This is a genomic window from Desertivirga arenae (genome assembly GCF_017355785.1).
In the GTDB taxonomy this organism is placed as follows: Bacteria; Bacteroidota; Bacteroidia; order Sphingobacteriales; family Sphingobacteriaceae; genus Desertivirga; species Desertivirga arenae.
Map to the genome: position 1 here is coordinate 1 of NZ_JAFEWE010000023.1, position 41809 is coordinate 41809.

The window sequence follows — 41809 nt, forward strand, 5'->3', positions numbered from 1 at the left end:
CATGCATTAGTAATGATCGATCATGAAAGTCAGATGGCATTCGCTACAAAAAGCATTGACATAAATGTACTTCGCCAAAATACAGGGATTGTAGCCGGTGCAGGAAAGATCTTTAAGGTTCCAACAATCATTAGTACCGTTTTCGAGAAATCATTTGCAGGACCGGTGTTCCCCGAGATCCAGGAGTTCTTTCCTGCCGGCAATTATATCGACAGAACGACCATGAACACCTGGGAAGACCCCAAAGCACATAAAGCAATCACCGGAACAGGTAAAAAGAAAATCGTATTTGCAGGGTTGTGGACAGAGGTCTGTGTGGTAGGCCCAGTGCTATCTGCCATCGAGGAAGGTTATAAAGTGTACTTCATTTCCGACGCTAGTGGAGGTGTAAGTCAGGAAGCACATGAAATGGCGGTACAACGTATGATCCAGGCAGGAGCGCAACCTATCACTTCTATTCAGTACTTGTTAGAGCTTCAACGCGACTGGGCAAGACAAGAAACTTACAAGCCAGTTACTGACCTGGTTAAGAAATATGGCGGCGCCTACGGCATCGGAATTCAGTACGCTCACGACATGTTAAAACATTAGTTTGATTAGTTAGGGTTGACTGGCAGGCTGAGAGGCCTGCCTTTTTTGTACAGTTATGAAAAATTTAATCTTAGCTTTTTCTACCATCCTTTATTCTTCTTCCTTGTATTCGCAAAGCGAACATCAGGACAGCTTAGTTGAACACCATTCCACTCCAGTTTCAATTGAAGCAAAAAAGAATAAAGAGATTATCAAACTTTCAGCAGACTTACGCTACCGCGGAGTATACCTCGAAAACGAGGATTTTGGAGAGAGTCCTCATAAATCGGAATCCTATTCCTTATTTCGAGCTCTAACTGGTGTCAGACTGGCTCCAACTAAAAATCTAAGCTTTTTTGGTCAGGTTCAGAGTAGTCTGATCGCTTCAAAGCAGTATCAGGTTAGTCCTGTTGATAGGAATGAGCTTGATCTCCATCAGGCTTCTGCCGAATTCAGCCAAGGGAAATTAGCAGTCCGCTTTGGAAGACAAGAATTGTCTTATGGTTCTCAGCGGCTAATTTCTGTGAGAGAAATACCGAACAACAGACAGGCATTTGATGGAATAAAAACCTCTTATAAAGCCGGGAATACTTCGCTTGATCTTTTATACACCACTTATGTGAAGGCGAAGGAGGGCATCTTTGATGACGAGGCTTTTAAGGGACCTCATCTTTGGGGAGCGTACCTGACGAATAAGAAACTTGCGGGACCTTTGGGTGCGGAACTTTATTACCTGGGATTACATAAACAAAAAGCAGCATTTGCAAATCGAAAGGGAGCAGAAGAGAGACATTCTATAGGAACAAGGCTTTTCGTTAAGAACGCGGGGATCAATTATGATCTGGAGGCTGTTTATCAATTTGGAAGCATTGGGAAAACAAGTATTTCTGCCTGGACAATATCCTCTTATCTTCAGAAGAAGTATTCCGCTGTTCCGTTAAAACCGATGGTAGAGCTTAAAACGGATGTTATCAGTGGTGATAATAACAGGGAGGGAAAATTCGGTACTTTCAATCCTTTATTTCCTAAAGGTGCATATTTCGGACTTGCTGCCTTAATTGGTCCAGCTAACCTGCTGGATATACACCCTTCTCTGGGATTGGAAATTAACCCAGACAAACTAATGATCAACCTGGAGAGCCTGTTCCTGTGGCGTTATTCTGTAAAAGATGGCGTCTACGGAGCCAACGGGGCATTGGCTTTTAACGCGCCTGAATCGAACGAGCGGTATATAGGCTCCCAATTTGCCGGAACTCTGAATTACACCCCTATCAAAAATTTCCTGTTAAGGGCAGAGCTTACTTTCTTTAATACAGGTGATTTTTTGAAAGCTGCTAGTCCGGGTAAGGATATGGTTTTCGCAGCCATTACCACACAGATTAAGTTATAAGTACCCGTTGATATTCAGTCATTTTACTATCCTTCCTTAACCTATGTTAAGCTCCTTCCTTAACCCCGGTCAAGGCTCTTTCTTACCTCAGGTCATTTCCCTCCCCCGCCCTTTGCTACATCTTTGAAATGTCGAAACCATCAAACACAAACACGTAAAAAACAAGAAATCATGAAAACGCTAATCAAATCAATCGCAGCAGCATTCATCTCCACAGTAGTATCGGTGGCAGCCTATGCTCAGAAGCCAGCAGCCAATCTTTTAAGTCCAACAGATCATGCATTAGTAATGATCGATCATGAAAGTCAGATGGCATTCGCTACAAAAAGCATTGACATAAATGTACTTCGCCAAAATACAGGGATTGTAGCCGGTGCAGGAAAGATCTTTAAGGTTCCAACAATCATTAGTACCGTTTTCGAGAAATCATTTGCAGGACCGGTGTTCCCCGAGATCCAGGAGTTCTTTCCTGCCGGCAATTATATCGACAGAACGACCATGAACACCTGGGAAGACCCCAAAGCACATAAAGCAATCACCGGAACAGGTAAAAAGAAAATCGTATTTGCAGGGTTGTGGACAGAGGTCTGTGTGGTAGGCCCAGTGCTATCTGCCATCGAGGAAGGTTATAAAGTGTACTTCATTTCCGACGCTAGTGGAGGTGTAAGTCAGGAAGCACATGAAATGGCGGTACAACGTATGATCCAGGCAGGAGCGCAACCTATCACTTCTATTCAGTACTTGTTAGAGCTTCAACGCGACTGGGCAAGACAAGAAACTTACAAGCCAGTTACTGACCTGGTTAAGAAATATGGCGGCGCCTACGGCATCGGAATTCAGTACGCTCACGACATGTTAAAACATTAGTTTGATTAGTTAGGGTTGACTGGCAGGCTGAGAGGCCTGCCTTTTTTGTACAGTTATGAAAAATTTAATCTTAGCTTTTTCTACCATCCTTTATTCTTCTTCCTTGTATTCGCAAAGCGAACATCAGGACAGCTTAGTTGAACACCATTCCACTCCAGTTTCAATTGAAGCAAAAAAGAATAAAGAGATTATCAAACTTTCAGCAGACTTACGCTACCGCGGAGTATACCTCGAAAACGAGGATTTTGGAGAGAGTCCTCATAAATCGGAATCCTATTCCTTATTTCGAGCTCTAACTGGTGTCAGACTGGCTCCAACTAAAAATCTAAGCTTTTTTGGTCAGGTTCAGAGTAGTCTGATCGCTTCAAAGCAGTATCAGGTTAGTCCTGTTGATAGGAATGAGCTTGATCTCCATCAGGCTTCTGCCGAATTCAGCCAAGGGAAATTAGCAGTCCGCTTTGGAAGACAAGAATTGTCTTATGGTTCTCAGCGGCTAATTTCTGTGAGAGAAATACCGAACAACAGACAGGCATTTGATGGAATAAAAACCTCTTATAAAGCCGGGAATACTTCGCTTGATCTTTTATACACCACTTATGTGAAGGCGAAGGAGGGCATCTTTGATGACGAGGCTTTTAAGGGACCTCATCTTTGGGGAGCGTACCTGACGAATAAGAAACTTGCGGGACCTTTGGGTGCGGAACTTTATTACCTGGGATTACATAAACAAAAAGCAGCATTTGCAAATCGAAAGGGAGCAGAAGAGAGACATTCTATAGGAACAAGGCTTTTCGTTAAGAACGCGGGGATCAATTATGATCTGGAGGCTGTTTATCAATTTGGAAGCATTGGGAAAACAAGTATTTCTGCCTGGACAATATCCTCTTATCTTCAGAAGAAGTATTCCGCTGTTCCGTTAAAACCGATGGTAGAGCTTAAAACGGATGTTATCAGTGGTGATAATAACAGGGAGGGAAAATTCGGTACTTTCAATCCTTTATTTCCTAAAGGTGCATATTTCGGACTTGCTGCCTTAATTGGTCCAGCTAACCTGCTGGATATACACCCTTCTCTGGGATTGGAAATTAACCCAGACAAACTAATGATCAACCTGGAGAGCCTGTTCCTGTGGCGTTATTCTGTAAAAGATGGCGTCTACGGAGCCAACGGGGCATTGGCTTTTAACGCGCCTGAATCGAACGAGCGGTATATAGGCTCCCAATTTGCCGGAACTCTGAATTACACCCCTATCAAAAATTTCCTGTTAAGGGCAGAGCTTACTTTCTTTAATACAGGTGATTTTTTGAAAGCTGCTAGTCCGGGTAAGGATATGGTTTTCGCAGCCATTACCACACAGATTAAGTTATAAGTACCCGTTGATATTCAGTCATTTTACTATCCTTCCTTAACCTATGTTAAGCTCCTTCCTTAACCCCGGTCAAGGCTCTTTCTTACCTCAGGTCATTTCCCTCCCCCGCCCTTTGCTACATCTTTGAAATGTCGAAACCATCAAACACAAACACGTAAAAAACAAGAAATCATGAAAACGCTAATCAAATCAATCGCAGCAGCATTCATCTCCACAGTAGTATCGGTGGCAGCCTATGCTCAGAAGCCAGCAGCCAATCTTTTAAGTCCAACAGATCATGCATTAGTAATGATCGATCATGAAAGTCAGATGGCATTCGCTACAAAAAGCATTGATAAGGCATCGGAATTCTTTACGCTCACGACATGTTAAAACACTAATTTCTATTCTTCACTTCAAAACCAGGCAGGTCAACCTGCCCTCACCTTTACATCATGAAAAAGTTATCCCTGTTCTTCGCTTTGGCACTACTCAATACTACTGCCCTTAAGGCTCAGCATAAAGCAGACATTCTACTAATAAATGCAAAAGTAAATACCCTTGATGATAAGCAGCCCCTGGCAGAGGCAGTGGCAATATCGGGTAATAGAATCCTGGCAGTTGGCAAAACAACAGAGTTAAGCAAGTACAGAACCTCTGCTACTCAAGTGATTGATGCAAAAGGTAAAACGGTAATACCCGGACTGTTTGACAGCCACCTGCATGTGATCAGGGCAGGCAGATTTTACAATAGTGAGCTTCGCTGGGATGGGGTAAAAACGCTGAATAGGGCACTTGAAATGTTAAGGGAACAGGCCAAAAGAACACCAGAAGGGCAATGGGTTCGTGTTGTGGGTGGTTGGAACGAATACCAGTTCGAGGAGAAAAGGCTTCCCACTATTGAAGAGATCAATGCGGCAACAGGGAATGTTCCAACCTTTATTTTATACCTGTACGGGAAAGCCTGGGTGAACAAGGCTGGTTTGCAGAAGCTGAACATTCAGGCAGAAACCCCTAATCCGGCAGGAGGCTTAATAGAAAAAGATATTCAGGGAAATCCTACAGGACTTTTAGTGGCAGAACCTAATGCTTTCATCCTATATTCTACCCTGGCTAAACTGCCCGAGCTGGGTGGTAGCGAAAAAGTTAACTCTACCCTGCAATATATGACAGAGTTAAATCGCCTGGGAGTGACAGCAGTTATGGATGCTGGTGGTGGTTTTCAAAATTTCCCCGACGATTATGCGATTACCGATTCCTTAAACCGACTTGGGAAAATTACAGTTCGCCTTCCTTATTACCTCTTTGCACAGAAAAAGGGTACAGAGATGAAAGACTACGGCAAATGGATCAAGGATGTGGATATTCATCATCATGAAAGTAATGGTGTGAATGAGGTGGATTACCATGTGCAGGGTGGAGGTGAAAACCTGGTGGCTGATGCTGCAGATTTCGAGAATTTCCTTTTCCCTCGTCCTGAGCTTCCAGCAAGTATGGAGAGCAGTTTAAAACCGGTGCTGCAACTATTGATAAAGAACAGATGGCCATTCCGCCTGCATGCTACTTATGATGAAAGCATCAGCAGGGATCTGGATGTGATTGAGGCAGTAAATAAAGAAACACCTTTAAATGGATTAGTCTGGTTTTTTGATCATGCAGAAACGATCAGCGAGAAAAATCTTCAACGGATAAAAGCGCTTGGTGGAGGAATTGCAGTTCAACACCGGATGGCTTACCAGGGAGAATCCTTTATTCGCCGGTATGGTAAAGCTGCCGCTTTAAATTCTCCTCCGGTAAAGAGGATGTTGGAATTAGGTATTCCGGTAGGCCTGGGAACAGATGGAACCCGTGTTGCAAGTTATAATCCCTGGGTTGCTTTATACTGGATCACCAGTGGAAAGACTATTGGAGGCAATGAGGTCTTAGCCATGGAAAATATTTTGGATAGGAGAACGGCTTTGAAATTAATTACCAGCGGGGGCTATGAGCTCATCAAGGAAAATGCAACTAAAGGAAAGATCAGTAAAGGCTTTTATGCAGATCTGGTCATTCTTGATAAAGACTACTTTACTGTTCCTTCCGAAGAAATTAAATCCATATCATCAGAATTGACCATCGTTGATGGAAAAGTAGTTTGGGCAGGCAAACCCTATTCTCAACTGTCTGCTCCAGCTTTACCTGTGATTCCAAGTTGGAGCCCTGTAAATCACTATGGTGGTTATCAAATCAAGTAGAAAAATGAACAACTTATTAATATTTAACAGGGCAGAATCTTCAAGGCTCTCGCTGAACATTAGCCTACTGTTACTTCGGGTAGGTATTGCAGGAGAATTGTTCTTCGTGCATGGACTTAAGAAACTAGGTGTAGGAACAGGAGTGGCAGAGGCTGTACCCAACCCCTTCCATCTACCAGAGACTCTTAACTACTGGACTGCCGTATCTGCGAACCTCTTTTTTCCAATACTGGTAATGGTCGGTCTTTTTACCAGATTGTCGGTAATTCCAACACTGGTGGTCACCTTAACCGGCTATTTCATTGTTCATGCGAACGATCCTCTCCTGGAAAAAGATATTCCTTATGTATACAGTCTGGTATTTATTTTCCTATTGATTGCAGGACCTGGTAAATTCTCAATCGACTACTTGATCTCAACCAAGAAAAAGGTAAGAAGTTAGAAAGTGATGGCAGACATGAAGGAGATGGTTCTGATAAGCAACTGACTGGCCTAAGCCGCGCCCATCTTTCGAATATGTAAAAGGTGTGAAAAAAAGGCTGTGGCCATCGTTTTATGCTCCAGGTAGGTGACATCAAACTCTTTGCAGGTTTCTTTCACCAACTTATTTATTTTGGGATAATGGATGTGACTTACTCCAGGAAACAGATGGTGCTCAACCTGGAAATTCAATCCACCTAAAAACCAGGATATCACTTTACTTTTTGTAGCAAAATTCGCCGTTGTGCTAATCTGGTGAATAGCCCACTCCTTCTGAATCTTATGAGAATCTTTATTAGGTTCCGGAAACTGCGTACCTTCTACCACATGAGCAAGTTGGAATACCATACTTATTGAAAAACCACATACTATAGCTGCAATAAGGAAACCCGTTATTGCCCATATCCACCCTACCATGATTATAGGTATAATAAGATAGATGGTTAGATAAGAAACCTTTGTGATCCAAAAAATAATATGCTCTTTTAAAGGAATCGGTTTAGCTTCAGGAGATTTCGTGATCTTAAAGTATTTTTCAAAGTCCTGATATAAGATCCACACGATATAGGATATTCCGTACAGGCAAACCCAGTAGTAATGCTGGAACTTGTGGTAAGATTTCTTAGGTTGCTCCTGGTGCATACGCATGAACTTTATATCGATATCATGATCTAATCCTTCGATGTTAGTATAAGTATGATGCTCGATATTATGCCTTTGTTTCCAGAAGTAAATAGTGCCTCCCAGGGCATTCAAAGAATATGCGGAAACATCATTTAACCATTTATACTTCGAGAAACTACCATGTCCTCCTTCATGCATGATATTAAAGCCGATAAAAGCAAGGTTACAGCCAAACAAAACACAAAGCAAAACAGAAACTGCTATACCAGGAGTAAAGAAAACCAGAAAAATATAAATGCTGATAGCTGAAGAAACGATTAGAAGACTTTTAGATAGAAGGAGTAAATCCCCGGTTTTTGACACCCCGTTTTGAGCACAGTAAGCGTTAACCTTCTCCTTTAAAGCTTTGAAAAAAACAGGATTTGAATTTTGGAAAGTGATTTTTGTCATAAAGTAGTATGCCTGGTCTATAATAGGCAAAGCAGAAATCGCTTATTTAACAGGCAGATTATAAATTAACGTAATTAAAACAGTTATATCGAGTAAAATGAATAATACATATTAAATATAATAAGCTTCAGGGTAACGAATAGTCATTCTTATTTTTCGCCTTCATTTTTAGAACGGGGACTTTTATAAAAATGACCAACAATAAAATCTAGTAAAGGAACACTGATAAACATCATCCAGGGAACCAATGAAATGGTTAGGACGAAGGTTCGCTGATATAATGGCAGCGCAGCAAGGGTCACGTTCCGTTAATAGTTCTCGACTCCTACTAAGATCGTTTACTAAGATAGTAGCTGATCTCCATAAGCCATTTAGGGTTGTGACAACCTTTAATGTTCTTCGCGGTCCACTCCCCCCTTTCGTTTTTAAGAAAATCAATACGAACATTATAATCTGGGATAGCGACAGAACATCTTATTTGATCAAATTCAACGATTTGAGCTTTTATTGCCAGTCGACTAAAATCTGATAACACAATTTCTTTCTCCATTTTTTCCTTTCCAAAACCGGCGTAAACTCATCTAATTTAAAACCCATTATTGCTAATAATGTTTACTAATCAAGTTTAAACAACCGCTTTCTGAATCTGAACCGGAAAAAACATTGAATGATACGCTCAACATTCCCATGTGATACTTACCTGGGTTAGACAAAAGAACCACGGCCTTACTCTCCCAAGATACAGAAAATCCACATTACAACTTTCCTGATCCGGCAAAGGCAACTGGAACAGAAGAAGAGTTTACCCCACTTCTACCAAGTTGCTGTTTATCATGCTTTTTATTCATTACGAAGCTGAGGTAAAGTCAATACAAAAGTAGAGCCTTTTCCCGGCTCGCTTTTCACTTCGAGGTTGCCAGAATGTGCACGCACTATCTCAGCCGAAATATAAAGACCGATCCCTAAACCCGAAAAGTTAAAATTCTTTCCTTCCGCTCTGAAATACCTATGGAACACCTTCTCTTGATTCTCTGGAGAAATTCCTATTCCAAAATCGGTTATCGCAATCTTAACCTCTGTTGCCGAAGACTCGGCATTGATGATGATCCTGGATCCGGTAGGAGAATATTTGATTGCGTTTGAAATAAGGTTTCCCAGCACTTGCTCCAGTCGGTTCCGATCGCCTTGGATAGTAACATCCTGTATATCCTTTAAATCCTCGACCAGGATTTGATGAGAAGGGCTAAGTTGCTGTGCAAAGACCACAATATCTTCAAGCAGATCAGTTAATCTTACTTCTTCAAAATTGTAAAGCATGCTTGAGGTGTGTATCTTCGAAATTGTTACCAGATCCCGTAAGTTTTATCAGCATATTCCTCCAGGATCAACAACTGCAGTAAGGTTTTTGTCAATTCGTCCATGCACTTACTACCAACGCTATTGCTAATTTCAATAAAAGGATTTATTTAAAACTAGCTAATAGCCCCAGGGCTGTTTCAAAACTTATTTGACTAAGAGGAAGAACCAAATCTTCCGGATAGGTTATTATTAAAAAAAGCAAAGAAAATGCTTGATAATGCAGAGCTTTTAAAGATTAAGAGGGTTGAACTGTAAAAGTAAAGCTTCTACATGCGGCAATGCGGGTGGCAACAATACATCCTCCGTTTCCCCATACGTTACATGATATGCCCCTTAATGACTCATTCTCTCTCCCTTTCTGCCCAACTGATCTAATGCCGCTCTGAAAGCAGTTGCCAGTTGCACCGCTGGTCCTTTTCCCAGGTAATGAAGGAATATCATTCTGGGGCTGTCTCCCAACATGTGGTTATGCAATGCAACAACTTCTATGTTATTAGCCCTCAAGGATCGAACAACAGCGTTCACTTCATGCTCCAGCATGGCGATATCACCAGCGATATAGGCATTCTCACTTGTTCCTGTAAAGGAAGCCCAGGAATTTAAGCCAATTGAAGCAGTTATTTCAGCACCCATAGCAATAACTTTAAGGTCATTCCTTCCAATCGTATACTTAATAGTAGGCCCATTGATAGCTGCTTCATACTTGACTACTGCGTTCAGTTGAGCGACGTCAAAAATATCTTTTCCGGTTTTTAGAGGAGGAGCTCCGGCCGGGCTCTGGTTTTTAGGCGAAATCTTTGAGGCACTAATTGCCGCAGCATATTTCTTTGCAAGTTCTTCAGGGCTTCCTACGCCGTGGATGTGCATATAGAAAATGCGGGGCGACTCGTAGAAGAAATGATTGTGGATGGCACTAATTTCTAAACCATTTGCATGAACTGCTGAAATGAGCGGATTAACTTCTTCTTCCAGTAAAACTGCATCGCTCATTAAAACAGCTGACTTTCCATCTAAGGTTCTCTTTATTGAAACCCAGCCACCAAAGCCAAATGCAATAGGAACAGGTTCAGCTTTAACTGTTACTTTCAGATCATTTCTAGGCAGCGGTACTGTATAAACAGCTTCTGCATCTTTATAGGTCCCCTTCCTGCCTATAACTGCTTCGATCGCTGCAATCTCTTCAGCTGTAAGGGCGGGAGTCTTTTTATCCTTAGCCAGAAAAGCAGCATCAGCCGATTTAAAGTTCAGCATGGTGGCACCAAACAAGAACGTTCCTGCTTTTAGCAAGGTTCGTCTCGAAAAAGAGCTTAATGATTTGTTTTCCATTTCAGTATAATGCAGGGTAGTATCTTAATTTATCTAACAATGATTATGTTTTCCATAAACATATTTTTCCGCTTTCTTGTCGCCTTTGTTAAAAACTCTTAATGATCACCCCTATGATAGCTGCAACAAGGATCACGTGGGGCTCTTGAAGCTTTTTAATATAGATCAGGGCGAAGACAGTGACAATAGCCAGTAAAGCGGTTGGAATATCGAAAATAGAGCGTGTGCCGATAATAATAACAGAGCCAGCTAAAGCACCAACCACCGACGCAGTAATTCCGTCAACAAATGCCTTTATGCTACGATTCTTGGCAATCTTTTTAAAAGAGGGTGCCAGTATTACGGTGAACAGGAAACAAGGAAGGAACGTTGCAGCCGCAGCTACTGAAGCGCCAGGGAAGCCTCCTACCAGGTAACCGATAAAACCAACCGTAATTACAACCGGTCCCGGAGTGATCATCGCTACAGCTACTGAATCCACAAATTCAGCTTCAGTAAGCCATTTATATTCCTGAACCACTCCAGCATGTAGAAAAGGTACAATAGCAAGACCACTGCCGAAAACAAATGCACCTGCTTTCGCAAAGAACAAACCTATCTTTATTAAAGTATCGTCGGAGTATTCCCAAAAACCTATACCAGCCAGAAGTATAGACTGTGCAGTTGCCGGCTTCTTTATCCATTGAGGAGGCGCCTTAACCAGCATATAGATTAGTCCCGTCCCAATAAATAGTAGCACTTCCTCCCGTTGAGTAATAACAGTAACAATCACCCCTGCTAGATAAAAGACCCATAATAGCCAGTTGGACTTAACAGCCTCTGCATTCAATTTACTGATGGATTTAATGGTTAGCTTGTAAACGCTCATACTGATGATGCCTATCACAGCCGCTCCAACACCGTAGAACACGGCTTGCATCCATGGAAGTCCGCTATACAACTTGTAAGCCATACCCAGCAGTAATACCATGATAAAAGACGGCAGAACGAAAGCTAGTCCCACCAGGGTCGCACCGAGCAAACGATAATGAACAAAGCCAATATAGATGCCCAATTGAGCTGCCAATGGCCCGGGAGCAAGTTGAGCTAAAGCCAGGCCCTCTTTATATTCCTCTTCCGTTAGCCACTTTTTCTGCTCTACCAGATCCCTTTGCATATAACCAACAAGGGCAACAGGCCCCCCAAATCCCCAGGTTCCTAACTTTAAAAAATAGAGGATAAGATCTTTCAAACTATAGGGAATAGAAGTAGAGACTGTGTTCTCTGCCTTATTCATTTCAACTGTTTTAGTTTCAGACTCCATAATAACAAGATTAAAGATTCGTAGCGATGAGGATAGGATGAAGCCGGTAGGGTTATTACCGGCCAGATTGGAAAATATTAGCTTACTCTAAAACCCTAATCCAAATTGGAAAGCGATGGTTGCAGAAGTAGGTTTATCATTTCCGAAACGAACCGGTACAGGTACCGCTACAAAAATACTGCTGTTCTTATTCTTCTTAACCACCTTGTTGATGATGGGCGTAAAACCATATCTCCCTGAAGTTTCGAAAGCTGCGCGACCAACGAAGGTAAAACCATGACCTAATGGAGCCAGCACACCAGGGTGAAATAAGAAATTACTCATTTTATCAACCCCTTTCTCAGATTTCACAAAAGGGACCACTTCGAATGAAAAACCAACTTTTGAAGATTTAATAATGTTTATTCCCGTCGGCATTCCTACAGTATAGCTTCCATCAAAGTTGGTGTGAGTTCCCTCACTGCTAAATGTTACTATAGGGTGAATTATGCCTACATACCCGGCAATTTTCGGAAAAGTTGCAGGTTGTGTTTGCGCAGCTCCTGTTTGGCTTAAACCAATAAGAGCTCCAAGGACTGATGTGATTGTTAAAGCTTTCTTAGTAATAAATAGTAAAAATTTCATCATAGTTCATTAAGTCTACAAAGCTAATAGGACAATCTAAGCTATGATAGAACGGGATTTACTATTTGTATAGTTTTTACCTTTATTACCTTTAAATCTCTCTACATTTATGATTCATATCCTTCCATATCCTATTTTCTGTCGTTTCCATCACCATAAACAAGCAATAGCCAAAGCATAGAGTACCACCTTTTTTCCCCACCGCCTATCAGCTTACCAAGCATTCTCTGAAGGGGTCTAAATAATCCAGTTGCTTGTCCTCAAATAACTGCTCCAGAGCTTCACAGCCGTTCTCAATTTTATAGTCCCGTTCTCTCTCTGTAATCGGTAGGAGCCAATAGCAATGAATCGTTTGGCCGTTCAGTTCAAATATTTCAAGTTCTTCACCATCCATGTAGGGCAAAGAAATAAAGCCATGGTCGCATTTGGAATCTCGAAGCCAGGGTCGACCAATATTAATAGTGTGATGGATGTTTAAGGGCGATCCGTTTCTATGATAGGAGGCACAGACTGTTAAAAGTTCAACTTGGGCTTCATCTTGTTGAGGCGAAAAAACAAAAAGCTCTATTAGGTGGTCATCCAGGCGATCCAATGACATACCTACAGTACAGTAGGTCCAGTAAGGGTGACGAACATTCGGTTTAAACTCTAAAACATAGAAATCTGGATGTAATTTCTCTTTAGGTCCTTTTTCTAAGAGCCTAGGTATTCCTTCGATCCCGAAATAATTTTCATAATGTTTTCGGAGGCTCGTTCTGAATGTGCTGGTCGTTTGTTGCTTCAAGTCGGTCTTAATTTCTTTCTCGTGGTTTTACGCTTGTTTTTACCAGTAAACTTTGCTCGCAATAGTTTAAGGTGGGGTTACCGGCCAGCATTTTTAGCAACGCTATCTCCCAAATAACTTCGATAGAAATCCTTTTTTAACTTGCCTTTCAATTCCCCAAAGTAACTCAGAGTCGTGTCGCCTAGCTCTTTCTACGTTAGGTCCGAATTTACCCCAAGCAAAACCGCTTTGATTCGGTTTGTTTCGTAAGTCTGCAATTACAAAATTTTCCGGAAGTGATAAGGCAAAGTCCTTTACAATCCTATCGCTAGATTGTCTGGCGTTTTCAAGTTCAACAAAACCGTCTTCTTTCTTCCATATATCCATTACGATCTTTTCGTGTATTAGATCAAGATTTGAATTCTTGCCATTTTTCCCAAACTCATTTACGTGCTCAATAAATTGGGTCAGACTATCCGAATGTTTAACAACAACCGCTGGGTCATGGCATACATAAAATACATTTCTCCAGTTTCCATTATTGTTAACATCTATGATCCAGAAGTTGCCAAATCCGTCACCAGCCAGTTGAACCGAATTTGGGAAAAGCATTTCCAACCCAAATTGCCCAACACCGTCAAAAGTTATTTCTTCAAATCCGTAGAATTCAAATCCACTCGAAAATTTGAGAAGTTCTTTGATTTCACCTGGTATTATTCCTGTTGGAAGCCTCCGAGATAGGTCTTCAAGTTGCAGGTCTGACAATCCGGGTTTAAGCTCAACTTTGTATTCCTCTCCGTCTTCTGAAATATATTGCTCTCCCAAAAGGCATTGTAGTTGTTCGACTGGCTTCATTTCTTTTATTGTCATTTAGATGCTGCTTAAGCTCGTTCAAACTCTCTTCGGGCATTTGCCCAAATTCACTTACGTTTTACTGGTCGCTTAAGCGATTATAAGAAAGTTGTAATTCTTTATTGATAATCTGGCCTTCATTTTTCCGATCTATTTTTCTTCTATCAGACTTCAGCTTTCTCATGTTTTTATTTACATGGCCCACGCACATCTCAGATTCTGCAAAATACGATCCCTGTTTGACCATCAATCCATTCATTGGGCATGTTTCATATCCGCAATTATGCTTCGAATATTCGCCAAAGTTTTTATGTCTTATTTTTTTATCTCGTAGTATCCTTTCTTGATTTAAGACAATATTTCTCCATAATTCTCTTTTGTCGCCAATTGTAAGTTCTGTCCCTAATGTTTTCACCTTAATATAGGTCCAGGGATCTTTTAATTGCAGGAATTCGAATGTTTTATCAAAAAACCTATTGGCATAATCCCTGATAAAGATCTTCTGATTCAAGTCGAGATTAATATTCTCTGTTAAAGACCGGTATAAACCGAGGGTATTGAAATCAGAATAATTCTCTTGGTTTTCAATAAAAAATTTATATTCTTCGAACGTTAAGGTATTAAAAGGTCTTCCTATTTTCATTACTGTGGGTCGTTGGTCTGGTTATGTTACTGATATATTGTAATTGAAAAATGCACAACAGACTTTCAGCTTCCTGCACTAAACCGTATCGTATCCCTAACCAGCTCTCTATCTTTCTTGTTAAAACTTGGTAATTCAGATACTATTTGCGGATTTACAGAAAGCCGTTCAGAGATGATTTTATAAGCGATGTCCAGAATAAAGTTTGTTAATTCATTTTGTTTGTTGTATTCATGCTTGATCACCTGAAGAAAAAGCTCCTGATCTTTAACTTGTACTTCCGTAGAATAAATATTAGAAATCTCTGTTTTGAGCGTTTTAATATCCTTTATATTATTGAAATAGTTGTTCAGACAGTTGAACGAATCTCTGTCTGACCTCCAACCCTGTAGCAACAAAGTCTGGGCCGCCTCAATATTCTGCATTTTGTTTTTGCTAAGTAAGGCAGCTTTCACGTACTGGTGTTTCTGACTATACGCATCAACAACTTTTTCGAAGTAATGCATCGCCTCTACCCGGTTTTGCAATTCAAGGTAAAGATCTCCTACTTTTTCATTTTCATTGAGTTCTTTGTAAATCTCAATTGCTTCCGCATACATCCTCCCTTTTTCATAACAAGCTGCGGCTTTACCTTTATTAAGACAATGTTTAATATAGATCGCTGCAGCTTCTGCGTACAAGTTGCCCTCCTCCAGTGTTTCAGCAGCCTTGAGGTAATTCTTGAGCAGTTTAAGGTAAATAAACGCAGCTTTTTCGTACTCCTTTTTCTTAATTAAATCCAGGGCAGTTTGTTGATATTGAGCCTGTAACTGGTAAAATTTATCTCCAATGTAGACATTGCCTGAGCCACCGGAAACCGAAGAGCCCGCTGTTAAGGAAAAGTCCAGCCAGCGTTTTGCCCAGCCCATACCCGCAGGAGTACTTTCACCACGTGTAACGCCCCTTTCGTCTAGCGGAATTGCATACTTCAAAGCTTCCTCCGGATTATTTTTTAGAAAGTCCAGCAGGCGGTCCACCTGGTTTTGATTCCTAAATTCAAGTTCTTCAAAATCTTCTTTTAAGTTCTCTGTCCAGCTTTCATCTTTTCCAAAAATACTTTTCGAAAAAGCAGCAAGCCCCGATAAGATAGGTTTTTGAACAGCTCCTCCTTTCCCTTCAGGCTTTTCTTTAGAAAAGAGCAATTTATAAGCTTCTAATTTGGCTTTTTCAAAGAGGTTTAAAGGCTTTATTTCTTCATTTTCCTTTTGAGGGAAGCTTTCATTCTCGAGGCTTTTAATAACTTCTTCTGGTGGCGGACAAGAAACCTGAAAACTCTTAATAGATCCTGGAATTCTAATGCCGGGAACTGGAGAATCAACACGATGAGGAATTAATAAAGGAGCTTCGATATATACTTCCCATAGAATTTTTTGCCCAAGCTCAACAAGCCCAAAATCAGGATGAAAAACCAGCTTTTTATCAGATGTTAATTTACGTAACTCTGCTTCCGTGACGGATGGAAAAAGACAAGACCGTTCAGGAATATATACTAACCCGTTAACCGATTGCAAGTATTGATTTCTTCCAATATCTAATACTTTTACATTCGAAACCACTACACAACCATAAACAGAATTCGCTGTATTTCCAGGAACAGGGAACACATCTGCCTGATTCAAATGGATGCCCATCAAATTAAGTTCTGTTAACCATTGTACCAATGATCCTCCCCGGATTAGAATTCCATTTAAAGGCCAGGCGTTTTGGTGATGTGGTTTAATTCTAAGCTCCATTTTTAATTGTATCCATAAAGGCATCAATATATCTTGAAAAAAAAGTTTTTGGCGTTAACATTTCCATTTTTGGATATTCGTCGCTTATCTCAATTGTTGCCATACCTCCTGCTTTTTCCAGCGCCCGTCTTAAATCGTTAGCCTTAGTTAAAGTAAGATCTTCAAATAATAAAACTGGCACAGTGTCTATTATAAATATAGATTCTCCTAACCCATTTCTTCCAAATTCATTAATCAAACCGGCTATTTTTGAAGGATCAGGACCAACCTGCCTTAAAGTAATGCTCGCCTTTTGCTCTTTGTAAAAGTACTCGCTTCCTGAAAAAGCAGCGTGGGTTGCCACTCCCAAGGCAGCATCTAAAACCGCAGGAATGTAAATATCCGGAATTTGAACATTGCTACTTTTTAAAATAAACAAACCGGAACGCTTAACCTCAACAGAACTTCCATCCTTAAAGACAAACCTATTCCTGCTATCAAGGCTAGCTTCAGCTTGCACATCAAGAAAGCCGCTTTGGTCAAGTTTAATTACCCCTCCATTATTAATATGAAGTTCATGAACGTTAAAAACTAAGTTATTTGTTTGATTGATAAACACACGGTTGACGTTCTTCAGAATAACTGATTGATACGCCATCTTTTGAGAGATGTCAGACAACTGCTTTTTCCGCTCTTTTTCCTTATCGAGAATGAATTTTGGAAATACGCTATTCTTGCTAACCTCACCTTTCAAGTCGATGGTCCAGTTATTATCCGAGGATATATAGTAGAACAAATCATTGTGAAATAAAAAGTTATTCTGCGAACTTTTAAACTGTTCAAACTTGGATGTAGCAGATGCACCTGTTTTTAGATTGAGAATAAAGATCTTTCTATCCTGAACCCTGAACAATAGCAGAAAATATTCATTGAATGAGCTAAATCCTATTTCACTAAAGGCAGGGGCGAAAGGTAGGTTTTCTGCAACCAGTTCCCATCCTCGTTCGTGCTTCTTTGACCATTTATCAAAAAACCTGTAGACCTTCTTATCCGAAGAAATTTGAAAGATCGCTCCATTCCCCGTAATAAATGTCTTAACATTTTGTGGAGTCCGAAGAAGAAGGGGCAGGTTAGCAAAATACCTATTCTGCTTTTTAGGGCCAGGCATAGATCTCCACAGCTGTTGTAAGGGAAGTTGGAACTCCTGGATATGCTTCTTATTTTTCTGCTGACGTTTTGAGAGAGAAACTTTCCCCTCCGAATCTATGGCAATCCAATAGTTGAAAAAGTCGTGATATTCACTCATCAACCTTTGCATCTCCTCCGATCGCTGGCTATCTACAGAGGAAATAAAAAACACCTCCTTTTTAACGCTTTTATCCGAAAATCTCTCGATAAAGCGTTGAATTCCTTTCACGGGATGCAAACAGCCACTCAAAATTTTGCTACTTTCTATCAATTCATGAACGCTGCCGAATGAAAGCTTATAGAAATCTTCACCAACAGCATAAGCAACGCAATCCATATCCGTTTTTGGGTGTTTTGCTATCGCCAGCATTATTGCATAAGCTATTGCTTTGGGAGTGCCCCAGTTTTTCAGGGAAACATCAATGAGCAAAAACCGCTGCAGTTTATTATTTTGAGGAGGAACCTCCCGGTTAAGATACAAGGCTTCATTATTGGCTAATCTTGATAAAAATAAGAGATCATCATTCGCAAATTCAGATATGAGGAGTTTATCGAAGTCGCCTTTGTTAGTCAGATCAGAAACGCCTCCAATAGGTTGTTCGCTTGGTAATGAATTATGGAAAGGTATAGTTAGTGCGCTCCATAAGTGTCGGATGAGCACGGCGATAGAATGAGTTTGTTGATCAGCTATCCATTGATCAATTAAGCTTTCCGGCTTTACAATTGGATTTGTGATCTTAAGATCGGTGATTACTTCTTCACCCAACTCAGCTAATGAAGCCATTCTTTCCAGAATCACTTCGGCATTCGGGAACCTTCTTTCAAGTAAACTGAGGGTCCGGATCTCCTGTATAATTAGCTCTCCTGTTAAAAACCCCTTTTCAACTAGCTTGTCTTTAGCAGAAGGATCCGAAGTATAATCACTAACTATTCTTCTTGATTTGCTGATAGAAACTATATTATGGCAGGATTCGAAAATTGCTTGCAGTAAAAGCAACCGCTTTTCGCCTTCTTTATACTGAGAAGGCAATTCTGATAAAAGTTTACAGAAGGAAACAGCACGAGCAAGGTCACTATCTTCGGTGGTATTAAGAGCTTTTAACAGAATACTATATACAACGTCTATATTACTTGATCCTTCGGCGTTGGTAGCGATTACTGCAAGCAATAAAGACCCAAACGGAGGTAATCCCTGCGGACTAAGCTTTCGCAGCATCGCGATGATAAAATCACGGTAGGCAATAGTACTCGAATTAGGAATAGCCAAAACTTCTGTACCCTCTTCCCATTGCCAGAAGTAGTCGTGGTAAGATTGAAAGTATCTGTTGAAATTCATCTACAAAGCTGTCTCGTTTATATTTTTCATACTTCGTCGAAATGAACCCAAGCTTAGTGCTGAAAGTTGATTTTTTCTGATGACAAAGTAACTCGAGTCTTCATTCCAAATGATCCAATTTGTGCCCTTGGCATTCAATATATAAGACAAGTCATCCGATAATAAAGGAGGATAAAGCTCATACCCGGCAGGGATAATGAAATCCTGATGCTGCCAGTAGACTTTTGCTGCTAGCGGAAGCAGAGGTTTTCCGAGTAAAAAGGCAAAATTAGGCCTGATTATCGCCCAGCTAATATTACTTAACCTTATTGCCGGAGCTGTACTCAAGTAGCTTTCAAGAATATTAAGAGGCACAATCATAGCATAAGCTTCTCGTTCAATCAACGTGGGTTCAAGGCTTATTTTCAGTTTTTCCTCCAAGCCAAAATAATTATGGTTGAGCGAGGGCAGCTTTACTGGTAATCCCCGCTCAATGGGCGACCACAACATTGAGGGAAGATTCCGTTCCGGGAGCAAGCTGTCTTTAAAAAATAATTTCCCGCCTTTTTCATAATATAACTTCTTGTCAGGAATGCTCTTTACCTCTACAGAATTAACCTGATCAGAAGTAAATCCTTTCAGCCATATTAAGCTTTCACAGAAGCCAATCATCAGGTTATTCCAATGCCTGATCGCTCCCAGATCATCCCTTTGGATATCATCAACAGACAAATAAAAAGTTATAGCGTTTGTAAGATCTTCTGCCATAGCCCGTCAATTTCCGTTTGTATATGCTGTTTGTGTTCGCCGTTCTTTACCCAGGAGCTCCTCGTTTGTACGTATCTTAGTTTATCTTTAATCACGTTCTGCTCTTCGAAAGACAGCTTTCCGCTCTCCCACTTATTCTGTAGCAGTATTACCTCTTTTATAAGATCTTCTGCATTAGGGGTCTTATTAGCGAAAGCCTGGGGATGTGCACCCTCGGGGCTCTCTTTTTCGATGATCTGATCAATAATACCTGACAATATTTCAATCTGCTCTTCTGTATCCCAGATGTACTTCACCACCCATAGATCAGACAAAACAGCAACTTTCCGCCCGCTCATCAAAGCACTTGCAGCTAAAAGGTTCTGTATTTTAACAGCCCGTCTGTCGGATACCTTAATGCCCGTATTCCTTAAATTGTGCACGAGGTCTACATATTGTTTTCGAATTGGAGAAAGGTCAACCTCCTTTCTCTGTTTCTGCAACTCAAGGATCTCATGAGGCATTATCTCGGACCTGTTAAGTCCCGCATCATTCTGAAGTTTCCATCCGGCAAGTAAAACCTGGTCGAGAAGATCGGTATCAACATAATCACATCGCACACGGATTAAAAACCGGTCGAGCAAGGCATTTAAAGCATCATCTTCAGGCATTACGTTACTTGCTCCGACAAACATCAGCGCAGGTAACTTTCTTGTTTCCTTGCCCCGTCTGAATATCTTTTCGTTAAGGGCAAGTAATAAGCTATTGAGAATTGCACTGTTGGCATTGAAAATCTCATCCAGAAAGACCATTGAGGCTTCCGGCATCATTCCTTCAGTATTCGTTATAAGATCTCCGTTCTTAAGAGCACGAATATCAAAAGGGCCAAAGATCTCGTTAGGCTCGGTGAACCGGGTAAGAAGGTATTCAAAATTTTTTCCTTCAATAATACATTCGGAAAGGCTACGAACTATGGCGCTTTTCGCTGTTCCGGGGGGACCTAGTAAAAAAGCATTTTCGTTTGCTATCAAACAGACTCCAAGCAAGTCAACAATTTCATTTTTCCCTACAAATGAGTTTTTAACGTAAGAAAGAACAGTATTTAATTTATCAATTCCAGTCATAAGGAGGAAGTTCGGGCTTTATAAAATCGGTCCAGAGTTGAGATGCATATATTCCCAGGTCTGAACCTATTCGTGGTGCAAAAAAAGGGTGATGAGCTAGCTTTAGATTTCGCTTATCTACGATGCGATTTAAGTACAATTGCATCAGACATCTACTTTGCTCGAGGTTTTGAAAGCTTAAGCCTTCGTGATTTAAGCTATATGAAATGGCGGAATAATGCCAATCGTGCAAAAGGTTTTCCAATATTTCGATAAGTGCATCTTCCGGATCTATTACCTTTAATTGGATGAGAATGTCTGGAAGAAAACGAAGGGAAAGGTCTGCAGAAAGGATTGCACCAGGTGTTATTTGTCCGGGAAATTCCCTGAACAGGTTAGGAAGGTCCTGAGCGCTGTTCTGTCGGTAGAGCAAAAATTGTGCAGCAGTATATAGAATCCTTGCTCCCCATAGCGCTGCAGCTTCGTCAAATTCCGGAACCTCAAATGGATAATCTAATTGCTCGTCCTCGTACTCACACTGCAAGAAGGTTCCAACTTGCGCTTGATCCTCTTCGGAAATTGCCGGAAAGTTCCCATACAACATAATCTCCTCATATACGCGTAGATGAGTGATCGTTTTCAAATAAGGTGAAGGTTCTGAAGACATTAAAAGATCAAGAAAAAGATTGTGTTTTAAGACAAGCAATTTAGGATTTTCCTGTTAAATATTTAACAGGAAAATAATTCATTAGCCACTATACTTTAGCTTTCATTCAACGCGAGCAAAGCTTACGGTACAATTGAGCTGAGACCTGTATATTACTTTTAAAATTCCAGCAGCCAACCTGTTCCAACTATATACGCTCTTCAGCATTCCAATTCCCTTTAGCTGGTCGCTGGGTTATTTATGTATATATAAATAACTTGGCCGCCTTACTTACCAATTTTACCATTCTTCTTCAGCACCTTTATGATCTTATGAAAGATGTCGGAGTTCGGATAAACTCCCGTAAATTCACGAGCTCCCGGACCGTAGGCAAATACCGGCACCATCACCCCAGTGTGGTCGTCGGTACTGAAGTTTGCTCGTACCGATCGATTAGCGGCCGATGCATCCAATAAGGACAAGCCGCCAGTCTCATGATCTGCAGTTACAATAACCAATGTCTCGCCGTCCTGGTCTGCAAAGCTCAGCGCTTCGCCTACCACCCGGTCGAAATCATGAAGTTCTGTGATTACGTAGGGAAGATCATTCGAATGGCCACCATAATCTATCTGCGCACCCTCTGCCATGATAAAAAACCCTTTTTTGCTTTTGGAAAAGAGGCGTACAGTTTCGGTCAGCGCTGTACTTAACATATTTCCCCTACCGTCTTTTACCGGCCTGCAAACAGAATCATCCAATAATACCAAGTGCCTGCCGTTTTCCACCGCTTTTAATCCATCCAGACTAGTAAGCATGGAATATCCCTTTTTCTCTAAGGAGGGGATTAAGGTTTTATCAGGATTGTCTGTAAAACTTTTCCTGTTGGAGCCTATCAGGATATCAACATTGCTATTAAGAAAGTCATGGGCAATGTCAAAGGACATGGAACGGTCCAGACGGTGCGCATAAAAAGCTGCCGGGGTGGCATCGGTTATATCGCCATTGCTGATAATTCCGCTGCTCATTCCCAAAGCTGCAAGGCGATCAGGTAATGCGGTTAAATTTTTTCCGGCAGCATCTACACCAATATACCGGTTGTTTGTCTTCTGACCAGTGGCCATAGCAGTGGCGCCTGCAGCTGAGTCGGTGATATCTGAATTGAGGGCCCTAGTACCAGAAAATCCAATATTCCGGAATAATGAAAGATTTAGAGCACCTCCATTCGCCGCAAGGGCTGCCTGAATCTGATTTAAGCCCATTCCATCCCCAATTAAAAGGATGATGTTTTTGGGTGATTTTTCAATACCGTCGTTTCTATAGTGGGGCTGGTATAAGGAGTAAGTCTTAGGACTTTGGTACATTGTCTTATCTCGTTGTGCATAGAATTCGCGCAACTTGTCGGGATGATCCGTCCCTATCCAATCCGCTCCGAGGTTCTCCAACTGCATCCAGCTGGTCGGATTATCCTTGGTAGCCCAAAACCTGAAAGGTTTCTCCAGCTGATGTGCTTTGGTCACCACCGCCCGTAGCTTCAACAGGTCCCGAGGTGTGGGAGTACCTTTTCCATTCCAGGTGGAATAAGAGCCGAGCGCATCGCTGATCATTCCTATCCGCTTCAATTGATCCCCACTGTAAGTAATTTCGGGACGTCCATCAAAAAAGATATACTCTGGAAACTCTGAAAACATCGCGGGAGGAGGAATATCCCCACTAAGGACAATTCGCACCGAATGCTTTGCTTGTCCAGGGTCAAATACATCACGATAAGCCTGCAAGGATCGTATCAGGACAGGCAGTACCTTCTTGTAATTATCCTTGAGGTCTATCACCAGTTGCAGGCTACGGCTGGTATCGGCATAGATCCTTCCCCTATTGGCCCGGAAGTACCGGGAAATTGGTGTTAGATACAAGCTGTCGAGCGTCCTGGATGGATCGATAGACTTTTCCTCATGCGCAACCAGCAGCTTCCCATCCCTCAAAAACACATCGGCTTCTATTGAGCCGAGTCCTGCCTGATAGGCCCGTAGAAAGGGAAGATCCTGCTCATAATCGTTGTGACTGTGCCCTCGGTTGATGTTGTATGAGCTTTGGGCATAAGAAGACGCTCCTGCCATTAGCAAGAAAGAGAGCAGCGGAAAAAAGAATTTTTTGTTCATAATAATGAAAGCTGCCGGAATTGACCGGCAGCTATAGATCTAACGGATAGCTTACCAACCCGGGGTCTGCTTGTATTTATTGTTACTTCTGGATATTTCGTCGGGACTAATTGGCCAGGCCATATGTTTGTTCGGATCAAACTTCCTTGCTGGCCATACTTCCTTAATTGTATAAGAAGAGTTTGGATCTGTTTTCACTGCGTGAATTCGCCCATGCAAAGGAGCATTGATCTTCGCAAAATCGCCCCATCTTTTGAGGTCATAAAAGCGGTCGGTCCACTCACAGGCCAGTTCTACCCTGCGCTCGTGCTTCAGATCATCCATCGTCGGACTATTTATGTCAGGTAAGCCAACACGTGCCCTGACCTCATTCAGCGGCCCCGCTGCATCAGCATTTCGCCCCATTTTAATCAAAGCTTCTGCTTTAAAAAGAAGAATCTCGGCGTAACGCATCAGGGGAAGATTAAGAGTAGTAGTCGGGTAATCGCCACTAGGATTGATCTGATTATTCGTCCCGGCATTACCATTCGTACCGTAGGAGTATGGCTCCATGTATTTATTGATTTGGAAACCGGAAAGACTATTGGTCGAGAAATAGGAACGCTCCTCACCAAAGTAGGTAAACTTATCTCCAAACTTCAGGATAGTCACTTCGCGACGCGGGTCATTCGCTTCGTATTCCTCATAAAGTTCTTCTGTGGGCTGGAAATAGCCCCAACCATTGTAAATACCCCAACCCTTATTTTCAAGAATGACTCCCGGAAACTCAGAGCCCCCCTGAATTCCCGATGTTACCGACCAGATATATTCTGAGCTCCAGTTATTTGCAGTAGTGAATACGGAGCGATAATTTGCTTTTCCACTTCCTTTTCCGGTAATAAGCGCTCTGTTTCCTTCGGATTTGATCTTATCACAAAGGGGAGGAATCAAAGCCCACTTAGAAGGATCGTACTGAGCCAGGTAAGCATAGGTTTTTACCAGATATCCCCAGGCTGCTACCTTATGCGCACGACCGCGATCGGCAGAGCCGTACGACTCGAAAAAGGGTAACAGTTCTGCTGCCTTCTCAAAGTCTTTAATAATCTGCTCATAGTTATCTTTCACCGAGGGGAGTTGTGGCGCAATGCGCTTCTCAAACTCGGGGTTTTCAGGACCATCAAAAGGGACGCCCTGGTCTTTGTGGCCCCAGATATAAGCCAGCCAGAAGTGTGCGAACCCACGAACAAAATAAGCCTCACCAAGAGCCCGGTTTTTCAACGCCTCAGAAGTATTTGTAGCCGCCGGAACATTCGCAATCACCTGGTTGGCCTTGTTCATCATAAAGTATAGGTCATTCCAGCCTCCGGTGAGATAGCCTTCGCGGCCAGTTGGTATGAAGTTCTTAATATTTTCCCCATCTGCTTTCACCCTACCAACAATAAGGTCGTCGCTGGCGTTTTGCACCCAGAAAAGGTCTCTTCCCCAGGTCGACTCGTACCGCATCGGCACATACATGGAAGCTACTGCCTTTTGTACGTCTTCTTCGCTTTGCCAGAAATAGGCAGTGGTGGGAGAACCATTTGGTTTTGTATCTACCCAGGCATCGTTACAGGCGCTGGTTCCTAAAACAATGGTAAGAACCAGTGCCGGTATATAGTTAATCTTAAATTTCATTGCAATGTCTTTGTTAATCATATAAACAGGATCAGAATTTCGCGTTTAAGCCAAATGAATAGATTCTTGATACAGGGAACTGGCCCCCGTCAAATCCTATTCCACCTACTTCAGGGTCCATACCCGAATATTTGGTGAACGTAAGGAGGTTGTCGCCACTGAAATACACTCTTAGAGTTGAGTTGCGAGGCAATTTCCGGAAGGTGTAGCCAATAAGCACGTTCTTCAAACGCAGGTAATCTCCCTTCTCCAAAAACCAGTCAGAGGGCTGCTGGAAATTTTTATTAGGATCGTTCGCCCGTATCCGCGGAATAGTTGAACCTGGATTTTCCGGAGACCATGCCTCGAGTATTTTGTCCCAACGATTATAACCCTGTTCCGCTCCGTTTAAGGTAGACTCCTTAAATGCGTGAAACAGTTTAACACCGCCTACACCCTGCAGGAACACACTTAAGTCAAAGTTCTTCCACTCGAAATTGGTAGTAAATCCGTAACTAAGTTTTGGAAAAGCACTACCCATAAAGGTTCTGTCGCCGTCATTAATAAGGCCGTCATTATTAAGATCAACGAATTTCAGATCACCCGCTTTCGCTTCAGGCTGAATTCGTTTACCATCCTTCACGTAAGAGGCTGCTTCCTGGTCCGACTGAAATAAGCCATCGGTTTTTATTAGCCAGTATGAATACAAAGGTTGCCCTACAACAGATTTAAAAGGACTTAGCACTCCACGCCAGGAATCTCCATCGTTCCAGGAGGAAGTTGGGTTATCGTCAATATATTGGATCCTGTTTTTAAGCGTGGCTATATTTCCATTCAGGCTGTATTTCAAAGCTCCAGCCTTACCAGTCCAACCCGCACTAAACTCCAGTCCCTTATTGCTAATTTCACCCTGATTGATAAGAGGTCTTCCTAAACCAAAGGTGTTAGGCCACAAGTTATCCTGCTCCTTGATTAGGTCATAGGTAAGCTTGTCGAAGTAGTCTGCACTGATAGTTAAACGTTGATTAAACATGCTTAGGTCAAGCCCAAGGTCCGTTTGCCTGGAGGTTTCCCAGCTCAGGTCCTTGTTCATCCTGCTATTCAGGTAGAGCGCCGGAGTTTGAGGAGCACCGGAACCAATCTGATAGGTTTGATTGCTGCTTAAGGTTGAATAACCATAATAGCGATAGATCGAACCCAGATTGCCGATCTTACCCCAGCTTGCGCGAAGTTTTACCAGATTAAGCGCCGGTACCTGGAAGAAAGGCTCAGAACTTATTTTCCAGGCAGCTGTTAGTCCCGGAAGTCCTTTGGAGCGGTTGCCTTCAGGCAGGCGACCTGCAATATCTACGCGGTAACTTCCCGTCAGAAAATAACGGTTAGCCCAACTGTAAGATAAGCGGCCCACATAGGAGGCATTACGGTCTTTCCAGTCGTCATCCCCAGGCCTGTCGGCTCCAAACACTGCGGCATTATCGAAGTACCTTGCCCAGTCGGCTTCATTTTCAAAGCCCTGCGCCCTTACGTTAAACGAACGGGCAGCCTCTTCCTGGCTGGTTGTCGAAACCATAGCTCCGAGCGTATGCCTGTTCAGCATTTTGCTGTAGTTCAAAGTATTCTCCCATATCCAATGATACCCACGATTGGTAGAATAAGACAAGTAATTCTGATTTACTGGCTTACCAGGTTCTGTACGTTTTGGTTCAAAGTTCTTAAACAAGTTGTTATTCTGACGATAGGAGAACCTCGTTACGAAATCAAGGCCTTTTACCAGGTTAGTCAGGTTTAACTCGGTTACAGACTGAAGGTCGCTGGTCTTATTTACCGGCTTGTTCCGAAGCAAGGTTGCCAGAGGATTAATCGCATCACCGTGAATCCCCAGGTAAGGCGATTCACGTGGCCCTACTCCGCCGAAGCTACCGTCTTCATAATACGCTGTTGCAGAACGTGGCATATAGATCGCCGAAAGTATTGAACCACTATAACCACTCGCTGTAGAAGTTCCGCGATTATCGTTATTGTTCCAGAACAGGTTTTCACTTAGTTTGAGGAATTTATTAAAGCGGTAACTGGTATTGAACCTCAGAGAGAGGTTCTGATTGTACGTATTTTCCAGGGTACCTTCCTCTTTCTCATACCTGCCCTGGATGAGTGTTTTGAATTGCTCTGTTCCTGCGTTCAGGCTTAAATTATGTCGCTGGATAAGTCCTGTGCGAAAAATTTCGCCTACCCAATCGGTACGGGTTTCCTGTGCGTAAGGGTTTTTCACTGCATCCCAACCATCAAGAGGGGTCATACCGGCATTGGTATAAGCCAGGTTTGACACCCTCGCCTCATCGGCTGCTGTTAAAGATTGCGGCAGTCGCCAGGCATTCTTCAAGCCACTAAAATGCGCATACTCCAGAGAAGGTTTACCTACCGATGCCTGTCTGGTCGTTATTAGTACTACCCCGGCCGCGCCTGCAAAAGCTCCGTAAATGGATGCAGAGGCAGCATCTTTCAGAACTGTTACTGATTCGACGTCCGCAGGATTGAACGGCGCATTTGGAACTCCGTCTACTACAAACAGGGCGCTCTCACCAGATCGCGAACCCATCCCCCGGATGGTGAGGGAGGGAGTACCATTGGGATGCCCTCCATTATTCACAATCGTAACACCCGGTACCTTTCCCTGTATCATCGCCTGAACATTAAGCACCGGCCGGCTTTTAGCTTGCTCAATGTCGGGAACAGTAGATACAGCAGCAGAAAGGTCCTGTTTCTTCACCGCCCCGTATCCGATCACCACTACCTGGTTAAGGTCCTTATTATCTTCCTTTAACACTATCTGGATTGTAGAGCCCGTAACCTGCACCTCCTGAGTAGCAAAACCAATATAGGAGATAACCAGTGTACTGTTTGGCGCCAGATCTCCAATCATAAATTCGCCCCTGGCATCTGTAACTACTGATAATGCAGTACCTTTTACTTTCACAGTTGCCCCCGGAAGCGGCAGTCCTGCGGCATCTGAGACCTTACCCTTTAATTCAATAGCCAAAGACTTAACGGTTATCGTCTCTACCACTTTTTTCCTGATAATTATAGTTTTATTATCAAGGATATACTCAAAGGGCTGCTCTTTAAAACTTTCGTTTAGCGCCTGCAGCACGCTTACGTTTTTGAGATTAAGCGAAACAGGGTTCCCCAGTTTCAAATCGTCGTACTTGTAAAAAAGCGAATATCCGCTCTGCTTTTCTATCTGGGAAAGTACGGTACTCAGGCTCATATTCCGGCCCGAAAGCGAAATATTCTGAGAAAAGCCTGCAGCGCTCAGTTGCAGGCAAAAAACTGTTAATAGAATAGCTGTGAGTTTCATCAGAAGAAACAGTTTCTTTGATAAAAACGGACGCAACGACGCCGTTTTACCAATAGGGATAAAATGCATACTTTTGTAAAAAAGGGTTTAAAAAAAATTTCGCAAGAGTTTTAAAGATCCTGCTCCCAGTGGGAGCTAAAGCCGGGAGTGTTCCAGCACTACCGGTTTTTTTTGATCAGGATGATACACTATGTTTTCATATCGTCTTTATTTTAGTTGTTTTCCACTGTTATTTTCCTGCCATTAATCGTAAAGCGCACATCTCCCAGCTGAAGCACACGAAGCACTCCTGAAACCTCCTCACTGCGTTTAATTTTTCCTACATATTGTTCAGTTGTAACCGGCGCAGCGTATTCTACTTCCACATCGTACCAGCGAGAGATCTGCCGCATAATTGCGCGGAGATCCTTTTTATCAAAGCGGAAATAGCCCTCTTTCCATGCTACTGCGGTTTCGGTGTCCGCATAGCTTACCCCTATCAACTGACCATCACGGGGTAAAACAGACTGCTGACCCGGCCGCAAAACGGTTTCAAGAGCCGGAGATTCTGCTGATCTTACTTTGACTGCCCCTTCGATCAGGGTCGTAACAATAGCATTTTCATCCGCATAGGAATTCAGGTTAAACTTCGTGCCGAGGACCTCTATAATCTGCGTCCCCGAAACAACCTGGAATGGCACTTTACCTTTCCCGCCAGGTAAGTTCAGCTTTTCAATTTCAAAATACGCTTCACCCTCTACAAGCACCTTCCGTTCGGTGGCACTAAACCTTGTCGGGAAGCGGATAGAAGAAGCCGCATTCAGCCAAACTTTAGAACCGTCAGGCAGGGTTAAGCGGTAGTGTCCGCCCCGGGGAGTACTAATGGTATTTAATCCGGCAATAGCAGTACCAGCCTCGGCCGTACTTCCGTTGGCATCAAAAACTACCTGTCCCTCTCCAGTTTTTCTGATCGAGGTACCACCTGTCTGGGCCAACTCTCCATCCATTTCGTCTTCCAGGATGATGGTAGAGCCATCCGCGAGGGTCAATAGAGCCTTATTCCCACCGGGAACTATTTTAGCTGATCGTGCTACCCTGGATTTTGTATTTTCAAACTTGGATTGGTAAATAAAGTAGGAAGACAAACTAAGAATGATCACTGCAGCAGTAGCGGCTATCTGTCGCAGGTAGGCAGGCAGTCTCCTAACACCTGGACTTTTTTCCGAAGACATCCCTGCTTTGATCTTAGCCCGAATAGCATCCTTCAATCGTTGTTTCTCCACAATGGACAAGCTTTGCAGCAGATCTTTCTCCAGATCGAAAAGTTTATAATAGGCAAGCAGAAAATCCTCCTCTTCCCTGGTGGCCTTGCCCTTCCTGTACTTTTCCAGGATCAGCATAAACTCTTCTTTCTGAATATTCATTACAGCTTTTATATCCAAGACAGCCAACCTGGAGAAACTCCCACGTTAACTTTACTTTTTTTTATAAAAGCGTAGGGCCATTTAAAAGATGATGAGAAATACTAGCACAGAAAGGAGCGAGATCTGCTCCTGAAGTTGCGATACACTCTTACCGAGCTGGTTCTGGACTGTTTTACGGGAGATATTGAGGCGAAGGGCAATTTCGGCAGTCGAATGTCCCTGATCATAGCGCATCTTGAAAATTTCCTGCTGTGAGGGACTAAGTTTTGAAACGAGGGCGTTGTAGGCATATAGGAATTCCTTCCGGAGAATTACAGCGTCCGCTTGTTCATCATCCTCCTGCAAATTCAGAAGCAGGTCGTCCACCGGCCGGTAGCGCCCTTCCTTCTCCATCCAGTTAAGTACTGTATTTCTTGCTGAGGTAAGCAGGTAGGCCTTCAAATTATTTATTTTATAGCTATTCCGGCCTGCCCAAATTTTTAAGAAAATATCTTGTGTAATATCACTGGCACTTTCAGTATCTCCCGTGCGCCTGGAGACTACCGCGAAAACCATTTCCCAATACCGGTCATATAGACAATCAAAGGCAACAGTATTGTCTTTGCGGATCTCCGCCAACAGCAAGGAATCGTCATGATAATCAGGATATTCTTCTAACATTACATGGATGATTACGAAAACAGCGGCGGGAGTACCGGACGATGCTGAATTCGGATCAAATGAACCACATAGCTGTTAAGTGAAGATTAAAGAACCGTTATCCTTTAAAGGGGCGCTTCAATTACCACTCCATCAAGGCATATTCTTTCTTTCGAAGCGCCAATTTCTATAATGGCGCAGAAAGGTTTGTTTTTTTAAATTTCACATTATAGCAGGCTTAGATTCGGTGGCGACTGTAGCTTTGGAGTCTTTCAAGCACTGTCTTTTGCCACCCGTCATCATCTTCTTTGATAATAATAGTAGCAAAGTTATATCTGTCTCCTTCAATCTTGAGTCCAAAAGAATCGTCAATATGAACGTCAATATTGAATGCAGGAGGATATTTGGATGTTCTTTTGCTTTGCTCTCTCATTACTTTATTATGCAGAGTTTGGTTTATTATTTTTCTAACAGGAATTCCGTAGGAATAAAAAGTTAGTTTTAGCCGCTCACACTTATCCTGTAATTTGCAATGACTGTATCAATTCATCAACTATATGTAAATGATAACTTAATACAATAGGACTTCCCTCAAAATTCCCTGAAACTTCTGCTTTTAAAATACTTTCCGTTGCAGTTTCTTCAAAGCTAAGCGGTTTCATGTTTGACTCGTATCGCTTGTTGGCATCTGCAATCCAATGTTCTATTTCTTTTCTTCCATTGTGTGTTTTGCCTTCATCAAAAACTACTGCTGTTTGGGCGAAACAGTTTGCATAGGCCATACTATCAAAGTTGTTCTGTGTTCTTACTAATTCTGATATTACTTCCGGTAACTTCATTTTTTTATTGTTAAGGTTATTAAATAGTAGGTACGGTTCCACCGTCAATTACGAATTGTGTTCCTGTAAGATAGTTTGCTCTTGGAGATACGAGAAAGCCGACTAATTCTGCAACTTCTTCAGGCTCTGCAGGTCTCCCGAATGGTATTCCTCCCAGGGCATCCATAACACTTTTTTCAGCCTCTTCAACAGAAATATTTGAACCCTGAGCGATTGTTTCCAAAAATCCTTTAACACTTTCTGTTCTGATCCAGCCCGGAGAAACAGTTAACACGCGGACACCTTTCGGCGTAACTTCGTTTGATAAACATTTACTATAATTTATCAATCCTGCTTTTGCAGCTGCATAAGGCAAAGTAGATTCATATAAGGGTAGTATGCCTTGAATGGAAGCGATGTGAATGATGACACCACTCTTTCGTTGGATCATTTGTGGTAAAAATCCTCTATCCAGTCGAACGGGAGCCAGCAGATTTGCTTGCAGTGTTGATTCCCAATCTTCATCAGTTAATGCTGAAAATCCACCGGCAGGTGTTGATGAGGAGCCCAGGTTGTTAACAAGAATATCCGCTCGTCCATACGTTGATAGCACGTCGCCGACTACCTTTTTCGCGTCCTCTGCCTTACTTAAATCAGATGGAATAAAATGCAACCTATTGTTTTCGGTTTCCGGTGGGTTCCTTGCAGTAATGATCACTGTTGCTCCTGCTTGAGAGAGCCTTTCTGCAATTGCTTTACCGGCACCTTTTGTACCTCCCGTTACCAGGGCAATCTTGCCGGATAACTCATTATTGAAATTAAACTGTTCCATTTTTAACGTTGTCTTTAGGACAAAATTGGGGTGTAAAAACAGTTGGCACAAGTACGGCATTACGATTCATATAGGGATAAATTATTCCCCTATTGCAGGGATTGAGACATAGGTTTAATTTTACAATATGTATGAAAGAAAGATAATACCGACCTTGAATTGTGGGCTTGATATAATAGGTGAAGTTCTTTTTGGTAAATGGAAGATTCGATTGCTTTGGTTTATCAATGAGGGACATAAGCGTCCTAGCGAACTACAACGCAAAATTCCCGATGCTTCACGAAGGGTTTTGAATATTCAGTTGAATGAACTGGAAAGACACGAACTTGTAACAAGAAAAATTTATCCGGTTGTACCGCCGAAAGTAGAATACAACCTTACGGAATTAGGTAAAACTTTAATTCCGGTACTTGCGGCATTAGGCCAGTGGGGTGATGCAAACGAAGAACGTTTGCGAGATGTGATTTTGAAACAGTTGGTAAGCTCTGATTTGTACGACACCTAACTTAGTAATTTGCCTACTCTAGAAGACTTGTCAGTGAGCAAGTAAAAATTCAAAATAAGGACCTTAGGTAGTTAAATATTTTATAATAACCAGGATTATTATAAAATATGGAGCGGGTGTCTGAACCTCCCCCCCCATCGCTGCGATACCTTGTAAGCAATTCGTTGCTTATGTGGTTAAATCTCTTTTCTCATTATTGTGTCTTCTTCGTCAAATTGATATTTTACAAAACCCATTTTTTCAACCAGCCGTATGGCTTTGGTATTTCTTGTTTTTGTTGGTCCAAGTAGTGCTTTTACACCTAATTCCTGTTTCGCAATATCTGTCAATAACTCAAATGCAGCTTGCATATAGCCTTTTCCCCAATATTCAGGAAACAGGGAACCTCCAATAACAATTTCGTGTTTTTGTTTATCCCAATGGTGTAAGGCACAGTCACCGATAATTAAGTTTGGTCTGTCGGTTGGTCTTATGGTAAAAATACATTCGCAGAGTGAAATAATGCGTTCAGTAAATTCTGTTGAGGTTTCATTTGGTAAAAAAGGTATTTCGTCAAAGTTTACGGTCAATGCTGGGTGTGTGTAGATTTCATAAAAGAAGTCAGCATCTTGCACCGTAAGATTATTTAGTATTACTTTATGGTTGGATAACATATCAAAGCGCATTTCTTTTCCATGATTTTGTCAGGTTGTGTAGTTTGTTAAATAGACGGCTGACTTGTTTATATTGTGCCCACTTAAAAGCAATTCCGCATTGAGCAGCACGAATGTAATCAGAAAGCAGAAAACTTCGAGAACCACATCGCCGGGCATAATTTAAACCAGGTGTTACCTGAAGTGCTTCTTCTACCAGCATTAGCAACAAGGTGTTGTTATGCCCGAGTGCTTTTTTAGGCTGTAGTCTTAGGTCGTCCTAATTTCTTTGTTTTTGGGTTAGTCTTAGCCGCCAATTTCTTTTGTCTAAAGAAGTCGCTAAGTGCCTTTTCCTCATCAGTTGTTAATGCTCCTTGTCCACCAATGAAGTCTACATCTAATACAACCTTGCTCGTTTTCATATTAGTAACTTTTAAAATATTTATTAATAAGTTTTAACGCTGAAGCCGTTTCAATAATCATAATCCTTCCTCCAAAGTGAAATGCACCTAATTTTCATAATGTGTCACCAATTGAGACTTCGAAAGAAATGATACATTCCCTTCATGGCCACGTTGAAAAGAAAGCTTACAAGCAAATGCTACCAAATTTCCAGCCACTCCAGAATAAACTTTGTTTTGTCCCTTATTGAACGGTGCATTCTCGACCAAGTGCATATAAAGGTGGTCAGATTTAACCTCTAAGCTTATGAGTCCTTGTATTATGGTCGGGTTGTTTACAATAGTTAGCTTATAAACATCTCTCATGGGAATTTTGTATTCCTCCCGCCAATTGAAAAGCCAACCTTTAGATTTAGTAATTGATTTTAGGTCGTTGGAAGTTAGTATAGAAATGTCGGTCGAAAAGCTGTCACCGGTCACTACGTTCTCAATCGAGTTCGTAAGTTTATCTATTATGAAGTCCAGACCTATTTCGGAGCGCTTTTTCACTTAGCTAATTTACGAAATATTGCCGTCTTATGCGACTGTCATTTACGGTTGTTAGGTTTTAGCATTGGGCATAACTTGTTTATATACGCAGCTTTTGTATATATAATTCCTGCATGAGTTTTTCTTAAATTTTATATTTTGTGATGCTGCTGACTTGTTTCAATATAAGTTTTATAAGAAGGAGGTTGGTGTTTACCAGGGTACGAGCCTTTTCTTGTCCCTGAAGTTCCCCAAGCTTCACGCTGATCCGAAAATAATGTATTTATTTTAAAAGTTGGAATAGTCGATTTTCAGCTGCCATTCTATGGGATTGGGGAAAATATCAGAGGCCAACCTTTTATACAACATAAATGTGTTGACCCAGTCAGCAAAATGAGCCTCACTTAATTCCCCATTCTCTAAATTCCTCATCGCTCATTCTTACCAATTCCAGCGGCTGCTTAGCAAATATGTAATAAGTGTTTTTTAAATATTCTTGTAAGCTGTCAGTAGTCGCCAATTCTACTAGGTCATATTCATAAGTAAGGTTTGATTGTGGCGTGTTCAAAATTGCATAAGTGTGAATAACGCCAAGAATATACTCAAGCTTATCTAATTGATATTCATTGCTTTCACTGCTTTGGATACGTGTTCTTCTTTTCATCGTTTTTTGAGACAGTACCTCAGTTATGACCTGTATTTTTTTTCCAGTTTCTCACCCAGCTCAATTATGTTTTCCATTCTAGCTAAGGAGACAATCCAAACCTCAGGCATTTCTTTCCGTCCATAATACAACCCCGCCAATCCGCCCGTAATCGCTCCATTGGTATCTGTGTCGTGCCCAAAGTTTATAGCTGTGAGTACTGCACTTTCAAACGATTCCGTATTGAGGAAGCTCCACAGGCTGGCCTCCAGAGACTCTATTACATAACCACCGGACAAAATGGTTTCTTTCTTAGCCTCTCGAATGTCGTTCTGTACGATTCGAGCAAAATGGGTCTTTTCCGCGTCCGAGAAATTCATTTCCTCCCAAAGCTGGTTAATGTCGCATCGGGTTTTCTGGTACGCGGAATTCTTGTCTTGCTCAATGAGAAGGTTCTCAGCCAGATTCAAATAAATCATACAGCTCATTGCGGCCCTTATGTGCCTGTGGGTTAGAGCGGAATTTTCCCAGATGATCTCAAATTGTTCCTTCAAACCTTTATCCTTTACCTCAAACAAAAGAGGAAGGATTCTCATAAGAGAGCCGTTGCCGTTGTCAAACTCTTCCGCTTCATATTTCAGCAACCTTAATTCTGCAGGGTCTTCTCCGTTTAAAATCTTTGCAAGACGTGTGATCGCTCTATTCGTGGTGACGCCAATGTCGAAAATTTCGTTTCGTGCTGTCCAATAGGCATAATTTCTCCATTTGATAAAATTGGCGGCTGTTGTATTCAAGCTATATCCTGCATGTAATGATTCAGCCAGGCAAAAAGTCAGTGAACTATCGTCCGACCATGTTCCTGCTGGTTGATGGTGCGTCCCGTATCCCACCATGCCTTTAGCTGGTCTCGCAACCATTTCTTCCCTTGATAAGAATTCGTACGGAACACCTAGTGCATCTCCAATTGCGACGCCCAGTAACAAATCAATTGCGTTTCCTTTCATTTATATTTTTATTAAGCCTGCCGTTGCGGCTATTTTCCCTATATCTAATTTTTTTCCAACTTCAAATTTTGCTTATCCCATCGTTTCATGACATCCTTAGGCTTTGTGAACGTCAAAGGATAGAATAACTTACCTATGCTCGAATGTCCTATTTCTTGTAAACCAAGCATAGCTTCTAAAGTGTATCAACAAAGCAGCTAAGTACCCTAAAAAGAAATATAGATCGAATACGATATCATTATAGTAGTCAATAAACTTTGTCAAAGGAAAAAATAGCATTGCAATTATCGGAACTAGTAACCACAGCCCTTTATTTGTACTGAGAAACTCCTTAATCCTCTTTAAAGGATTGATATATTTAACTAGCAAAACAGTAGTTGCAATTAACGCACACATTAATGGGTAGTAATAAACAAATATTCCGACGATAAAGCTATCCGCATTGGGTCGTTGGATTTTAAAATACAATACGAATAATAATAACCCGATTACTGCGGATATCAGTAGTGCAAAAAGAGCCGATACTACTTTTTGAGGCATAGATTCGCTTTTAGTCCGGCTATACTGTTAATGGCTCCTTGAGAAATCACATCCCAAAAAATTGAAGTTGCAATCATAGCTGAAATGGAGGGAGTCCTAAAGTTCATTGAAATAAGATTTAGAGCTAAATGTAAGTGTTTAGTTATTGAATAAAAAGGTCAATTTACTTTAATGCAACGAATTATGTGGATCACACCTTTGATCCTATATAAGTTAAGGAGTTGAATCTAAAAAGCTCCGGTATATTATCGTTTTCTGAGATCAGATTCTTCGAGAACCACATCATCCGGGCATAATTTAATCATTGTGTTATGACGGGCAATTTTAGTTCGCTGTTTAAGATTGTCGCCAATCAAGAATATTAGTTAGCATTCCCTTATTCCAACAGTCTAACGTTGTGCTTGCTGTTATTGAAAAGATATCTTTATTGTTTTGAGCGATGGTTTCTAAAGTCAAAACTGCTTCTTGTTCTAAGGTCGCTAATAAGGCTGTCGAAGTCCAAATTTTAACGGAGTCGTTGTTATAATTAAGTAATTGATAAAATGCTTCGCGGGTTTCACTGTTACCTTTTTTAATCTGGTCAATTGACTTCATCAAACTTTTGTGAATCTTGTTCCCTTTTTTTGAATCACCATTCAAAATGCATTCGCCATATTCACCAGCTAGTCTTATGTATTCTTGGATTAGATCGGTCATTGTTTTTTATTTTACTTGCCATAACGTTTAGGCATTGTAAAGATGGCGGTTAAAAAGTAGGTCATTGTCATACTGTACAAAGCTTTATTAAATGTCGGAAATTTCGAGAACCACGTTACTCACAATTTTTCCAGAGGTAATGTTAACTGCTGCCAATTTATCCGTCTTTAGATTTTCTTGGATTCTAGGCCTTTTGAATGATTAAAAAACTTTATGAGGTTTGATAAATTTGAACAGCGAGCTTATGCTTGTCAGAATAGAACAAGTAGATCTCTTTCTCGCAATTATCGCTGCAAATTTTTCCAGAGCTATATTGAGCTATAAAAGTCATTCTATTGCCTTCTGGGTCAAGTGGCGTTTCATCTTCTTGCTCCCAACGAGGTTCACCACCCGGTACAATAAAATTCATCCAATACTTTTTTTTCTTCGTTTTGTAATTATTCTTGGAGATGGTGTATGTTTCTTTCGTAAGAACAAACCACTCTTCCCATTCAGGGCTTAAGTCGAAGTAACGAAAGTCGGTAAGAAATTTATATTTTCCATTAACAACCTGAAAACCAATCGTATTATCTTTACAATACGAATTGAAAAATTTTGCTGTCTCGGTATTATATGGATCTTCATTAAATTGAAGCAAATGAATATGCCCTTTCCATCTTCTATTAACAGAAGAGAGGTCAACAGAACAAACTGGAAAAAGCAAATTGCTATGTTCCTCAATATTTTCCAAAAACACTTCTGAAGCTTCTGGAAAAGGCTTTATAGCCCCAAATGGGAGTCCGAGGAACCGGGAAATTTTTTTTAGCATTATACTCTATTATCAATAAGTCAGTCTCCAAATGTCACTTTCGGTTGTCTTCTTTTGGTTGAGGTTAACGATTAGCTAAACGCACTGCGTTTATTTCTTAAATAAGAACTGTAAATTAGGTTCAAGATATAAAATTTCATCGTTTTTTGAGACAGTACCTCGATTAGCTCTTTCTGCTATTTATCGGTCTAAATTTTCTCAATGCAAAGAAAGTGGCCATGACTAACAAGAAAGATATGAGATAATAAGCTTCGCCAAGAAAAGAATCGGGTATAGTTTTCATGATGATGAAATAAGATAGTATTCCTATAATAAATCCAATAATTAACCCTCTTAAACCATGTATAAATGAATTCTTGTTGGTCATTAAAGCGAAGAAAAAAGAGCTAAGAAGGCAAATAGATTCAAATCTTGCAAAATATCCATTGTCTTTCCCGCTATAGAATCTCATGTCGTAGGCGGAAATACCTTGATTTATGTATCGAGCTACGATAACGGCAAGTATAAGAAAGGCTATAATCTTTACTCCACTTTTCATAAAACGTCTGTCAGGATTTTGCAATTACAGCTAACATCTGGCTAATCTAACCTTTGTTTATTTCCAAAATTACGAAGTTTCTCAACCTGAAGTCTAAAAGATCCTATCGTTTTGTGAGACTAACTTTAGTTCCATAAACCGCTAATTTTCAAGAATGGCCGGAACTCCTCCTTAGTAAAAAAAAGCTCGATTATAGAGGTTTGGTAGTTAGGACCTTTAAACAAAACCTTAATCCCCTTACTATCAAGCAAAAAATTCGGATCGGGCATCTGAGATTCCCAATCTGATCGATGAAATTCCGATTCCTTTAATCGATCTTCTAATTTACTCATAACAATACTATCTACAGGGGATCTCTGATTTTCGATAAACAGATCATGGAAATTTATAAGCATTCCTGTCTGAGTGTTAAAATTTAGAGTCTTAAAGTCGCGAAAGCCATGCAATGCATTTTCTCCATATTCATAAGAAGTAATGAAGCAGCTAACCAGGGAATCTTTAGCAAAGGGAATAGTTGACTCAATTTCGTATTCCGTTGACCCTTCTGCCTCTAATAAAGCCGTCTTATAGTTTCGAAGGTTGCCCCTAATCGTTTCGTTAATTCTATTCTCAATATGTTTGCTTGAAAGTGCGATCTCCTGCCATTTTAGTACATAAGATCGGTTACCCGATAACTTCAATCTCTCGGAAATATCAAGAACACGGATTGAATCTCGAACAGGACCTTCTTTGGCTTCAGGTAAGGATAGCGTATCCATGTTCGACGGAATTGTACTCTTGGATGATTGGCTCTTCTTCTCGCCACAAGAAATTACCAATATAATGACAAGGGCTGATAGAATAAATTTGATCATCTTACTGGAATGCTACTCCTCTTTTACGTATAAAGTACTGGTTGGTTTTAGTTATCTGAGGGCTAATCCTTTCCATCGTTTTTTGAGATTAGTTCTCTCTCTACAACTTCTTTATACTCGACCAATTGGTAGATAAGGCGTAAGATGATGAAAATAGATATGCTGGTCCCAGGGGAATAACTCTTGGGAAAGTCTTTCGTCTTCCAAAAGTTCTTCCAGGGATATGGAATCGTTATAACCATAATTTCCATTCATATCAATTACATGGTCTATATCACCTTCTTCATTATAAAAGAAAACTAAACGATCATCAGGTTCATCATCATTAGAATCACCATAAAACTGTTTCTTGCCGCCTGCTTTAAGCTTTCCGGTTAAAAGATCAAATTGGCAGTCACAGATTAGTTGATGATTTTCATCATAGACATCAATCCCTTTGTATTTTAATCCTATCTTCGATTTGTAATCTTCTCTATCCCATTGATTAAAGGATCCAGAGGATATTTTATTAAAGAAAAGCGAGCAGAATGTTTTTTCAGGATATCTATCAAAGTGGGAATTTAGTATCACCTGCTTATCGTCTTCTAGAGAAAGAAAGTAATGTACGCTTCCTATGCGGTGCTGAGACAGAACAAGCTCGACTTTCATTACCGCCGTATTTTCAACTGTTATCTTTCTGTAGAAGTCAGAGGCCAAAGCTTGATCTGGAGAAATTTCCTTCCCAAAACTATTTATAAACTTGATGTGTGTTGTCATAGGTTCTGATTTCTAGCAGCATATGAAGATATCGTTTTTTGAGACTGCTCTCTAGCCTAGCAGCCGTAGGCAATAAAGAGCCTGCTGTTGTTCCTCATTGTCGAAAGCAAAATTTGCTTTAGCGCATCATAAGCTTCTGCCTCCATTGCTGGGACCTTATCTTGAACTGAAAGGACTTGCTCATAAAGCTCTCTTATTCTCTTACACTCCCATTTGGTGTGATTAAAAAATCCTGAGCGATTATACCAATGGAACAATAGGCTATCAGGGTGAGGATTTTCAACCATCGGAATTAGCTCAACAATAGTATAAAAATAACCGTACCACAGCTCTAGCTCCTCTATTATCTCATTCGATATTTTTCTCTGGCGGAAAACAATGTTAGGATCGCTTTCAAACCCAGAATACAAATCTATCTTCTTCATCGTTTTCTGAGACTAATCCTTAATTAAGGGAAATGCTACTTAGTTAGTTTTTATAATAATATTTCCCTAATAAGGACTATAACCATCTCCTTAAAAATTGGCTCCATGAAATTATAATTCCCTCAAAATCTTTAGTTGGAATCACGATTGCATTATCATTATTCCAAGCGTTCCTTAGAATCGTGCGAGTTTTATTAAATTCTGCCCATACCGGTGCTGTGTCTACTTCTCCTTCCTCTTTCAAATTATTCAAGACACTTGCAATCTCGGGAAGTAACCAACCCTCTATCTCTGACTTAGATAAGGCTAAGAGATAACTAACGATAAGATCAGGTCCAGTGGGAATATCCTCTATTTTCCACATAGATACCTTTTTAGTGAATCTCAATCCGTACTTGTCTAAAATTTGCTTATTCACTGTTACTTATCCTTTTTTGAGATACTAATGCCGTTAATTATTTAAAAAGGATTTCTACCCTGCTTTACTCTTTCTACGTTGTTTTCAACAAACTTTGACAGCGACTTTATTACTAAAGATATCCAATGCTCGCGACTTGGGTGATCAGAGTAGTGTGCCTCGTAAACTGGTGGGTCTTCACCTTCATCGAGATATACAAATAAGAACTGGTCAAATGTATTGTAAACATCAATTGCGAAAAATGGTCTGTCGATTTTCCTGACATCATCTCGTAAATTTTCTCTAACAAATTTCTGCAACTCTTCTTGGGATTCATTTAATCCTTTATCCAAAAAATAACAGTCCTTGCCCGCTAGATGAAGTAATTCCCTCAGGGCGATTGGAAAAGGCTTGCTGCTATTGTACTTTATCTCAAGTTCCTCTATTTCAAGTATTGACATTGGAATATTAGGGGAAGACCAGTGTGTTCCTTTCCTAACCGAGTTTTCTTCTAGCGACTTCAGATAAATAATTTGCATCGTTTTTTGAGATGTTGATAAGGCTTATCCAAAATCAGTATTATTACGTTATGAATCAACAAGTTTTGAAAAAGTATCAGTTAACTTTTGCCACAAGAGAGAATGGAGATAAGATTATTAAAGAA

General features: G+C 41.1%; 42 protein-coding genes. 8 read left to right on the forward strand and 34 right to left on the reverse strand.

Annotated elements, in window-relative coordinates:
- From J4N24_RS24785 to J4N24_RS24815, 7 genes are all read left to right on the forward strand, one after another.
- Positions 1-591: hydrolase (locus tag J4N24_RS24785; protein WP_207536433.1), on the forward strand; the 591-nt coding region annotated here is incomplete at its 5' end.
- 55 nt (positions 592-646) lie between these two features.
- A complete protein-coding gene (locus J4N24_RS24790) occupies positions 647-1960 on the forward strand; it encodes an alginate export family protein (RefSeq protein ID WP_207536434.1) in 1314 nt (437 codons plus the stop codon).
- Positions 1961-2131: 171 nt separating this feature from the next.
- Positions 2132-2827: a hydrolase gene (locus J4N24_RS24795; protein WP_207536435.1), complete on the forward strand. Its 696-nt coding sequence runs from the start codon at positions 2132-2134 to the stop codon at positions 2825-2827.
- 55 nt (positions 2828-2882) lie between these two features.
- A complete protein-coding gene (locus J4N24_RS24800) occupies positions 2883-4196 on the forward strand; it encodes an alginate export family protein (protein ID WP_207536434.1) in 1314 nt (437 codons plus the stop codon).
- Positions 4197-4367: 171 nt separating this feature from the next.
- Positions 4368-4568 carry a hypothetical protein gene (locus J4N24_RS24805; RefSeq protein ID WP_207536436.1) on the forward strand — a complete coding sequence of 67 codons (201 nt, stop codon included), beginning with the start codon at positions 4368-4370 and terminating at the stop codon, positions 4566-4568.
- Positions 4569-4630: 62 nt separating this feature from the next.
- A complete protein-coding gene (locus J4N24_RS24810) occupies positions 4631-6409 on the forward strand; it encodes an amidohydrolase (RefSeq protein ID WP_207536437.1) in 1779 nt (592 codons plus the stop codon).
- Between the two features lie 4 nt (positions 6410-6413).
- Complete coding sequence (locus J4N24_RS24815) at positions 6414-6851, forward strand: DoxX family protein (RefSeq protein WP_207536438.1); 438 nt, start codon at positions 6414-6416, stop codon at positions 6849-6851.
- Positions 6852-6901: 50 nt separating this feature from the next.
- Here the strand turns inward: J4N24_RS24815 and J4N24_RS24820 are convergent, their stop codons facing one another.
- From J4N24_RS24820 to J4N24_RS24925, 22 genes are all read right to left on the reverse strand, one after another.
- Entirely contained in the window at positions 6902-7963 is a 1062-nt protein-coding gene (locus tag J4N24_RS24820; protein ID WP_207536439.1) for a fatty acid desaturase family protein, read from the reverse strand.
- A 328-nt stretch (positions 7964-8291) separates the two neighbouring features.
- Positions 8292-8513 (reverse strand): hypothetical protein, encoded by a 222-nt coding sequence (locus tag J4N24_RS24825; protein ID WP_207536440.1) that lies wholly within the window; start codon positions 8511-8513, stop codon positions 8292-8294.
- A gap of 290 nt (positions 8514-8803) precedes the next feature.
- On the reverse strand, positions 8804-9280 hold the full coding sequence (locus tag J4N24_RS24830) for a sensor histidine kinase (RefSeq protein WP_207536441.1): 477 nt from the start codon (positions 9278-9280) through the stop codon (positions 8804-8806).
- A 375-nt stretch (positions 9281-9655) separates the two neighbouring features.
- Positions 9656-10648 (reverse strand): DUF1259 domain-containing protein, encoded by a 993-nt coding sequence (locus J4N24_RS24835; protein ID WP_207536442.1) that lies wholly within the window; start codon positions 10646-10648, stop codon positions 9656-9658.
- Between the two features lie 88 nt (positions 10649-10736).
- Positions 10737-11951: a chromate transporter gene (locus tag J4N24_RS24840; protein WP_242691807.1), complete on the reverse strand. Its 1215-nt coding sequence runs from the start codon at positions 11949-11951 to the stop codon at positions 10737-10739.
- Positions 11952-12038: 87 nt separating this feature from the next.
- A complete protein-coding gene (locus J4N24_RS24845) occupies positions 12039-12578 on the reverse strand; it encodes a hypothetical protein (RefSeq protein ID WP_207536443.1) in 540 nt (179 codons plus the stop codon).
- Positions 12579-12783: 205 nt separating this feature from the next.
- Positions 12784-13359: a suppressor of fused domain protein gene (locus J4N24_RS24850; RefSeq protein WP_207536444.1), complete on the reverse strand. Its 576-nt coding sequence runs from the start codon at positions 13357-13359 to the stop codon at positions 12784-12786.
- Between the two features lie 102 nt (positions 13360-13461).
- Positions 13462-14208: an SMI1/KNR4 family protein gene (locus J4N24_RS24855; RefSeq protein ID WP_242691808.1), complete on the reverse strand. Its 747-nt coding sequence runs from the start codon at positions 14206-14208 to the stop codon at positions 13462-13464.
- A 61-nt stretch (positions 14209-14269) separates the two neighbouring features.
- Positions 14270-14833: a hypothetical protein gene (locus J4N24_RS24860; protein WP_207536445.1), complete on the reverse strand. Its 564-nt coding sequence runs from the start codon at positions 14831-14833 to the stop codon at positions 14270-14272.
- Positions 14834-14898: 65 nt separating this feature from the next.
- Positions 14899-16605, reverse strand: coding sequence for a bpX3 domain-containing protein (locus J4N24_RS24865; protein ID WP_207536446.1), 1707 nt, complete (start codon positions 16603-16605; stop codon positions 14899-14901).
- On the reverse strand, positions 16595-19108 hold the full coding sequence (locus J4N24_RS24870) for a hypothetical protein (protein WP_207536447.1): 2514 nt from the start codon (positions 19106-19108) through the stop codon (positions 16595-16597). The genes J4N24_RS24865 and J4N24_RS24870 overlap by 11 nt, the downstream gene beginning before the upstream one ends.
- Positions 19109-19855 carry a hypothetical protein gene (locus tag J4N24_RS24875; RefSeq protein WP_207536448.1) on the reverse strand — a complete coding sequence of 249 codons (747 nt, stop codon included), beginning with the start codon at positions 19853-19855 and terminating at the stop codon, positions 19109-19111.
- Positions 19828-20958, reverse strand: coding sequence for an AAA family ATPase (locus tag J4N24_RS24880; RefSeq protein ID WP_207536449.1), 1131 nt, complete (start codon positions 20956-20958; stop codon positions 19828-19830). The genes J4N24_RS24875 and J4N24_RS24880 overlap by 28 nt, the downstream gene beginning before the upstream one ends.
- Complete coding sequence (locus tag J4N24_RS24885; RefSeq protein ID WP_207536450.1) at positions 20945-21604, reverse strand: conflict system bpX4 domain-containing protein; 660 nt, start codon at positions 21602-21604, stop codon at positions 20945-20947. Before J4N24_RS24885 ends, J4N24_RS24880 begins: the two co-directional genes overlap by 14 nt.
- Before the next feature lie 266 nt (positions 21605-21870).
- Complete coding sequence (locus tag J4N24_RS24890) at positions 21871-23739, reverse strand: alkaline phosphatase (RefSeq protein WP_242691809.1); 1869 nt, start codon at positions 23737-23739, stop codon at positions 21871-21873.
- 51 nt (positions 23740-23790) lie between these two features.
- A complete protein-coding gene (locus tag J4N24_RS24895) occupies positions 23791-25392 on the reverse strand; it encodes a RagB/SusD family nutrient uptake outer membrane protein (RefSeq protein WP_207536451.1) in 1602 nt (533 codons plus the stop codon).
- A gap of 31 nt (positions 25393-25423) precedes the next feature.
- Positions 25424-28726: a TonB-dependent receptor gene (locus tag J4N24_RS24900; RefSeq protein ID WP_242691810.1), complete on the reverse strand. Its 3303-nt coding sequence runs from the start codon at positions 28724-28726 to the stop codon at positions 25424-25426.
- A 212-nt stretch (positions 28727-28938) separates the two neighbouring features.
- Positions 28939-30129 (reverse strand): FecR family protein, encoded by a 1191-nt coding sequence (locus J4N24_RS24905; protein ID WP_207536452.1) that lies wholly within the window; start codon positions 30127-30129, stop codon positions 28939-28941.
- Positions 30130-30210: 81 nt separating this feature from the next.
- The gene (locus J4N24_RS24910) at positions 30211-30789 is read right to left on the reverse strand and encodes an RNA polymerase sigma factor (RefSeq protein ID WP_207536453.1); all 579 of its coding nucleotides are present in this window, start codon (positions 30787-30789) and stop codon (positions 30211-30213) included.
- Between the two features lie 217 nt (positions 30790-31006).
- A complete protein-coding gene (locus J4N24_RS24915) occupies positions 31007-31201 on the reverse strand; it encodes a hypothetical protein (protein ID WP_207536454.1) in 195 nt (64 codons plus the stop codon).
- A gap of 82 nt (positions 31202-31283) precedes the next feature.
- Complete coding sequence (locus tag J4N24_RS24920) at positions 31284-31607, reverse strand: nuclear transport factor 2 family protein (protein WP_207536455.1); 324 nt, start codon at positions 31605-31607, stop codon at positions 31284-31286.
- Positions 31608-31626: 19 nt separating this feature from the next.
- Positions 31627-32418 (reverse strand): SDR family oxidoreductase, encoded by a 792-nt coding sequence (locus J4N24_RS24925; protein ID WP_207536456.1) that lies wholly within the window; start codon positions 32416-32418, stop codon positions 31627-31629.
- A gap of 127 nt (positions 32419-32545) precedes the next feature.
- On the opposite strand from J4N24_RS24925, the gene J4N24_RS24930 reads away from it, so the two are divergent.
- Positions 32546-32923, forward strand: coding sequence for a winged helix-turn-helix transcriptional regulator (locus J4N24_RS24930; protein WP_207536457.1), 378 nt, complete (start codon positions 32546-32548; stop codon positions 32921-32923).
- 176 nt (positions 32924-33099) lie between these two features.
- Here the strand turns inward: J4N24_RS24930 and J4N24_RS24935 are convergent, their stop codons facing one another.
- From J4N24_RS24935 to J4N24_RS24990, 12 genes are all read right to left on the reverse strand, one after another.
- Entirely contained in the window at positions 33100-33588 is a 489-nt protein-coding gene (locus J4N24_RS24935) for a GNAT family N-acetyltransferase (protein ID WP_207536458.1), read from the reverse strand.
- 224 nt (positions 33589-33812) lie between these two features.
- Positions 33813-33977: a hypothetical protein gene (locus J4N24_RS24940; RefSeq protein WP_207536459.1), complete on the reverse strand. Its 165-nt coding sequence runs from the start codon at positions 33975-33977 to the stop codon at positions 33813-33815.
- A gap of 87 nt (positions 33978-34064) precedes the next feature.
- Positions 34065-34505: a hypothetical protein gene (locus J4N24_RS24945; RefSeq protein ID WP_207536460.1), complete on the reverse strand. Its 441-nt coding sequence runs from the start codon at positions 34503-34505 to the stop codon at positions 34065-34067.
- Positions 34506-34884: 379 nt separating this feature from the next.
- Positions 34885-35148: a hypothetical protein gene (locus J4N24_RS24950; protein WP_207536461.1), complete on the reverse strand. Its 264-nt coding sequence runs from the start codon at positions 35146-35148 to the stop codon at positions 34885-34887.
- Between the two features lie 23 nt (positions 35149-35171).
- A complete protein-coding gene (locus J4N24_RS24955) occupies positions 35172-36131 on the reverse strand; it encodes an ADP-ribosylglycohydrolase family protein (protein WP_207536462.1) in 960 nt (319 codons plus the stop codon).
- 876 nt (positions 36132-37007) lie between these two features.
- On the reverse strand, positions 37008-37367 hold the full coding sequence (locus tag J4N24_RS24960; RefSeq protein ID WP_207536463.1) for a DUF2019 domain-containing protein: 360 nt from the start codon (positions 37365-37367) through the stop codon (positions 37008-37010).
- Between the two features lie 211 nt (positions 37368-37578).
- Positions 37579-38175 (reverse strand): hypothetical protein, encoded by a 597-nt coding sequence (locus J4N24_RS24965; protein ID WP_207536464.1) that lies wholly within the window; start codon positions 38173-38175, stop codon positions 37579-37581.
- A gap of 663 nt (positions 38176-38838) precedes the next feature.
- Positions 38839-39567 carry a hypothetical protein gene (locus J4N24_RS24970; RefSeq protein WP_207536465.1) on the reverse strand — a complete coding sequence of 243 codons (729 nt, stop codon included), beginning with the start codon at positions 39565-39567 and terminating at the stop codon, positions 38839-38841.
- A gap of 111 nt (positions 39568-39678) precedes the next feature.
- Positions 39679-40323 (reverse strand): hypothetical protein, encoded by a 645-nt coding sequence (locus J4N24_RS24975; protein ID WP_207424122.1) that lies wholly within the window; start codon positions 40321-40323, stop codon positions 39679-39681.
- A gap of 56 nt (positions 40324-40379) precedes the next feature.
- Positions 40380-40748, reverse strand: a complete 369-nt coding sequence (locus J4N24_RS24980; RefSeq protein ID WP_207536466.1) for a hypothetical protein — start codon at positions 40746-40748, stop codon at positions 40380-40382.
- 76 nt (positions 40749-40824) lie between these two features.
- Positions 40825-41166, reverse strand: a complete 342-nt coding sequence (locus J4N24_RS24985; protein WP_207536467.1) for a hypothetical protein — start codon at positions 41164-41166, stop codon at positions 40825-40827.
- A 41-nt stretch (positions 41167-41207) separates the two neighbouring features.
- A complete protein-coding gene (locus J4N24_RS24990) occupies positions 41208-41684 on the reverse strand; it encodes a hypothetical protein (RefSeq protein ID WP_207536468.1) in 477 nt (158 codons plus the stop codon).
- Positions 41685-41809: the final 125 nt, after the last annotated feature.

Coding starts and splice junctions, on each gene's coding strand:
- J4N24_RS24790 (WP_207536434.1), top strand. CDS start 647: ATGAAAAATTTAATCTTAGCTTTTTCTACCATCCTTTATTCTTCTTCC.
- J4N24_RS24795 (WP_207536435.1), top strand. CDS start 2,132: ATGAAAACGCTAATCAAATCAATCGCAGCAGCATTCATCTCCACAGTA.
- J4N24_RS24800 (WP_207536434.1), top strand. CDS start 2,883: ATGAAAAATTTAATCTTAGCTTTTTCTACCATCCTTTATTCTTCTTCC.
- J4N24_RS24805 (WP_207536436.1), top strand. CDS start 4,368: ATGAAAACGCTAATCAAATCAATCGCAGCAGCATTCATCTCCACAGTA.
- J4N24_RS24810 (WP_207536437.1), top strand. CDS start 4,631: ATGAAAAAGTTATCCCTGTTCTTCGCTTTGGCACTACTCAATACTACT.
- J4N24_RS24815 (WP_207536438.1), top strand. CDS start 6,414: ATGAACAACTTATTAATATTTAACAGGGCAGAATCTTCAAGGCTCTCG.
- J4N24_RS24820 (WP_207536439.1), bottom strand. CDS start 7,963: ATGACAAAAATCACTTTCCAAAATTCAAATCCTGTTTTTTTCAAAGCT.
- J4N24_RS24825 (WP_207536440.1), bottom strand. CDS start 8,513: ATGGAGAAAGAAATTGTGTTATCAGATTTTAGTCGACTGGCAATAAAA.
- J4N24_RS24830 (WP_207536441.1), bottom strand. CDS start 9,280: ATGCTTTACAATTTTGAAGAAGTAAGATTAACTGATCTGCTTGAAGAT.
- J4N24_RS24835 (WP_207536442.1), bottom strand. CDS start 10,648: ATGGAAAACAAATCATTAAGCTCTTTTTCGAGACGAACCTTGCTAAAA.
- J4N24_RS24840 (WP_242691807.1), bottom strand. CDS start 11,951: ATGGAGTCTGAAACTAAAACAGTTGAAATGAATAAGGCAGAGAACACA.
- J4N24_RS24845 (WP_207536443.1), bottom strand. CDS start 12,578: ATGATGAAATTTTTACTATTTATTACTAAGAAAGCTTTAACAATCACA.
- J4N24_RS24855 (WP_242691808.1), bottom strand. CDS start 14,208: ATGACAATAAAAGAAATGAAGCCAGTCGAACAACTACAATGCCTTTTG.
- J4N24_RS24860 (WP_207536445.1), bottom strand. CDS start 14,833: ATGAAAATAGGAAGACCTTTTAATACCTTAACGTTCGAAGAATATAAA.
- J4N24_RS24865 (WP_207536446.1), bottom strand. CDS start 16,605: ATGGAGCTTAGAATTAAACCACATCACCAAAACGCCTGGCCTTTAAAT.
- J4N24_RS24870 (WP_207536447.1), bottom strand. CDS start 19,108: ATGAATTTCAACAGATACTTTCAATCTTACCACGACTACTTCTGGCAA.
- J4N24_RS24875 (WP_207536448.1), bottom strand. CDS start 19,855: ATGGCAGAAGATCTTACAAACGCTATAACTTTTTATTTGTCTGTTGAT.
- J4N24_RS24880 (WP_207536449.1), bottom strand. CDS start 20,958: ATGACTGGAATTGATAAATTAAATACTGTTCTTTCTTACGTTAAAAAC.
- J4N24_RS24885 (WP_207536450.1), bottom strand. CDS start 21,604: ATGTCTTCAGAACCTTCACCTTATTTGAAAACGATCACTCATCTACGC.
- J4N24_RS24890 (WP_242691809.1), bottom strand. CDS start 23,739: ATGAACAAAAAATTCTTTTTTCCGCTGCTCTCTTTCTTGCTAATGGCA.
- J4N24_RS24895 (WP_207536451.1), bottom strand. CDS start 25,392: ATGAAATTTAAGATTAACTATATACCGGCACTGGTTCTTACCATTGTT.
- J4N24_RS24900 (WP_242691810.1), bottom strand. CDS start 28,726: ATGAAACTCACAGCTATTCTATTAACAGTTTTTTGCCTGCAACTGAGC.
- J4N24_RS24905 (WP_207536452.1), bottom strand. CDS start 30,129: ATGAATATTCAGAAAGAAGAGTTTATGCTGATCCTGGAAAAGTACAGG.
- J4N24_RS24910 (WP_207536453.1), bottom strand. CDS start 30,789: ATGTTAGAAGAATATCCTGATTATCATGACGATTCCTTGCTGTTGGCG.
- J4N24_RS24915 (WP_207536454.1), bottom strand. CDS start 31,201: ATGAGAGAGCAAAGCAAAAGAACATCCAAATATCCTCCTGCATTCAAT.
- J4N24_RS24920 (WP_207536455.1), bottom strand. CDS start 31,607: ATGAAGTTACCGGAAGTAATATCAGAATTAGTAAGAACACAGAACAAC.
- J4N24_RS24925 (WP_207536456.1), bottom strand. CDS start 32,418: ATGGAACAGTTTAATTTCAATAATGAGTTATCCGGCAAGATTGCCCTG.
- J4N24_RS24930 (WP_207536457.1), top strand. CDS start 32,546: ATGTATGAAAGAAAGATAATACCGACCTTGAATTGTGGGCTTGATATA.
- J4N24_RS24935 (WP_207536458.1), bottom strand. CDS start 33,588: ATGCGCTTTGATATGTTATCCAACCATAAAGTAATACTAAATAATCTT.
- J4N24_RS24940 (WP_207536459.1), bottom strand. CDS start 33,977: ATGAAAACGAGCAAGGTTGTATTAGATGTAGACTTCATTGGTGGACAA.
- J4N24_RS24950 (WP_207536461.1), bottom strand. CDS start 35,148: ATGAAAAGAAGAACACGTATCCAAAGCAGTGAAAGCAATGAATATCAA.
- J4N24_RS24955 (WP_207536462.1), bottom strand. CDS start 36,131: ATGAAAGGAAACGCAATTGATTTGTTACTGGGCGTCGCAATTGGAGAT.
- J4N24_RS24960 (WP_207536463.1), bottom strand. CDS start 37,367: ATGACCGATCTAATCCAAGAATACATAAGACTAGCTGGTGAATATGGC.
- J4N24_RS24965 (WP_207536464.1), bottom strand. CDS start 38,175: ATGCTAAAAAAAATTTCCCGGTTCCTCGGACTCCCATTTGGGGCTATA.
- J4N24_RS24970 (WP_207536465.1), bottom strand. CDS start 39,567: ATGATCAAATTTATTCTATCAGCCCTTGTCATTATATTGGTAATTTCT.
- J4N24_RS24975 (WP_207424122.1), bottom strand. CDS start 40,323: ATGACAACACACATCAAGTTTATAAATAGTTTTGGGAAGGAAATTTCT.
- J4N24_RS24980 (WP_207536466.1), bottom strand. CDS start 40,748: ATGAAGAAGATAGATTTGTATTCTGGGTTTGAAAGCGATCCTAACATT.
- J4N24_RS24990 (WP_207536468.1), bottom strand. CDS start 41,684: ATGCAAATTATTTATCTGAAGTCGCTAGAAGAAAACTCGGTTAGGAAA.